At 70.3% G+C, this 45,126-nt stretch carries 41 protein-coding genes and 1 riboswitch (1 of these 42 only partly in view); of the genes, 18 read left to right on the top strand and 23 right to left on the bottom strand.

What is annotated here, in order from left to right:
- On the bottom strand, positions 1–974 hold the beginning of the coding sequence (locus EV186_RS17200; protein ID WP_133850358.1) for a sensor histidine kinase. Its footprint begins 2,131 nt before the window's first position; only the first 974 of its 3,105 coding nucleotides appear in the window; it begins with the start codon at positions 972–974; its stop codon lies beyond the left edge, outside the window.
- Between the two features lie 731 nt (positions 975–1,705).
- Between EV186_RS17200 and EV186_RS17205 the strand changes: the two genes are divergently transcribed.
- The 6 genes from EV186_RS17205 (at position 1,706) to EV186_RS17230 (ending at position 8,397) form a co-directional block, all read left to right on the top strand.
- Positions 1,706–2,056: a DUF485 domain-containing protein gene (locus tag EV186_RS17205; protein ID WP_341815100.1), complete on the top strand. Its 351-nt coding sequence runs from the start codon at positions 1,706–1,708 to the stop codon at positions 2,054–2,056.
- Positions 2,053–3,636 carry a solute symporter family protein gene (locus tag EV186_RS17210; protein ID WP_133850360.1) on the top strand — a complete coding sequence of 528 codons (1,584 nt, stop codon included), beginning with the start codon at positions 2,053–2,055 and terminating at the stop codon, positions 3,634–3,636. Before EV186_RS17205 ends, EV186_RS17210 begins: the two co-directional genes overlap by 4 nt.
- 25 nt (positions 3,637–3,661) lie before the next feature.
- The gene (locus EV186_RS17215; protein ID WP_133850361.1) at positions 3,662–4,807 is read left to right on the top strand and encodes a type III PLP-dependent enzyme; all 1,146 of its coding nucleotides are present in this window, start codon (positions 3,662–3,664) and stop codon (positions 4,805–4,807) included.
- A 100-nt stretch (positions 4,808–4,907) separates the two neighbouring features.
- Positions 4,908–5,282, top strand: a complete 375-nt coding sequence (gene speD, locus EV186_RS17220) for an adenosylmethionine decarboxylase (protein ID WP_133850362.1) — start codon at positions 4,908–4,910, stop codon at positions 5,280–5,282.
- On the top strand, positions 5,279–6,127 hold the full coding sequence (locus EV186_RS17225) for a spermidine synthase (protein ID WP_133850363.1): 849 nt from the start codon (positions 5,279–5,281) through the stop codon (positions 6,125–6,127). Before speD ends, EV186_RS17225 begins: the two co-directional genes overlap by 4 nt.
- Before the next feature lie 104 nt (positions 6,128–6,231).
- Positions 6,232–8,397 carry a UvrD-helicase domain-containing protein gene (locus tag EV186_RS17230; protein ID WP_133850364.1) on the top strand — a complete coding sequence of 722 codons (2,166 nt, stop codon included), beginning with the start codon at positions 6,232–6,234 and terminating at the stop codon, positions 8,395–8,397.
- On the opposite strand, the gene EV186_RS17235 is transcribed toward EV186_RS17230, so the two are convergent.
- The 8 genes from EV186_RS17235 to EV186_RS17265 all read right to left on the bottom strand — a co-directional run bounded on the left by EV186_RS17235 (position 8,385) and on the right by EV186_RS17265 (position 14,600).
- Positions 8,385–8,753, bottom strand: coding sequence for a DUF3817 domain-containing protein (locus EV186_RS17235; RefSeq protein ID WP_133850365.1), 369 nt, complete (start codon positions 8,751–8,753; stop codon positions 8,385–8,387). The genes EV186_RS17230 and EV186_RS17235 overlap by 13 nt on opposite strands.
- Complete coding sequence (locus EV186_RS17240; RefSeq protein ID WP_133850366.1) at positions 8,750–9,115, bottom strand: hypothetical protein; 366 nt, start codon at positions 9,113–9,115, stop codon at positions 8,750–8,752. Before EV186_RS17240 ends, EV186_RS17235 begins: the two co-directional genes overlap by 4 nt.
- Positions 9,116–9,133: 18 nt before the next feature.
- A complete protein-coding gene (gene pip, locus EV186_RS17245; RefSeq protein ID WP_133850367.1) occupies positions 9,134–10,096 on the bottom strand; it encodes a prolyl aminopeptidase in 963 nt (320 codons plus the stop codon).
- A gap of 36 nt (positions 10,097–10,132) precedes the next feature.
- Positions 10,133–10,993, bottom strand: coding sequence for a lytic transglycosylase domain-containing protein (locus tag EV186_RS17250; RefSeq protein WP_133850368.1), 861 nt, complete (start codon positions 10,991–10,993; stop codon positions 10,133–10,135).
- Between the two features lie 69 nt (positions 10,994–11,062).
- Positions 11,063–11,548, bottom strand: coding sequence for a helix-turn-helix transcriptional regulator (locus EV186_RS17255; protein WP_133850369.1), 486 nt, complete (start codon positions 11,546–11,548; stop codon positions 11,063–11,065).
- A 173-nt stretch (positions 11,549–11,721) separates the two neighbouring features.
- Positions 11,722–11,883: a hypothetical protein gene (locus tag EV186_RS38940; protein WP_166659215.1), complete on the bottom strand. Its 162-nt coding sequence runs from the start codon at positions 11,881–11,883 to the stop codon at positions 11,722–11,724.
- A 182-nt stretch (positions 11,884–12,065) separates the two neighbouring features.
- Complete coding sequence (locus EV186_RS17260) at positions 12,066–13,208, bottom strand: CaiB/BaiF CoA transferase family protein (RefSeq protein WP_133850370.1); 1,143 nt, start codon at positions 13,206–13,208, stop codon at positions 12,066–12,068.
- A gap of 270 nt (positions 13,209–13,478) precedes the next feature.
- Positions 13,479–14,600, bottom strand: coding sequence for an acyl-CoA dehydrogenase family protein (locus EV186_RS17265; RefSeq protein WP_208115727.1), 1,122 nt, complete (start codon positions 14,598–14,600; stop codon positions 13,479–13,481).
- Between the two features lie 121 nt (positions 14,601–14,721).
- On the opposite strand from EV186_RS17265, the gene EV186_RS17270 reads away from it, so the two are divergent.
- The 3 genes from EV186_RS17270 to EV186_RS17280 all read left to right on the top strand — a co-directional run bounded on the left by EV186_RS17270 (position 14,722) and on the right by EV186_RS17280 (position 17,786).
- A complete protein-coding gene (locus tag EV186_RS17270; RefSeq protein ID WP_243754109.1) occupies positions 14,722–15,327 on the top strand; it encodes a TetR/AcrR family transcriptional regulator in 606 nt (201 codons plus the stop codon).
- 161 nt (positions 15,328–15,488) lie between these two features.
- Positions 15,489–16,163 carry a hypothetical protein gene (locus EV186_RS17275; protein WP_133850372.1) on the top strand — a complete coding sequence of 225 codons (675 nt, stop codon included), beginning with the start codon at positions 15,489–15,491 and terminating at the stop codon, positions 16,161–16,163.
- A 60-nt stretch (positions 16,164–16,223) separates the two neighbouring features.
- Positions 16,224–17,786 carry a succinic semialdehyde dehydrogenase gene (locus EV186_RS17280; protein WP_133850373.1) on the top strand — a complete coding sequence of 521 codons (1,563 nt, stop codon included), beginning with the start codon at positions 16,224–16,226 and terminating at the stop codon, positions 17,784–17,786.
- A 1-nt stretch (position 17,787) separates the two neighbouring features.
- Here EV186_RS17280 and EV186_RS17285 read toward each other — a convergent pair whose 3' ends face one another.
- From EV186_RS17285 to EV186_RS17295, 3 genes are all read right to left on the bottom strand, one after another.
- Complete coding sequence (locus EV186_RS17285; protein WP_481808312.1) at positions 17,788–20,763, bottom strand: helix-turn-helix transcriptional regulator; 2,976 nt, start codon at positions 20,761–20,763, stop codon at positions 17,788–17,790.
- A gap of 191 nt (positions 20,764–20,954) precedes the next feature.
- Positions 20,955–21,155 (bottom strand): DUF397 domain-containing protein, encoded by a 201-nt coding sequence (locus EV186_RS17290; protein ID WP_133850375.1) that lies wholly within the window; start codon positions 21,153–21,155, stop codon positions 20,955–20,957.
- A gap of 16 nt (positions 21,156–21,171) precedes the next feature.
- Positions 21,172–22,023 (bottom strand): helix-turn-helix domain-containing protein, encoded by an 852-nt coding sequence (locus EV186_RS17295; RefSeq protein WP_133850376.1) that lies wholly within the window; start codon positions 22,021–22,023, stop codon positions 21,172–21,174.
- A 194-nt stretch (positions 22,024–22,217) separates the two neighbouring features.
- On the opposite strand from EV186_RS17295, the gene EV186_RS17300 reads away from it, so the two are divergent.
- Positions 22,218–22,532 carry a hypothetical protein gene (locus EV186_RS17300; RefSeq protein WP_208115663.1) on the top strand — a complete coding sequence of 105 codons (315 nt, stop codon included), beginning with the start codon at positions 22,218–22,220 and terminating at the stop codon, positions 22,530–22,532.
- A gap of 325 nt (positions 22,533–22,857) precedes the next feature.
- On the opposite strand, the gene tesB is transcribed toward EV186_RS17300, so the two are convergent.
- From tesB to EV186_RS38945, 5 genes are all read right to left on the bottom strand, one after another.
- Entirely contained in the window at positions 22,858–23,739 is an 882-nt protein-coding gene (gene tesB / locus EV186_RS17305; protein WP_133850377.1) for an acyl-CoA thioesterase II, read from the bottom strand.
- A gap of 27 nt (positions 23,740–23,766) precedes the next feature.
- Positions 23,767–25,191 (bottom strand): pyruvate kinase, encoded by a 1,425-nt coding sequence (pyk, locus tag EV186_RS17310; protein WP_133850378.1) that lies wholly within the window; start codon positions 25,189–25,191, stop codon positions 23,767–23,769.
- A gap of 64 nt (positions 25,192–25,255) precedes the next feature.
- A complete protein-coding gene (locus tag EV186_RS17315) occupies positions 25,256–25,912 on the bottom strand; it encodes a DUF2461 domain-containing protein (RefSeq protein ID WP_133850379.1) in 657 nt (218 codons plus the stop codon).
- 278 nt (positions 25,913–26,190) lie between these two features.
- Positions 26,191–27,150 carry a trypsin-like serine peptidase gene (locus EV186_RS17320; RefSeq protein ID WP_133850380.1) on the bottom strand — a complete coding sequence of 320 codons (960 nt, stop codon included), beginning with the start codon at positions 27,148–27,150 and terminating at the stop codon, positions 26,191–26,193.
- Positions 27,151–27,295: 145 nt separating this feature from the next.
- Positions 27,296–27,871 carry a DUF3558 family protein gene (locus EV186_RS38945; protein WP_166659216.1) on the bottom strand — a complete coding sequence of 192 codons (576 nt, stop codon included), beginning with the start codon at positions 27,869–27,871 and terminating at the stop codon, positions 27,296–27,298.
- 87 nt (positions 27,872–27,958) lie between these two features.
- On the opposite strand from EV186_RS38945, the gene EV186_RS38950 reads away from it, so the two are divergent.
- The 5 genes from EV186_RS38950 (at position 27,959) to EV186_RS17345 (ending at position 32,577) form a co-directional block, all read left to right on the top strand.
- Positions 27,959–29,110, top strand: a complete 1,152-nt coding sequence (locus EV186_RS38950) for a hypothetical protein (protein WP_166659217.1) — start codon at positions 27,959–27,961, stop codon at positions 29,108–29,110.
- Positions 29,103–29,543, top strand: coding sequence for a hypothetical protein (locus EV186_RS17330; protein ID WP_133850381.1), 441 nt, complete (start codon positions 29,103–29,105; stop codon positions 29,541–29,543). The genes EV186_RS38950 and EV186_RS17330 overlap by 8 nt, the downstream gene beginning before the upstream one ends.
- Positions 29,544–29,588: 45 nt before the next feature.
- Positions 29,589–31,031, top strand: coding sequence for an aromatic amino acid ammonia-lyase (locus EV186_RS17335; RefSeq protein WP_133850382.1), 1,443 nt, complete (start codon positions 29,589–29,591; stop codon positions 31,029–31,031).
- A gap of 90 nt (positions 31,032–31,121) precedes the next feature.
- Positions 31,122–32,135: an SPFH domain-containing protein gene (locus EV186_RS17340; RefSeq protein ID WP_208115664.1), complete on the top strand. Its 1,014-nt coding sequence runs from the start codon at positions 31,122–31,124 to the stop codon at positions 32,133–32,135.
- A 67-nt stretch (positions 32,136–32,202) separates the two neighbouring features.
- Entirely contained in the window at positions 32,203–32,577 is a 375-nt protein-coding gene (locus EV186_RS17345; protein ID WP_133850383.1) for a hypothetical protein, read from the top strand.
- A 1-nt stretch (position 32,578) separates the two neighbouring features.
- Here EV186_RS17345 and EV186_RS17350 read toward each other — a convergent pair whose 3' ends face one another.
- Genes EV186_RS17350 through gltB form a run of 3 tightly spaced genes read right to left on the bottom strand, consistent with a single transcriptional unit; the run spans position 32,579 to position 39,100 of the window.
- Positions 32,579–33,046 (bottom strand): SRPBCC domain-containing protein, encoded by a 468-nt coding sequence (locus EV186_RS17350; RefSeq protein ID WP_133850384.1) that lies wholly within the window; start codon positions 33,044–33,046, stop codon positions 32,579–32,581.
- Between the two features lie 29 nt (positions 33,047–33,075).
- Positions 33,076–34,578: a glutamate synthase subunit beta gene (locus EV186_RS17355; RefSeq protein WP_133850385.1), complete on the bottom strand. Its 1,503-nt coding sequence runs from the start codon at positions 34,576–34,578 to the stop codon at positions 33,076–33,078.
- Positions 34,571–39,100, bottom strand: coding sequence for a glutamate synthase large subunit (gene gltB, locus EV186_RS17360; RefSeq protein WP_133851301.1), 4,530 nt, complete (start codon positions 39,098–39,100; stop codon positions 34,571–34,573). Before gltB ends, EV186_RS17355 begins: the two co-directional genes overlap by 8 nt.
- Positions 39,101–39,277: 177 nt before the next feature.
- Positions 39,278–39,417: riboswitch (cobalamin riboswitch) on the top strand.
- 95 nt (positions 39,418–39,512) lie between these two features.
- Here gltB and EV186_RS17365 point away from each other — a divergent pair.
- From EV186_RS17365 to EV186_RS17375, 3 genes are read left to right on the top strand one after another with little or no spacing between them, the layout of a single operon-like run.
- The gene (locus EV186_RS17365) at positions 39,513–40,514 is read left to right on the top strand and encodes an ABC transporter substrate-binding protein (protein ID WP_133850386.1); all 1,002 of its coding nucleotides are present in this window, start codon (positions 39,513–39,515) and stop codon (positions 40,512–40,514) included.
- The gene (locus EV186_RS17370; RefSeq protein WP_133850387.1) at positions 40,514–41,566 is read left to right on the top strand and encodes a FecCD family ABC transporter permease; all 1,053 of its coding nucleotides are present in this window, start codon (positions 40,514–40,516) and stop codon (positions 41,564–41,566) included. The genes EV186_RS17365 and EV186_RS17370 overlap by 1 nt, the downstream gene beginning before the upstream one ends.
- A complete protein-coding gene (locus EV186_RS17375) occupies positions 41,566–42,354 on the top strand; it encodes an ABC transporter ATP-binding protein (RefSeq protein WP_133850388.1) in 789 nt (262 codons plus the stop codon). The genes EV186_RS17370 and EV186_RS17375 overlap by 1 nt, the downstream gene beginning before the upstream one ends.
- A 14-nt stretch (positions 42,355–42,368) precedes the next feature.
- Here the strand turns inward: EV186_RS17375 and lgt are convergent, their stop codons facing one another.
- The 3 genes from lgt to trpA form a co-directional block, all read right to left on the bottom strand.
- Complete coding sequence (lgt, locus tag EV186_RS17380; RefSeq protein WP_133850389.1) at positions 42,369–43,556, bottom strand: prolipoprotein diacylglyceryl transferase; 1,188 nt, start codon at positions 43,554–43,556, stop codon at positions 42,369–42,371.
- Positions 43,557–43,586: 30 nt separating this feature from the next.
- Positions 43,587–44,159, bottom strand: a complete 573-nt coding sequence (locus EV186_RS17385; protein WP_166659219.1) for a Uma2 family endonuclease — start codon at positions 44,157–44,159, stop codon at positions 43,587–43,589.
- Positions 44,160–44,324: 165 nt separating this feature from the next.
- Positions 44,325–45,119, bottom strand: a complete 795-nt coding sequence (gene trpA / locus EV186_RS17390) for a tryptophan synthase subunit alpha (protein ID WP_133850391.1) — start codon at positions 45,117–45,119, stop codon at positions 44,325–44,327.
- Between the last annotated feature and the right edge of the window lie 7 nt (positions 45,120–45,126).

The raw sequence follows: 45,126 nt of genomic DNA on the forward strand, positions 1-45,126 counted from the left end.
TCCTGCAGCCGGCTGGACGTGGCCTGCAGCTGCCGGCCCAGCTGGGCCGACACGGTCGTCATCCGGCCGACGGTGAGCTCGGAGGCGTTGTTCCAGTCGGTGATGCCGATGTGGCTGGGGCTGGTGGCACCGGTGGCGACCCGGTCGGCGAGTTGCTGGCGTTGCTTGACGACCGTCCCGGAGACCACCTTGTCGTAGGCGGCCTGCTGGTCGGGGTCCGCCTTGGACCGGAAGTCCTGCACGCGGTCGGCGAGGCGGGCCTGCGACGCGGCGATGCTCGCGGTGTCCGACTGCGGCAGCGTGCCGCGGATGATGCCCGCGCCGAGCAAGGCCTGCTGGAGGTAGATCTCCTCCTTGGCCGCCTCGAGGTCGTGCAGCGCGCCCGCCGTGCCGGCCAGGCGCGGGTCGACGACCTCTTCGGACAGCGCGGCGTCGAAGCTGAGCAGCGTCTTGATCACGCTGCTGTACCGCGACACCGAGGACGCCGGGCCGACCGAGCCGCGCACGACCGCGTCGCGGATCTTCGGCAGGCCGGCCAGCGCCGTGCGCACGTCGCTGTAGCGGTCGGCCGTGGCATCGGTGCCGAAGGTCGACTTGTCCACGGCGGCGAACATCCCGCGGGCCGCGGTGTCGGTGGTGTGGTAGTCGCCGAGCAGTTGCGACTGGCGGTTCTCCGAGCCGTTGGCGAGCAGGGTCGCCGACTCGGTGCGCTCGCGTTGCAGCCAGGTCGTGAGCTTGCGGACCTGGTCGCCGGTGGCGACCAGCCGGTCGACCCGCTTGTAGGAGTCGGCGGCGGACACCTGGTTCGCGATGACGACGACGCCGAGGACGATCGCGAACACGAGCGGGACCACGGTGATCGCGGTCAGCTTGACCGGCAGCGTCCAGTCCCGCCATCGGGTCAGCGCCGACCACACCGAACGCAATGTGCGCCCGATGCCGGAGCCTGTCGTCTTGCGCGCTGGTTCGGTCACGCGTGGCCCTCCGCAGCAGAGATCGCTGATAGTCGGTGGAACTCCGGTTCAGAGAAGAACGGAGTTTGAATCGTACATTCTTGGTGTCGATCTTCAACGGAACCGAAACCGCGCCCGCGACCTGCGGAAATGCAACTTGATCGCGTCAGAAGGGACGGGAAGGGGCGCCGTTAGCCCGCATCAACAACCTTTCGAGCTACTTTCCGCACCGCTTTTCCGGCCTTAATGACCCGATCGGGTACCGTTTCCCGGCGCCGGCCAGGTCCACCGCACAGCGCGAGCGCGGCGCCACCGAACGCGATCACCCCACGACGCTCGCGAATGGCCACACCAGACCGTTCCACCGGGCCTGATCTGCCCAAACTTGCGCCCTGCATCATGCAGGTCCACCTGTCCACCAGCGGCGGACCGACCCCGCGACCATCTCGGTAGGACACGCCGGAGACCACTTCGCTCCACCCGATCGACACCGGCGGACCCCCGATCGAGCCCCATAACCACGTTCCGTAATCGATGAGTTCACCAGGAAGTGTGATCACTACCCACGCAGGTGGGGTGGATAAGTTGCAGCACGCAGATCACGGACTTGTCACACCGTGCGGTTGCGTGGCTACTATGTCGGCCGCCATGGCTTGTTTGGCGGAGGCAGTGCCACCGCACGAGCCGAATCCTCTCCCGGAGGAACCATGACGGAAGTCGCTCGCCCGTTGCCCCGTGCTTCAGTTCCGCCCGTGCCCCTCACGGGAATGGGAGCCGATGCCCGGCACGCGGCCGGCCCGGATTACTCGGCCATTGTGGACAGTGAAGCGTTCACCGCGCTGCGCAAGCGGTTTCGCCGCTACGTGTTCCCGATGACCGCGCTGTTCCTCGCCTGGTACCTGACCTACGTGCTGCTCGCCGCGTACGCCCCCGGTTTCATGGGCGTGCGGCTGACCGGCTCGGTGACCATCGGACTGGTCCTCGGCGTGCTCCAGTTCGTCTCCACCATCGCGATCACCTGGGGCTACGTGCGTTACGCAAGGCGCGCGATCGACCCGCAGGTGGCCCAGATCCGACAGGAAGCGGGGGTCGACCGCCCGTGATCGAGGCAGCACAGTCCACCGGGAACCCGGTGCTGAACACCGCGGTGTTCGGCCTGTTCGTCGCGTTGACGTTGTTCCTGGTGTTCAAGGTGAGCACCCGGAATTCGTCCACTTCGGACTACTACGCGGCCGGCGGGCGGTTCACCGGCGCGCAGAACGGCATCGCGCTCTCCGGCGACTTCCTGTCCGCGGCCTCGTTCCTCGGCATCGCCGGCGCGATCGCGGTCAACGGCTACGACGGGTTCCTGTACTCGATCGGGTTCCTGGTGGCGTGGCTGGTGAACCTGCTGCTGATCGCCGAGCTGGTGCGCAACACCGGCCGCTTCACCATGGGCGACGTGATCAGCTTCCGGATGCGCCAGCGCCCGGTGCGGGCCGCCGCCGCGACGTCCACCCTGGTCATCTCGTTCTTCTACATGCTCGCCCAGATGGCCGGCGCCGGTGGCCTGGTCGCACTGCTGCTCGGCGTGCACGGCAAGGGCGGGCAGGCCATCGTGATCATGATCGTCGGCCTGGTCATGATCTTCTACGTGCTGGTCGGCGGCATGCAGGGCACCACCTGGGTGCAGATCGTCAAGGCGTCCATGCTGATCGTCTGCGTGGTGCTGATGACGGTGTTCCTGCTGGGCAAGTTCGGGTTCAGCATCTCCGCGCTGCTCGACGGGGCCGCCGAGCACAACCCCAAGGGCGACAAGGTGTTGACGCCCGGGGCCCTGTACGGCAAGAACGGCATCAGCAAGCTCGACTTCGTGTCGCTCTCGCTCGCGTTGATCCTGGGCGCGGCCGGTCTGCCGCACGTGCTGATGCGCTTCTACACCGTCCCGAACGCCGGGCAGGCGCGCCGTTCGGTGGTGTGGGCGGTCGGCTCCATGTCGGTGTTCTACCTGGCCACGCTGGTGATCGGCTACGGCGCGTCCGCGCTGGTCGGCGCCGACGTGATCGCCAACTCCACCGGCAAGGAGAACTCCGCGGCTCCCCTGCTGGCCTTCGAGATCGGCGGTCCCTTGCTGCTGGGGGTGGTGGCGGCGGTGGCGTTCGCGACCATCCTCGCGGTGGTCGCCGGGTTGACCATCACCGCGAGCGCGTCGTTCGCCCACGACGTGTACGCGAACATCATCAAGAAGGGCAACGCGGACGCGCCGTCCGAGGTCCGGGTCGCCCGCCTGACGGCCGTGGTCGTCGGCGCGTTGTCGATCATCGGCGGCATCATGGCCAACGGGCAGAACGTGGCGTTCCTGGTGGCGCTGGCGTTCGCGTTCGCCGCGTCGGCGAACCTGTCGACGTTGTTGTATTCGTTGTTCTGGAAGCGTTTCAACACGACGGGCACGCTCTGGGCGATGTACACCGGGCTCGGCTCGTGCCTGCTGCTGGTGATCTTCTCGCCGGTGGTGTCGGGCAAGTCGACGTCGATCTTCCCGGCCGCGAGCTTCGACATCTTCCCGTTGTCCAACCCGGGCATCGTGTCGATCCCGGTGTCGTTCATCGCGGGCTTCCTGGGCACGTTGCTGAGCAAGGACCAGGGCGACCAGGCCCGGCAGAAGGAGATGGAGGTCCGCTCGCTGACCGGCATCGGGGCCTGACCCGCGGGGGTTCTACCCTCGGGCGGTGCCCGGTGACCCCATCGCAGCCGCCGCACGGCTGCGCGCGTACCTGGATCGGCGGCAGCCGCCGACGCCTTGTCTGGCGATCGACCTGCCGCAGGTCAGGGCCGCGTACCAGGACCTGACCGCGGCCCTCCCGTCGGTCGACCTGTACTACGCGGTGAAGGCGAACCCGGCGCCCGAGCTGCTCGGCGCACTGGTGGCGTTGGGCGCCGGGTTCGACGTGGCCAGCCCCGGCGAGATCGACCTGTGCCTGGCCGCGGGCGCGGACCCGTCCCGGCTGTCCTACGGCAACCCGATCAAGAAGGCGAGCGACATCGCCCACGCGTACACGAAGGGCGTGCGCCGCTTCACCACCGACGCCCTCTCAGACGTCGAGCACCTGGCCCGCTTCGCCCCTGGTTCCGCCGTGAGCTGCCGGATCCTGGTGGACGCACCCGCCTCGCAGACCCCGTTCGGCCGCAAGTTCGGTTGCGCGCCCTCTATGGCCGTGCGGGTGCTGCGCGCGGCGCGCGACCTCGGCCTGGACGCCGAGGGCCTGGCGTTCCACGTCGGCTCGCAGCACCTGTCGCCCTCGGCGTGGGTGGCCGGGATCGAGCAGGCTGCCGCCGTGTGGCACGAGGTCGGCGGCTTGCGGGTGCTGAACGTCGGGGGCGGTTTCCCCACCGGCTACCGATCGCCGGTGCGGGCCCTGCCCGAGTTCGGGCGAGCGATCGACGACGCGGTGGCCCGCTCGTTCGACGAGCCACCGCTGCTGGTCGCCGAGCCGGGGCGTGCCCTGGTCGCGGAGGCCGGCGTCCTGCGCAGCGAGGTCGTCCTGGTCACCTGCAAGTCCGATGTGGACACCCATCGCTGGGTCTACCTGGACATCGGCCGCTACGGCGGGCTGGCCGAGACCGAGCTGGAGATGATCGCCTACCCGCTGGCCACCGCCCACGACGGCGCCGAGGACGGCCCCGTGATCATCGCGGGCCCCACGTGCGATGGCGACGACGTGCTGTACCAACGCACCCCCTACCGTTTGCCGCTGGCGCTCGCGGCGGGCGACCACGTGGACATCCTGGGTGCTGGTGCGTACACAGCCAGCTACGCCTCGGTGGGGTTCAACGGCTTCCCGCCAATGAGCACGCACTGCCTCGACGCCGACTGAGAGCGCCACAAGAGCCGAGTCGGTACGCCAGGACTCCCCTCAGCGGCTCACCCCGCACCATGGATACTGCCCAACGGTAGCCGTCCCCGAGAGGAGATCGATGTCGGCTGAAGTAGGGCGGTTCGCGGGCAGGCATGTGCTCGCCGAGTTCCACGGCTTGCGCGCGGCCGTGCTGGACGACGTGGCGGGACTGCGCCACGCCCTGGAGAACGCATTGCGCAGCGCGGGCGCGACCGTGTGCCAGGTCGTCTCCCAGCGGTTCGCGCCGCAGGGGGTCACGGTGCTCGCGCTGCTGTCCGAGTCGCACGCCTCCGTGCACACCTACCCGGAGGTCGGCTCGATGTTCGTCGACGTCTTCACCTGCGGTGACCAGGCGGATCCGGAACTCGCCGTGCAGTTGCTCGCGGACGCGCTCGGCGGCGCGGACACCACGATGACCACGGTCCACCGGGGGATGTCGGCGGTGACCGCATGAACGTGATCACCGAACCGCTGGGTGACGGCATGGCCCGGCAGTGGCGCGTCGACGAGACGCTGGTCGACACGCACACCGGCTTCCAGCACCTGGTGATCGCCCGCACCGCGCAGGGCGTCTCGCTGTTCTGCGACGACGAGCGCCAGAGCACCGAGTTCAGCCAGCTGCTCTACCACGAGGCCCTCCTGGTGCCCGCCCTGCTGCTGGCCGACCAGGTGCGCGACGTCCTGGTGATCGGTTCCAGCGAGGGCGTCGTGTGCCAGCTCGCGGTCGCGGCCGGCGCGCGACGGGTCGACCACGTGGACATCGACCAGCAGGCGGTCGAGCTCTGCGCGGAGCACCTGCCCTACGGCTACTCCCCCGCCGAGCTCAAGGCCGCGGTCGCGGGGGACGGCCCGATCCGTGTGCACTACGGCGACGGGCTCGCGTTCGTCGCGGAGGCGACCGGCAAGTACGACATCGTCCTGGTCGACCTGCCCGACGAGCGCGACGACGACCCCGAGGCGCAGCACAACCGCTTGTACGGCAAGGACTTCCTGGCCGCCTGCCGGGACCTGCTCACCGACGGCGGCGTGGTCGTCGGCCAGGCCGGCTGCCCCACGCTGTGGCGCAACACGACCCTGAAGCGGTGCTGGCGACGCTTCACCGACGCGTTCGCGACCGTCGGCTACTTCGGCTCCGACGAGCACGAGTGGGCCTTCCTGACCGGCGCCACCCGCGAGCTCGACCCGCTGACCACGCAACTCGCCCGGCTCGCCGACCTGCCCTACCGTCCACAGTGGATCGACGCGGCGACGCTGCGGGCGGCGAGCATCCCGCCGCTCTCCGTGCGCATTGCGCCGTGACGCGGCTCGCAATTTGACAGCACCCGCATAATAGAAAATCGGCCTGCCCGGATAAAACCGGACGGCCGATCGAATACCGGGAGTATAACAGCGCAGGGGTACAATTGTCAACCGAGCAGCACCTGGCCGAGTTGCGACGCGAACGCGAGCACGTGGCGTTCCTTTACCGGCGTCTCGAGCAGGAGCAGGCCGAGGCCAAGGCCGCCCTGGTCGCGGCCAACAAGACGGCCGACTCGCTCCTCGAGCGCGACTTCGCCGTGAACGCCGTGGCCAACCGCCTGGCCATGACCAAGGTCGCCGACAGCGGCCTGTGCTTCGGCCGGCTCACCGACGCCGAGGGCGAGCACACCTACGTCGGGCGCATCGGGCTGTTCGACGCCGAAGACGACTACCGGCCGCAGCTGCTGGATTGGCGCGCGCCCGCGGCGAAACCGTTCTACTGTGCCACACCCGCGCACCCGGACGGCGTTTCCGTGCGCCGCCAGTTCCAGACCTGGCGCCGGGAAATCCTCGATTTCCGTGACGAATCCCTCGATTCCGCGAGTGGCGACGGCGACGATTCCGCGTTGCTCGTCGCGCTCGAGTCCGCCCGCGGCGAGACCATGCGCGACATCGTCGCCACCATCCAGGCCGACCAGGACGACATCATCCGGCTGCCCGGCAACGGCGTCGTCGTCGTGGAGGGCGGACCCGGCACCGGCAAGACCGCGGTCGCCCTGCACCGGGTCGCCTACCTGCTCTACACCGAGCGCGAGCGGCTGGAACGCCGCGGCGTGCTGGTGATCGGGCCGAACCCCGGCTTCCTGCGCTACATCGGCACCGTGCTCCCCTCGCTGGGCGAGACCTCGGTGGTCTTCGGCACCACCGGCGGTGTGCTGCCGGGCCTGACCACCACGCTGCAGGACGGCCCCGAAGCACGGCGGGTCAAGGGATCCCCGCAGATGGTCGAGGTGCTCGCCGCCGCGGTGGCCGACCGGCAGGAACTACCGAGCCAAGTAGGTGATCCGGACCCGATCCCGATCGAGCTGTCCGACGTCACGGTCCCGCTCGACGACGAGCTGGTCGCCGCGGCCCGGCACCGGGCACGGGCCACCGGGCTCAAACACAACGCGGCGCGCAAGGTGTTCGCCGAGCACGTGCTGACGCTGCTGACCGAGCGGGCGGTCGGCCTCGTCGGCGACGACTGGTTCGACGTGCGCGACGTGCCGGGGCTGGCCGAGGCGACCGCCATCGACATCCGCACCGAACTGGAGTCCAGCGACGACTTCCAGCGCGCCGTGAAACGCCTGTGGCCCCGGCTGACCGCGAAGCGCCTGCTCAGCGACCTGTTCTCCTCGCCCGCCCGGCTGGCCGCCGCGTGCACGGCGCTGCCCGACGGCGACCGCGACGCACTGGCGCGGCCCAAGGGCATGCCGTGGACGGTCTCCGACGTGCCACTGCTCGACGAGGCGATCGAACTGCTCGGCACCGGACCGGCTCGGGTCAAGGAGGAGCCGGACGAGGAGTACGCCCAGGAACTGCTGCGCATCCTCGGCCACGACATGGAGATGGACGACGGCGAGGAACTGCGGGCAGTCGACGTGGTCAGTGCCGAGGCGCTGGCCGAGCGGCACGCCGAACACGACGACCGCGACGTCGCCGAGCGGGCCGCCGCCGATCGCGAGTGGACCTACGGGCACGTCGTGGTGGACGAGGCGCAGGAGCTGTCCGCGATGGACTGGCGGATGCTGATGCGCCGCTGCCCCAGCCGCTCGTTCACCATCGTCGGCGACCTCGCGCAGCGCGAGTCACCGGCCGGTGTGCGGTCCTGGCGCGACATGCTCGCCGAGTACGTCGACGACCGCTGGACCTACCGCGAGCTCACGGTCAACTACCGCACGCCGGAGAAGATCATGGCGCTGGCCGCGCGGGTCCTCGTCGACGTCGACCCGGCGTTGAAGGCACCGACGTCGGTGCGCACCGGCGGTGCCGAACCGGTCCTGCGCGAGGTCACCGACCTCGACGACGCCCTGGCCACCGAGGTTGCCTCGGCCATGGCGGCGGCGGGTGCGGGCACGGTCGCGGTGGTCGTCCCGGACGGCGTCGTGGTGGACACGCCGGCCCGCACGTACGCGCCGACGGAAACCAAGGGCCTCGAGTTCGACGTGGTCATCGTGCTGGAGCCGCACCTGATGACGGCCACGGACCGCTACGTGGCACTGACCCGGGCGACCAAGGAGCTGCGGATCCTGCACACGGTGGCGTTGCCGGGCAACCTCTACAGCGGCTGACCCGCGGTCACCTTCGCGGTCACCTTGCGCTCGGCGTAGAACGAGACGAACGGGATGGTGCCGGCGAGCAGGACGAGGATCGTGCCGAGCACCGACCACCGCGGCCGCTTGAGCGCGAGGTCGACCGTGAGCACCGCGTAGATCGCGTAGAGGAAGCCGTGGATCGGGCCGACGATCGCCACGTAGGTGCCCTGGTCGAAGGCGTACTTCAACACCATCGACGCGACCAGGCACAGCAGGCCGACGCCCACGATGTAGGCGAGCACCCGGTAGCGGGCGAGCGCGCCCCGGTTGCCGGGAGCCGTGGCGGCCGCCGCCGGGCTCTCCTCGTCGACTGCCTTGGGCGTGTCGGTCATCTGCTCTCCTGCTGATCACGTTCGTTGAGCTTGGCGAGGAACCGGTTGTACGCGGCCAGTTCGTCGTCCGGCTCGTCCTGCACCACTGACTTCGGCGCCGGTCGTGGCGCCGGGGGCGGGGCTGGTTCCGGCTCCGGTTTGGCCTCTTCCGCGTGCCGGAGGCGACGCCAGCGCCAGACCGCGAAGGCCGGGAAGAGCCCGAACAACGGCCACTGCAGGACATAACCGAGGTTCTGGAAGGTGCCACTCGCGGACTCGAAGCGGTTCCACTGCCACCAGGCCAGAGCGACCGACGCGGCGAGGGCGAGCACGCAGAGGCCTGCGATGCCCAGCCTGCGGGCGAGCGGCGAGTCACCGGCCATGGGACGACGCTAACACCGTCAACCTGAGTGACCACGCACACCCGACGCACCCGCGAACCGGTCGGTGGCCGCGACGACGGCGTCTTCGAGCGCATCGCTGCCGTCGTGCCCGGTTTCGCGCACGAGGACCAGTTCGCTGCCGGGCCAGGCCTGCTGCAACAGCCACGGCGAGCCGACGAGGTTGGTCGGGTCCAGCTCGCCTTGCACGAGCACGCCCGGGATGCCGGCGAGCTTGGCCGCGCCACGCAACAGCTGGTCCTCGCGAAGGAAGCAGCCGGCCCGCCAGTAGTGGGTCACGATGCGCGCGAAGCAGAGCCGGAACCGCGGGTCGTCGTAGCGCGGGTTCGGCTGGTCCGCGGTCGGCACCATCGCGATTTCCCAGGCGCACCAAGCCTTTGCCGCGTTGTAGCGCACTTGCGGGTCCGGGTCGAACAGCAGCCGGTGGTAGGCGTCGGCCGGGTCGGCGCCGCCAGGGACGTTGGCGGCGAACCGCGCATAGGCATCCCGGTACAGGCGACCGAGCCCGCGGGTGAGCAGCTCGGTTTCGACGCGCCGGCCCGTGGCGAGACCGAGCAGGATCACCTCGGTGACCCGCTGCGGGTGCCGCTGCGCGTAGGCGAGCGCGAGCACCGAACCCCACGAGGGCCCGCGCACCAGCCACCGCTCGACGCCGAGGTGTTCGCGCAACCGCTCGATGTCGGCCACGAGGTGGTCGGTGGTGTTGGTGCTCAGGTCGACGTCCGGCTCGCTCGCGTGCGGGGTGCTGCGCCCGCAGTTGCGCTGGTCGAACAGCACGATCCGGTAGCGCTCGGGGTCGAAGAAGCGGGCTGCTCCCCGGCCGGCGCCGGAGCCGGGACCGCCGTGCAGGCAGACCGCGGGTTTGCCGTCCGGGTTGCCGTGGACCTCGTAATAGAGGTGGTGCCCGTCGCCGACGTCGAGCATCCCGTGCTCGTACGGCTTGGATTGCGGGTACAGCGCCATTGCTCCCCCCTCAGCAGATACAACAGTGCTGTTATATCAGCTGCGGGCAGCCGCGGCACCCTTCGCATAGGTGTCGGCCAGCCCGAACACCTTCTGGCCGTACGGCACGGAGTTGTTGTAGGAGAAGACACCCGCCCACCAACCGGACGGCGTGCCCATGTCGCGGCCGTTCGCGCACAGGTAGCGCGCCGCGGCCAAGGCGGCGTCGTCGATCTGCTGCGGGTCGCCGCTGTGGTCGCCGTTGCCGTCAGAGGCCCAGGTGCGCCAGGTCGACGGGATGAACTGCATCGGGCCGACCGCGCGATCGGTGGTCCGGTCGCCGTCGTACACGCCGCCGTCGGTGTCGGCGATGGCGCGCACCCCCGCCGAACCGTCGAGCGGGACACCGATGATCGGCTTGCTCGGGCGGCCGTCCGCGCCGAGGACCGCGCCGCCGTACTGGCCGTGGTTGGACTCGATGCGCCCGATGCCGGCGAGCGTCGCCCACGAGAGGTGGCAGCCGGGCTGGGCCGAGCGCAACACGAGTTCGGCGTTGCCGTATGCGAGCAGGGCCCGGGCCGGAACGCCGGTGGCCGTGGACACGGATTTCGACCACGCCACAAGGGAATTGGGACCGGCCTGCGGAGTCGCGCCGCCCTGCGGGTCGGGCGCGGACTTGGCGGGTACGACCGAACCGGGCCGCACGGGCGCCGCGGCGACCTGCATCGCGGGGATCTCGGTCGTCGTGGGGCCGGCGTCGGGAGCGGTGGCCTTGCCGATGAACCAGACGCCGGCGCCGGCCACGACCAGCACCGCGAACACAATCAGTAGTCGGCCGACGAGGCCGCGTCCCCCATGTGCCGCAGTGGGCTCAGCAGTGGGCTCAGCTTGGGCCTCAGCACCCTCGACCGTCCCCACAGAACTCCAGCCTGACCTCGTCGCGCTCCCGTCAACGGTGTCAACGATGCCAGCCCTGCGGAGTTACGTTCAGGCGACCCCGTCGCGGCGCTGCCGCTGCAAACGGGCCACGCACCAGGCCGGCGCGCTGCCCCGGCGCAGGTGCTGCAGAACGGTCATCGGGCCGAGCCGCCGCGCGAGGTCGGACGGGCCGAGCCCGGCCGCACGGTAGTCGAGCGCGCGCTGGTCGAGCGGGCTGAGACCGGCGTCCCACCACTCCTCGGCCTCGGCGACGCCACCGGCCATCTGCCACCACTTGGCGGCCTCGGCGATCAACTCGTGCGGCACCTCAGGCAGGCGCCTGCGCATGGCGTCGACGAACCTCGGGTCGGCCGCGTCCACCGTGGCCCAGCCGCGGCCGCCGCCACGCTGTCCGGGGATGCCCACCGCGGCCGGCATCGGCGAGTCGGCGAGCCACTGCGAAGCAATGCGCGTGATCTCGTCGTTCTCCGCGTCCCGTGCGTTGTCAGCGGTCCACTGCTGCACCAGAGCATCGACCCCGGGGTCGTCGAGCATCGTGCCTCCTACGCGGGCTGATGATCTCTCGATGGACGAAACCGTAGGGCTCGGCAACCGCCACCGCCAGACCCGATTTCGCCCCAGGCCCAGGATGTGGGCTTTTGATCTACCAAACCACCCGGACGGGGCAGCGGACAGGGCCAGACGGCCGGTGTCGTCACCGACCGTGGTCAGGCAAACAGCTGCTTGATGAAGGTGACGATGGCGTCGGCGGCGTCGCGCAGCCAACCCAGGATGTCGTGCACGACGTTGGCCGACTGGACCGGCTGCGTGATGAGGTAGAACAACACAAACGCCACCACGACAAGGACAATGGCCTTCTTCGCGTCCACCTGAACCACTCCGTCCCTGCTACCCCCGTCGCCGCCCGCCGAACGGCGCTTGAACAGCAATCATGCCCCTTGACAGGCACAGACGGGTACCTTTTGGCTGATCACTCTAGAGCGGGACGACGAGCTGTCCACCTTGCACACGCGCGTGTCGGGGGCTAATGCGCCGAGCAGGCGCCGAACGGTTATGCGACCGTCCCGGCGGCACGGAGTTGCTCGATCCTGCCGGCGTCCAGGCCGAGCTCGGCCAGCACGGCCGTGGTGTCCGACCGTGGCTCGGCCGGCGGTGTCGGCGGGTCCGCCTTGGTACGGCTGAACTTCGGCGCCGGCGCGGGCTGTTGCGTGCCGCCGACGTCGACGAAACTCCCCCGCGCCATGTTGTGCGGGTGCGCGGGGGCCTCGGCGAGCGAGAGCACGGGTGCGAGGCACGCGTCGGTGCCCTCGGCCAGCTTCGCCCACTCGTCGCGGGTCCTGGTGCGGACCGCGGCGGCGATCTGCTCGCGCAGCACGGGCCAGTTGGCCGGGTTGGTGTGGTTCTCCGACTCCGGTGTGGTCAGCCCCAGCACGTCACGCAGGGCCGCCCAGAACCGGTTCTCGATCGCGCCGATGGCGACGTACTTGCCGTCCGCGGTCTCGTACGTGTCGTAGAAGGGGGCGCCACCGTCGAGCAGGTTCTGGCCGCGGCCGTTGCCCCACATGCCGAGCTCGGCCAGGCCGCGCAGGCTCGTGGTGAGCAGCGCGGCGCCCTCCACCATGGACGCGTCCACGACCTGGCCGCGACCGGAGCCCTGGCGTTCCACGAGGGCGGCGAGCACGCCCATGGCGAGCACGAGGCCGCCACCGCCGAAGTCACCGAGCAGGTTCACCGGCGGCGTGGGCTTGCCGCCGGCCGGACCGATCGGGTCGAGCGCACCCGCGATCGCGATGTAGTTGATGTCGTGGCCCGCGGTCGGCGCGAGCGGGCCGTCCTGGCCCCAGCCGGTGATCCGGCCGTAGACCAGGCGCGGGTTGCGGGCCAGGCAGTCGTCGGGCCCGAGACCCATCCGCTCGGCCACGCCCGGCCGGTACCCCTCGATCAGCACGTCGGCGCCGTCGACGAGCCGCAGCACCAGCTCGAGGCCCTCGGGTGCCTTGACATCGACGCCGATCCAGCGCCTGCTGCGGGTCAGCGGGTCGTTCGGGAAGGTCAGCACGTCCGCGCCCGGCTTGGCGCGATCGACCCGGATCACGTCGGCGCCGAGGTCGGCGAGCACGGTCCCGGCAAAGGGCGCGGGCGCGAGCCCCGCCAGCTCGACGACCTTGATCCCGGCGAGGGGTCCGTTGCGCAAGGGAACTCTCCATCGGTTTCGAAGCGGCGGAGCCGCTTGTGTGGGTGCCCGCCCGCACCGCCGCGGGTTCTCAGCCGGTTCCTCGCGAGGACAGCGCCGACGTGGTGACCTGGCCGGTCATGAGTCGGCGATCCCGCAGTGAGGGAGCTTGCGACCGATCCATCGGGCACCGCGAGCCGGCGAACGCCGGCCCCGAGCCCCAGCGAGGGGACGGGCGTGAGGGGGCGGCTGAGGTTCCGCTGCCCGCACCGAACGCAAGCGGACACAACCTCAGAGGCTTCTGGCGATGATTTCTTTCATGATCTCGTTGGTGCCGCCGTAGATCTTCTGCACGCGCTGGTCGGTGTAGATCCGGGCGATCGGGTACTCGTTCATGTACCCGTAGCCGCCGTGCAGTTGCAGGCACTCGTCCGCGGCGACCATGGCGCGGTCGCTGGTCCACCACTTGAGCATCGCGACGGTCGGGATGTCGAGCTCGCCCTTGAGGTGCTTGGCGATGCAGTCGTCGAGGAAGACACGGGCGATCTTGGCCTCGGTGGCCACTTCGGCCAGCTTGAACTTGGTGTTCTGGAAATTGAACACCGGCCGGCCGAACGCCTGGCGGTCCTTGGTGTAGCGCAGGGTTTCGGCCAGCGCGAGCTCCATGGCCAGCACCGACGAGACGCCGATGATCAGCCGTTCCTGCGGCAGCTGCTGCATGAGCTGGATGAAACCCTGGCCCTCTTCGGCGCCCAGCAGGTTCGTCGCCGGCACGCGCACGTCGTCGAAGAACAGCTCGGCGGTGTCCTGCGAGCGCAGGCCGATCTTGTCCAGCACCCGCCCGCGCCGGAAGCCCGGGCGGTCGGTCTCCACGACGATCAGCGAGATGCCCTCGGCGCCCTTGGTGCTGTCGGTCTTGGCCACGACGATCACCACGTCGGCCTGCCCGCCGTTGGTGATGAACGTCTTCGCGCCGTTGATGACGTACTCGTCACCGTCGCGCACGGCCTTGGTCCTGACGTTCTGCAGGTCCGAGCCCGTGCCCGGCTCGGTCATGGCGATCGCGCCGACCCACTCGCCCGACGCCATCTTCGGCAGCCAGGCCTGCTTCTGCGCTGGCGAGCCGTAGTTGAGGATGTAGTGCGCGACGATGCCGTTGTGCAGGATCACGCCCCAGCCGCTGTCGCCCGCGCGGGCCTGCTCCTCGAGCAGGACGGTCTCGTGTGCGAACGTCCCGCCGCCGCCCCCGTACTCTTCCGGGATCGACAGGCACAGCAGGCCGACCTCACCCGCCTTGGTCCAGAGTTCGCGGTCCACGTGGTGCTGCTCGATCCAACGGTCGACGTTGGGCGTGAGCTCCTTCTCGCAGAAGGTCCGCGCGAGGTCGCGGAAGGCATCCAGGTCCTCGTCCATCCACGACGAGCGGTGTGCGGTCACGGCGCTGACCTCCGGTGACGTAAGAAAACAATCCAAGCAGCAGGTAAGTTCCATGGAGAATGTACCGGCCACGCGCGGCGATGGCGAGGAGGCAGCGGTGACGAGCCAGGTCAAGACCCACCGGACGCAGGCCGAACGCAGCGAGCGGACGAGGGAGCTGCTGCTGGACGCCACCATCGACTGCCTGGTCGACCTCGGGTACTCGGGTGCGTCCGTGCACGAGATCTGCCGCCGGGCCGGGGTGTCGCGGGGCGCGCAACAGCACCACTTCGCCACCAAGGCCGAGCTGATGACCAGCGCGCTGCGCCACCTGTTCGGCAAGCTCAACGAGGAGATCGCCGAGGTCGACCTGCCCGCGGGCAAGAACGCCACCGACAAGATCACCACCGGCATCGACGTGTTGTGGGACAAGTACTCCGGCACCTTGTCCACGGCCGCGATGGAGCTGTGGGTGGCCGCGCGCACCGACGCCGAACTGCGCGAGGCGTTGCTGCCGGTCGACCGCGAACTCGGGCACGCCACGCTGGAGCGCTACCGCGCGACCGGCGACATGGCGGACACGCTGGTGCTGCTGACCGTCAACCTCACGCGCGGCCTCGCGCTCGACGCGATGCTCGGCGGCGACCCGGCGCGCCGGGAGAAGCTGCTCGCCGAGTGGAAGCGGATCGCGGTCCAGGTGTTCGGCTCGCGCTCAGCGAACTGAGCGCGAGCCTTCACTCACTCGCGCAGTTGCCCGGCCCGGCCCTCGCACGGGCCGCGCAACGCAACTGAGAAGAGGGGCGCGGGCGCGGATCGTGACGTTCGCTTTGGCAACTTCTCGTCGTTTCGATCCAGCACGGCGTCGAGTTGGGCAGGATTGTGGCCATGACCACGCCAAACCCCGTGGAGCACCGCAGGCCGCGTCTGCTCGTCCTGGTCGTGTTGGCGTGGGTGGCGGCCGCCGCGCTGGCCGTGGGCGGGAGCTTCGCACCGCTGTTCATCGAGTCCGAGCGACCCTCTTCCTCGTCTTCGCAGGACGACGGCTCGTCGTTCGAGCTCACCGCGTGGGACCACACGAGCACCAACCACGGCAAGGAAGTGGATCAGGAGGGCGTGGGGACGGCGTTCGGGCTGCCGATCACGGTGGCGGCCGCGGTGTTGTTCGCGGGTGCCCTGATCGGCATCGGCGCGTTGCTGACCGGGTCGGACCCGGGCCTGCGCTGGTCGAGCGGCGTGGCCGGGGCGGGGTCCGCGGTCCTGCTCGGCTCGGTCGGGACCGTCGCCATGCAGGCGAAGGCGTTGAGCGACGAGTTCGCGCACGTCACCACGACGGTGGGGCGCTCGGACTACTACGACGTCCAAGCGGGCATCGGCAATGGTCTGTGGATGATGCTGTTCGGCGCGGTCCTGGGCGTTGTCGCGGTGGCCGTCGGGTTGATCGCCAGGAACCGGCTCGGGCCGGACTGGCTGCGCCCGGCCGAACCGGAACAGATCGAGGACGACGCCCCCGCCACGCCGTCGTTCGGCGTGCCGGTGATCCGCCCGATCGGCTACGACTAGTTGCTACCAACCAGTAACTTTGGTCATGCTGGAGGCAACGCGAGCGAAGGAGCTTCCAGCATGACCACTCTCGGTGCGGTTTCCGGTGCGCCCACCACGGAGCGCGCCGCCCAGCTCGCGGCCCGGGCGGTCGCCGGCCACGGCGATCCGGTGGAGCTGCTCGCGCCGTTCACCCAGCAGCCGCTGACCGCCCTCCCCCAAATCGGGGATGCCGACGTGCGGGCCGCCTTCGAGCGCGCACGCAAGGCGCAGGCGGCGTGGGCGCAGCGACCGGCCGCCGAGCGGCAGCGGATCATCCTGCGCCTGCACGGCCTCGTGCTCGCCGAGCAGGCGGAAGGCCTCGACCTCATCCAGGTCGAGACGGGCAAGTCGCGGCTGGACGCCTTCGACGAGATCGCTTCGACCGCCGTCACCGCCGCGTACTACGGCAAGCGGTCGGCGAAGCTGCTCGCGCCGCGGCGCCGCTCCGGGATCATGCCGCTGCTCACCCGGGCCACCGAGCTGCGCCACCCGAAGGGCGTCGTGGCGATCATCTCGCCGTGGAACTACCCGCTCGCCCTGACCGCGATGGACGTGCTGCCCGCGCTCGCCGCCGGGAACGCGGTGGTGCAGAAGCCGGACAACCAGACCGCGCTGACCGCGTTGTGGCTGACCGAACTGGCCGAGAAGGCCGGGCTGCCCGCGGACCTGTGGCAGATCGTGCTCGGCCGCGGGTCGGAGATCGGGACCGCGTTGCTGGAGGAGTCGGACTACCTGGCGTTCACCGGGTCCACGGCGACCGGGAAGACGCTGGCCAGCCAGGTCGCGGGGCGGCTGACCGGCTACTCGATGGAGCTCGGCGGCAAGAACCCGATGGTGGTGCTCCCGGACGCGCCGATCGAGAAGACCGCGGCCGGGGCGGTGGCCGCGTGCTTCTCCTCGGCCGGGCAGCTGTGCGTGTCGGTCGAGCGGATCTACGTGCACGAGAGCATCCGGGACGCGTTCACGTCCGCCTTTGTTTCCAAGGTTTCCGCGCTGCGCCTGGGCTCCACTTTGGACTACGGGTTCGACATGGGCTCGCTGACGTCGGCGAGCCAGCTCGCGACGGTGTCCGCGCACGTCGAGGACGCGCGGTCGAAGGGCGCCACGGTGCTGGCCGGCGGGAAGCCGCGACCCGAGGTCGGCTCGCTGTTCTACGAGCCGACGGTGCTGACCGACGTCACCGAGGACATGACGTTGTTCCGCTCGGAGACGTTCGGCCCGGTGGTGTCGATCTACGGATATTCCGATGTGGACGATGCCGTGGCCCGGGCCAACGACACGTCGTACGGGCTGAACGCCAGCGTGTGGACGCGGGACCGGCGGGCCGGAGAGGCCGTGGCCGCCCGGATCCACGCCGGGACCGTCAACGTCAACGAGGGCTACGCGGCGACCCTCGGGTCGGTGGACACGACCATGGGCGGGATGGGCGAGTCCGGCGTCGGGCGGCGCAACGGGGCCGAGGGGTTGTTGAAGTACACCGAGCCCCAAAGCATCGCCGTGCAGCGCGGCCTCCCGTTGCGTCCGGTGCGTGGCGTGCCCGCCGGGCTGTGGACCCGCGCGATGAGCGTGAGCCTTCGCGTCCTCAAGGCGGTTCGCCGTTGAGCTACAACAGATCCCGGTCGTAGGCGATCGCGACGGCTTCGGCTCGGCGGGTCGCGCCCAGCTTCGCCATCACGCGCGAGAGGTGCACGCTCACCGTCTTCTCGCTGATGAACAGCTCCTCGCCGACCTCACGGTTCGTCCGCCCCGACGCGACCAGCGTCAGCACCGACTTTTCCCGCGGGGTCAACGGATCCACCGTGTCCCGGGCGGCGAGCATGCCGTCCAGCGGGATGCGTGCCCGCCTTGCCAAGGCCCGCAACGCATCCGACAGCGGCTTCGCGCCGAGCTTGCCGGCCACCTCGTCCGCCTTGTGCAGCTCCTCGGCGGCCTCGTCGCGACGGTCCGCGCCCAGCAAAGCCTCGGCCCGTCGGCGTCGGCACACGGCCTGCTCGTACACGGCCCCGTAACCGAAGGCCTCGACGGCCGCCTGCCACAAGGCGGGATCGTTCTCGCCACGCAACCGGCTCAGCTCGGCGTCCACCCGCGCCAGCCACGCCTTGCCCTCCGGGCCGAGGGTGCCGCTGCGCGGGATGCCGCGCTCGGCCACCTCGTGGGCGTGGGTCGCCAGCTTCTCGCCCTCGGCCACGGCGGCCGCGACCGCTTCCGGGTCCTTGCGGTTGGCCGGCCGGTGGGCGAGGTCGGCGTGGGCGGCGACGCCGAACGCCGCCAGCTTGATGCCGGCCATGCGCCACTGACCACCAGCCCGCTGCGCCCAGCCCAGCGCCTCGCTCACCCAGCGCGCCGCCTCCTCCGGACGACCGCGCCAGCAGGCCAGTTCGGCGGCCACCGCACCGGTGTACAGGGCGATCTGCAGGTCCAGGTGCCAGTCCGAGCGCAGCTCCTTCACCAGGCGCTCGGCCTCGGCGAACCGGCCCCGGCCGATCGTGACCAGGGCACCACCGACCGCGAGGCGCGCGGCGAACGAACCCGACACCCGACGGCGCGCCGGGTCGGCGGCCAGCTCGCTGCCGTCCCAGTCACCGCTGTAGTAACGGGCGATGACCTGCAGGAACCAGAGCTCGAAGCCGTAGTCCGACCAGAGCATGCCGGTGCTCTCGGCGCGCGTGACGCCCGCGTCCAAGGTGTGCAGCGCGTCGTCGAACATGCCGGCTTCGTAGGAGGCGACCGCGAGGGAGAAACGCGCCCGCAGCTCCACGGTGATCGCCTCGACCTCGACGGCGCGTTGCATGGCCTGGGTCAGCAGCTCTTTCGAGTGCGACAGGTGCCCGACGCCCTCCTCCAGCAACGCGAGCGTGGTCAGCGCGTCCGCCTCCGCGCCACCGGCACCCACGGCCCGCGCGGCCTCGACGGCCTGGGCCGCGTGCTCGCGGGCCTCGTCGGGCCGGTCGTCGATGCGCAGGCCACGCGCGTAGATGGCCTGCACCCACGCACGCGTGATGCTCGGCGGACGGTGCTCGACCAGCCGCCACGCCCGGTGCAGGACTTCGATCCCTTCGGCTTCCTTGCCGTCGACCAGGAACAACGCTTGTGCGAGCCGCCGCATCGCCTTCGCGGCGAGCTCGGGGTCGTCACGCTCGCTCGCCAAGTCCACCGCGGACCGGGCGTAGGCCATCGCGCGCTCCGGCTCCCCGGACGTGCCGGCCGCCCAGGACGCCCTGGTCAGCAGATCCAGCTCGGTGACGTCCGCAGGGCGCTGGGATTCGTCGACGGCGTCCCACAGCTTGAGCGCCGACTCCAGGTTGGTCAGCGTGACCGCGGGCGCGTTGGACCGGTCGGCGTCCTCGGCGGCCCGGATGTACGCGGCCAGCGCGGTGGGCAGGTCGTGGCTTTCCAGGCTGTGGTGCGCGAGCGCGGCCGCTCGTCCTCGTCCCAGCTCCGCGTCGGCGAGGACCCGCGCGTACCCCGCGTGCAGCCGGACCCGTTCGCCGGGCAGCAGGTCGTTGTAGACGGCCTCGGTGAGCAGGGCGTGCCGGAAGGTGTACGTCTCCCCCTCGCTGACCAGCACGTGGTGCTGCACGGCCTCGCGCAGGGCCTGCTCCAACTGCTCTTCGGGCAGCTCGGCGACGGCGGCGAGCACGGTGTGGCGCACGCGCCGGCCCGCCACCGAGGCGACGCGCACGACCCGCTGGGTCGGCTCGGACAGCCGCTCCGTGCGGGCGAACAGCACGTCGACCAGCGTCGCCGGCATGCCCTCCTCGCAGTCGTCGTAGGCGGCGAGGAGTTCCTCGGCGAAGAAGGCGTTGCCCTCCGAGCGCTCCGCGACCTCCCGGATGACCTCCTCGCTCACCCGCTCCTCGGCGAGCTTGGCCACGAAGTCGCGCGCGTCGGCCGAGGCGAACGGCGCGAGGTCCATCCGCTCGACGACGGGCAGGCGCAACAGCTCGGCGAGCAGGGGCCGGAAGGGATGCCTGCGGTGCAGGTCGTCGGTGCGGTAGGTGGCCACGACCAGCAGCCGCCGGCCTCGCAGCCGGGTGAGCAGGAACGAGACCATCGAGCGCGTCGCGCCGTCGGCCCAGTGGAGGTCTTCGAGGACGAGCAGCAGGCCGTGCCGTTCGGCGAGCTCGACCAGCAGCCGGTAGACGGCCTCGAACAGCCGCAACTGGCCCACGTCCTGCTCGCGGCGGCGCGTGCCCGCGGCCGACGGCGGTGCGGGCACGAACCGGTCGGGCTCGATCTCGGGCACGGATTCGGAGCCGGGCAGCAGCCCGGCGAGCGCGGGATCGGCGAGCAGGTCGGCGTCCTCGCCTTCGCGCAGGCCGCCGAGGGCCTCCGCAATGGCCAGGTAGGGCAGACCGTTCTCGCCGACGTCGAGGCAGCGACCGGTGAGCACCAGCATGCCCGCGTCGGCGGCCAGGGTGGTGGTTTCCTCGGTGATCCGGGTCTTGCCCACCCCGGCGTCACCGGCGACCAGCAGTGCGGCGGCCGACCCGGTCATCGCCGCGCGCACGGCAGCACGCACGCGCTCCATCTCCGGCTCGCGCGCCACCAGCGAGATCCCGGACCCCAGTCTCGGCATGTCCAGCATGCTCGCACACCCCTACGACACTCCGACGCGGTCCGAGGCCGACGATCGGGCTGAGGGGGTGGTGCCGGCATCGGGTGAACACCCACGCCGGCGGTCTCCTGCCCCTTACCTACGGGCGGGAAACCAGTTGGAGGACGTCGCGGACGGTGTCACGACGTCCTCTCACCTGGAAAGTGGTCGGGTCAGCCTGCGTCCCCTGCCTTGACGGCGGACAGGAACGCGAGCCAGCCGCTGCCATCGAAGGCAAGATGACCCGCGGCCGCGTTCTTGGAATCCCGAACCGCTGTTCCGCTCCTGACGATGGCGAGTTCCACGCAGTCGTTGCCCGCGCCGCTGTGACTGCTCTTTCGCCATTTCGCCCCTGTCAGGTCAGAAACGGTCACGCTGTACTCCTCTCATTCACACAGGCAACCGGTCAGCCGCCCGTTTGATCATCGCGACCGTGTCGTCCGGTTTGAGAGCGGTCGCTCGCAAATGATCGAACATCACGGTATACCGCCGAACGTCCGATGGCTGCTCCAAATAGACGCCGGATGTTGTGTACTCGACATAGACGACGTCCGGATCGGCCTGTTCCGGGAATCCCAGAATGAGGAATGAGCCCTCCATACCTGCGTGTTCGCCTGCGGTGAAAGGCACGACCTGCAACGTGACGTTGGGCAGTGCGGCGAGGTCCACCAGATGGGAGAGCTGCTCGCGCATCACCGACGGGCCGCCGACCGTCCTGTTGAGCACGGCCTCGTCGATGACCGCCCAGTACTCGGGCGGGTTGTGGTCGGTCAGCAGGCGCTGACGCTCCAGCCGGGCCTTGACCCGGCGGTCCACTTCGGATTCCTGGACGTCCGGCCTGATGGCGCGGTGCACGGCGCGGGTGTAGCGCTCGGTCTGCAGCAGGCCGGGTACCAGCAGCGCCTGGTGGGTGTGCAGGGAGGTGGCGTCCTGTTCGAGCCCGACGAATGACCCGGTGAACACCTCGTTGTAGGCGTGCCACCACCCTTTTTGGCGCGCTTCTCGTGCAAGTTGCACAAGTGCCTCACGTTTGTCCTCGGGCACGCCGTAGAGCTCGAGCAGATCCCGGGCGTCACGAGGAGTGACGCCCACGTTCCCCGTTTCGATGCGGCTGATCTTCGACGCGGAGCATTCCAGCTTCTCCGCGACCTCGTCGATGGTCAGGTTCGCCTCGTCCCGAAGCCTGCGCAATTCACCGGCCAACCTGCGCCTTCGGACGGTGGGACTCGGTCCTCGGACCATAGGGCGTTCACCTCCGTGTTCCCCGGCACAGTGTGTGACCGGCCGGGCGACACACCAAGTGGTGTCATCCGATCGTGTACTGCAACTTGCAAAATGCGTATCCCGCGACGCACTCTGCTAGTTGTTGAACGTGGACGAGGCGGTCAGGGGCCAGTGGACATGCGCAGAAGGAGTTTCTCGATGGGCGGTATCCGATGAGCAACTCCATCTTCGGTCACATGGAGGCCTCGCTGGAGTCCTATTTGAACGAACTCGCCACCGAATCGGCGAGCGGCGACGATCGTGCGGTGGCTGACTTGGGGCGATATGAGCTACCCAGAGTGATCGCGGCCCTGCGGGCGCTCCTGGACGACCACCGGCCGGATGAACAGGGCCGGTGCCAAGGCTGCCGCACCAGGCTTTTCGGTAGGCCACCCGCCCCCTGCCGGGTGTACCTGACCGCCCATTTGTGTTTGCTGGTCACCGAGGAAGAAGGCGCCCGCTCCCACCAGCTGGGCGCTCCTGGCTGACCGAACCCCTGAGCCAAGCGCGGCCTGCACGCCGCGCTTCGGTGCCGCCCGTCGGGACAGTCCTCCCCGGACAACCCCTCTGCCCCCACGGCGCGGCTCACCGGCGAGAACCGGGACCGCCCCCCGACGGGTTCCGGTTCTCGCCGGTTTGTCTTTGGTGCCCGTTTCGCTGCCCGTCCGAGGTCCCCAGTTATCCACAGGCGACCAGTTGTCCACAGATGTCGTCGCAGCGCCCGAACCACGCCTGGCCGGCCCATAGCCTGGTCGTAGCCCCGCGAGGCGAGGGTTGCTTGACAACTGAAGAGAGATGCCTTCGGGCGCGCCGCTACTTCACGACGCGGAGCAGGCCCTCCTGCACGACCGTCGCCACCAGGTGGCCTTCGCGGGTGAAGAACCGGCCGGTCGCCAGGCCACGCGCACCCGAGGCGGTCGGCGACTCGCAGTCGTAGAGCACCCACTCGTCGGCGCGGAACGGGCGGTGGAACCACAGCGCGTGGTCCAGGCTGGCGCCCAGCACCTTGTCCATCCCCCAGTACACGCCGTGCTTGGCCAGCACGGCGTCGAGCAAGGTCATGTCGCTGGCGTAGGTCAGCACGCACACGTGCAGCAGCTGGTCGTCGGGCAGCACGCCGTCGGCCCGCATCCACACCTGGTTGCGAGCCTCGCGCGGTCCGCGTTCCCGGGAGATCCACGGCGGTTCGGTCACGTACCGCACGTCGATCGGTTGCGGCCGCTTCGCGAACGCGCCGAGGCGTTCCTGGTAGTCGGCGACGATCTCGGCCCGCGTCGGCAGCGACTCCGGCTCGGGCACGCCGGCGGGCATGGCCGCCTCGTGCTCGATCCCCGGCTCGTCCACTTGGAACGACGCGGACAGCGAGAAGATCGCCTTCCCGTGCTGCACGGCGACAACACGGCGGGTGGTGAACGACCGTCCATCCCGGATGCGGTCCACTTCGTACACGATGGGGACGCTGGGATCGCCACCGCGGATGAAGTACGCGTGCAGCGAGTGGACCCGGCGATCGGCGGGCACCGTGCGCCCGGCCGCCACGAGGGCCTGCCCGGCCACCTGCCCGCCGAACACGCGCACAGGCGAACCCGAGGGGCTCACACCGCGGTAGATGTCCTCCTCGATCCGTTCCAGATCGAGCAACGTGACGAGGCCGTCCAGCACAGCCTGCCCGCGCATCACGCCCTCAGTCGTCATCCGCCCTCGCTGATCGAACGCCGATGGCTAGGCGTGGTCCTCCTCGCCGAGCCGGTGCACGCGGATGAGGTTAGTCGAGCCGACCGTCCCGGGCGGGGACCCGGCCACGATGACCACGAGGTCGCCCGCCTGGTAGCGGTCGATGGTGAGCATCGACTGGTCGACCTGGCGGATCATGTTGTCCGTCGACTCGACGCTCGGCACGAGGAACGTTTCCGTGCCCCAGGTCAGGGCGAGCTGGCTGCGCACGTGCTGCTCGGGGGTGAAGGCCAGCAGGGGCAGCCGGGTGTGCAGCCGGGCGAGCCGGCGCACGGTGTCGCCGGACTGCGTGAACGCGACCAGGGCCTTCGCGTTCAGGCGTTCGCCGATGTCGCGCGCCGCATAGGAGATGACACCGCGCTTGGTGCGGGGGACGTGGGTCAGCGGCGGGACCACAGTGGACTCGTTCTCCACCGCGACGATGATCTTTCCCATGGTCTCGACGGACTCGATCGCGTAGCGGCCGACCGACGTCTCGCCGGAGAGCATCAGCGCGTCGGCGCCGTCGAGCACCGCGTTGGCCACGTCGGAGGCCTCGGCGCGGGTCGGGCGAGAGTTGTTGATCATCGAGTCGAGCATCTGCGTGGCCACGATGACAGGCTTGGCGTTCTCGCGGGCGATCTGGATGGCGCGCTTCTGCACCAGCGGCACCTGCTCCAGCGGCAACTCGACGCCGAGGTCACCACGGGCGACCATCACGCCGTCGAAGGCGAGCACGATGGCCTCGAGGTTCTCCACGGCCTCGGGCTTCTCGAGCTTCGCGATCACCGGCAGCCGGCCCTTGCCGACCCGGTCCATCACCTGGTGCACCAGGTCGATGTCGGCCGGCGAGCGGACGAAGGACAACGCGATGAAGTCCACGCCCAGCTCCAGGGCGAACTCCAGGTCCTCGATGTCCTTCTCGCTCATCGCGGGCACGGAGACGTCCATGCCGGGCAGCGACAGGCCCTTGTTGTTGCTGACCGGGCCGCCCTCGGTCACCCGGCAGACGACGTCGGGGCCGTCGACCTCGGTGACCTCGAGGCCGACCTTGCCGTCGTCGACCAGCAGGCGGTCCCCCTTGCGGGCGTCGCGTGCGAGGCCCTTGTACGTGGTGGACACGCGGTCGTGGGTGCCCGCGACGTCTTCCACGGTGATCCGCACGGTGTCGCCGGTGCGCCACTCGACCGGGCCACCGGCGAACGTGCCCAGGCGGATCTTGGGTCCTTGCAGGTCGGCGAGGACACCTACGGCGTGACCGGTCTCGTCGGAGGCGGCCCGCACCATGTCGTAGACCTGTTTGTGATCGCTGTGGCTGCCGTGGCTGAAGTTCATCCTCGCCACGTCCATACCGGCATTGACCAGCGCTCGGAGCTTGTCCTGAGTTGCGGTCGCCGGGCCAAGGGTACAAACGATCTTCGCGCGTCGGCTCACATCCAGGGAGCCTAACCCGGACTGCTGAACCGATACTGATGTACCCGTCAGTAGTTTCTGGAATTCACCTCGGGTCTGCCCGGCCGACCCGGTCACGAGCCCATTCGTTGAGGGGCTTGAGGGCCCGCCACGCCTTCACCACACGGTCGTAGCAGCCACGCTCGTGCAAGGTGTCGTCCGGTTCCCAGCCCCGCATGGCGTAGATGCTCCGGTGGCGAAGCAGTTCCAGGCGCGGATGATCGTTGTCGAAGCCCTTCGGCCGCGTCTTCATCCGATCACCGCGGATCTCCCAGCTGGTCTTGCGCAGCTTCGCGACGATCTTCTCGAGTTCCTCGCCGTGGAGCTCGGTGCCGACGGCCGTGCGGTACCGCGCCAGCTGGTCGGGCTCGAGGTGGAACAGGCCGCCGCCGACACGGAGGCCCTCGGGACCGATCTGCACGTAGAACGCACCCGCGCCTCGGCCCTGCTCGATGACCCCGCCGCAGTGCGTCTTGTACGGCGTCTTGTCCTTGGAGAACCGCACGTCGCGGTAGGGGCGGAACACCTTGGGCTCGCCGTACGCGCCGAACTCCTTCTCCAGCTCGGCGAGCAGGGCGTCCATGGGCGCGCGCACGTCGTTGTCGTAGAGGTGGCGGTTGTCGTCCCAGAAGGGCTTCGAGTTGTCCTCGGTCAGCCCGTCGAAGAAGTCGATGGCGTACTCGCCGAAGCCCTCGAATCGCACCCGACGAGGGTAGTCGCCACGCCCTGGCCACTCATTCGCCGGTGGCGAGCTCGAACCGCGACCCCACGGCCAGACCGCGCCACGTCGGCAGGCCAGCCCGATCCGGGGTGTGCGGCGGCTGCGGTCTCGACATCCACGTGGACCAGCTCGCCGGGCCGGGCGCGCGGGCTCCGCGGCGACGGACAGCGAATCGCCACCGCCAGCCCGGTGCGCCGAACTGGCGGTGGCGACGGCAGCCGGTCCGGGGGCGCGACGGTGCGGCGCCCCCGGACGCCGCCTCAGCTCGCCGCGGCGGTGTTGTAGAGGTTCTCGGCGTCGGTGCCGAAGTACGGGCCGAACATCCAGAACGGGATGAAGTTGATCTTGTAGCTGTTCACCGAGCTCTGGTTGCCGGTACCGGTCGATTCGTTGAAGGACAGGAACCACGGCCCGCCGCTCGCGCCGCCGGTCATGTCGCAGTCCATGCCGATGCCGTCGGAGATGAACGCGTCGAACACCGGGCCCGAGCAGTAGATCAGCGAAGTGCCGTCGTACGGGTCCGCGGCCGGGTAGCCGAACGCGTACATGTTCTGACCGCGGGCCTGGTTGAACGCGACGCCCTGGCCGCCGACCACGTCGGTGAGGAGCTGGCCGCCCAGCGGGTCGACCACGGCGGCACCCACGTCGTAGTTGATGTCCTCGCTGGCCTGCCACTGCGGCGTGGTCAGCAAGGTGTTGGCCGTCCAGGTGCCGTACGGCGCGTTGCCGTTGTTGTACGCCGGCACGAAGACCCAGTCGGTGTGGAACGCGCCGTCGAGCTTCACGCAGTGCCCGGCGGTGAGCACGACGCTCTTGTTCCCGCTGGTCACCGCGTCACCGCTGCAGGACGCGGTGCGCCCTGAGTAGGTGAAGAAGACGCGGCCCGCCGTGTGCACGACGGCGCCGCCGCCGGTCCACGCGCCGCCACCGCTCGGGAACGCGCGAGGTGCGGCCTCGGGCTTGGTGGGCGTGACCGTGTGCGGGCTGCCGGCCGGCACGGTCGCGAGCGCCTTGGCGTCGACGGTGAGGGCGTCGAGCGGGATCGCCGAGCGCATCCGCTCCGGGGTCCACTTGGCGTGGATGGCCGCGCGATCGCCGGTCACGTGGTGGACCGCGGGAGCCTGACTGCTCGGGGTCGCGTCCGCGGTGACCTGGGTGCCGGCCAGCGCGAGCCCGCCCGCCGCGATCACGGCGAGGGAGCGCCACAGTCGTCGGGACATGTGCACCTACCTTCTGACTCCTGGATGGAGCCACGCAGGGTGATAGGGCAAGGACAGTCAGCAATTAACCACCGGATCGAGTGGTGCCAAAACCACTTTCCGGGTGAATTCGTCCTTGCGGCGCGTTCTGTCCGGTCTGGGCGATCTACCAGTGCAGTTGGCTCACGACAGCGGTCAGCGCGGTGGTGGTGTCGCCACAGAGCTCGACCTTGTCGGTGGTCACCGCCTGCAGGTTGACGGCCATCCGCTGATCGCCGACCTGGATCTCGCAGGTGTACTCGGCGTCGCGCACGACGTGGGCCTCGCGGCCGCCGACCGACACCTGCCGGACAGCGTCCTTGGCCAGCTCATCGGTGGACGCGGGTTGCCACACCGAGAGCCGGACGCTGCGGAACTCGCCGTCGCCCCACGCACAAACGTGCTTGCCGTCGGCGTCGGCGCGGCTGGGCTTCGCGGGGGTGTTGGCCAGGAACGGCTTGAGCTGAGCCGGTTGCAGCAGCTTGCACGGATCCACCGCGGCCCAGGCCTGATCACGGACCGTGACCGACGTCGGGGCCGGATCGGAGTTTTCCCCGGAAGTTCCGGAGGCCGGCGCGCTGGGTGCCGTCGACGTCGGCGGCGCCGCGGTCGGAGCGGGATCGCTTGTCCCGCAACCGGTTGCGAGCAAGAACAGCGTTGTCGCCGCGGCCGTGGACAGGGCCGGGATCTTCCAGTCGCGCACCGCGACATCTTGGCCGATTGGCCGGATCACCCACGCACCGGCCCGGCCTCGAACATCATTGCGGCAACCACAGAGAGGGGTCAGCGGATGGGCGAGTCCTTTTCGGTCAAACCGGAATACGTTGCGGGGTACGGGAAACTGGTCAAGACGGTCGGTATCGACCAAGTTGCGAAGATCGGCGGGTTCGGCCGGGACCACGCCCGCAGCGACGGCGGGTTCACCGGGCTGATGGAGCTGATCAAGGACCCGGTGGACACCTACGCCGACAAGCTCGGCGACCGGTTCTACTCGCGCGGGCTCAACGCCGCGTACACCGGCGACGAGTTGAACCGCGCCGCCTGGGCCTACACCGGGGCCGACAAGTACTCGTACACGGAGTTCAACGACGTCAACGGCGCGCTCACCGGGTACCGCGACTTCGAGCACCCGGCGGCGTTCCCGGCCGGCACCGACCCGACGGCCGGTCTGCACGCCCCCGCTCAGCAGGACGCCGACATCCGCGCCCTGCTCGACGACGTGGGCGGCACCATCAACGCCGTCGACGACGTGATCAACTTCGTCACCGGCTGGAGCCCGGTGTCGGAGATCGTGGAACCGTTGTCCGGCAAGTGGACCGCACTCACGCAGAAGGGTGAGGTGCTCGCCCTGTGCGGGGACGCCGCGGAGACCGCGAGCGACAACCTCACCTCGGCGCTGCCCCGGCTCGACGAGCACTGGGACGGGGGCGCCGCGCAGGAGTTCACCGCCTACCTGGGGCACCTGACCGACGCGATCTCCTACGAGGGGCCGCTGAACCGGACCGTCGGCGAGATCTACAAGTCGGTGGCGACCGAGATCGAGAAGGTCGCCAAGTTCATGGTCGAGGTGCTCGGCAAGGCCGTCGACAAGATCAAGGACGCGGTCGCCAGCGCGTGGATCCCGCTGTGGGGCGAGTACAAGGCCTACAAGACCGTCCGCGAGGTCATCGACATCATCCAGAAGGCCAAGAAGCTCGTCGACGAACTGCGCACGGCCATCGAGGAGGTCAAGACCGTCGTCGAGTTCGCCAAGGACCCCAAGGGGTTCGCCGAGGGCAAGCTCGAGGAGAAGCTCGCCCCGATCAAGGACAGGATCGCGCAGGGCGAGCACGCCGCGCGGGTCGGCGCCGACCTGACCCGCCTCGCCGACATCGGCGACCTGACCAACGCCCCGACCGGCCGCTACCAGGTCGGCGACCACCCCAGGAGGCCCGGTGCCTGATCACGAGCTGCCACCCGATCTCCAGGACATGCTGCACCGCGTGGACTCCGCGTTCGGCACCCTGCGCACCGAGCTGATGCGGGCCTACGAGACCCCGGTTCCCGAATACGCCGGCCCGTCGCCGGAGGAGTTGTCCGAGGCGGCCAAGGACCCGGCGGCGAGCAAGGAGCTGCGGGCGGTGGATGCGTTGGTGCGGGCCAAGAAGCTCACGTGGGACGACGTGCTGCGCGGCCGGGCGGACGCCGTGCCCGAGGTCCGCGCCTTGCAGGAGTACGGCAAGAAGCGGTTGACCAAGCTGATGGCGGACGGTCCACAGGAGGAGCCGGCCGAGGAGCCGGCACCGGCGCCGCACACCGGGGGTCACGGCGGCGGGGGCCACGACGACGAGGGCCACGATGACGAGGGCGGTTCCGTCATGCGCGACGCCTGGTAGCCCCCGGGCCGCGCCCCGGCCGCGGGCTGGTCGCACAATGACGGCATGGCGGAGCAAGTACTGGTCGACGGCAACGCCCTGACCTGCGAGGACGTGGCCAGGGTGGCGGCCGGGGCGAGCGTGTTGGTGGACCCGGCGGTGATGGACCGAGCCGACGCTTCCTTCCACCTGGTCACCGAGTTGATCGGCCGTCGCGAGGTCTACGGGCGCACCACCGGCGTCGGCGCGTTGCGCATCGAGCAGCTCGATCCCGAGTCCTCCACCGAGCACGGCCGCCGGCTGTTGCGCAGTCACGCCGGCGGCATCGGCGACCCGCTGGCGCCCGAGAAGGTCCGGGCCATGCTGCTCATCCGGCTCAACCAACTGGCGGCGGGCCGCTCGGGGGCGCACCCGCGGCTGATCACCGCGCTGGCCGACGCGTTGAACTCCGGTTCGCTCCCTCTGGTCCGCTCGGTCGGCTCGGTCGGCACCGGCGACCTGACCGCGTTGGCCGAGACCGGGCTGACCCTTGCCGGTGAGCGGCCGTGGGCCACCGGCGGCATCCCGACCGTGCCCATCGACACGGGCGACGCGCTCGCGTTCATGAGCAGCAACGCGGCCACCCTGGCCCAAGCCGTGCTGGCCGCCCGGGAACTGCACCACCTGCTGCGGGCCAGCCACGTCGTGGCCGCGCTGTCCTTTGTGGCCCTCGACGGCAACCCCGAGGCCTATGCCACTGCGGTGCACCTGGCCCGCCCGCACCCCGGCCAGATCCGGTGCGCGGCCGAGATCCGGCGGCTGCTCGGCATGGTCGGCCTGCCCAAGCCGGGACGGCGCCTGCAGGACACCTACGGCCTGCGGGCGTTCCCGCAAGTGCAGGGCCCGGCCCTCGACGCCGTGGACTACCTGCACGAGGTGCTCCGCGTGGAGATCAACTCCTCCACCGAGAACCCGATGGTCTCCGTCGAGGCGCAGGACGTGTTCCACCACGCGCACTTCCACACCGCCTACATCGCGATCGCCCTCGACCAGGCCCGCGCGGCGGTGCACCACGTCGCGGAGCTCTCGGCCGCGCGGCTGAGCGACCTCGTCGAGCCGGAGCAGACCGATCTGCCCGCCTTCCTCGCCTCCGGCCCGCCCGGCAGCTCCGGCGTGATGATCCTCGAATACGTCGCCCACGACGCGCTGGCACGGCTTCGCCAGGCCGCTTTGCCGGTGACGCTCGGCACGGCGGTCGTCTCCCGTGGCCTGGAGGACCACGCCAGCTTCGCTACCCAGGCCGCCCGGCAGGCCGCGACCGCCGGGATCGCCTACCGGCAGGTGCTCGCGTGCGAACTGGTCGCGGCCGTGCGCGCGTTGCGGATGCGCCAGGCGGAACTGGTGGACATCCCGGTGCGCGCCGCGTTCGACCTGGCCGACGGCGTGCTCGACCCGGATCTCACCGACCACTCGCTGACCGGTGACGTGCAGCGCGCGGAGTCCCTTTTGGACGACTTCGCCGAGCTGTAGTCGTCAGTTCGGCGAAACCGCTCCGCCACCCGACCTCGTGGTGCCAAGCTGCGCTGTCGTTTCGAGGTTGGTCATCGGAGGAAAGCACTCGTGGACACCAAGAATGTGCGTAGCAAGCTGCCCGGCGTTCGATTCGGCGGCATGCGGCTGGGCAGGGGCAGGCGCCTGCTGCTGGTCGTCACGGCACTCGCCGTGGTCATCCCGGCGATCATCGGCGCGATCGGCGGCTTCACCAAGACCAACGGCGGCGAGGTCGCCGTGGTGCGCAACGGTGGCTGGCTGGACGACAACAAGATCCGCGAGGTGATCGACCCCGGTTCGTCGGTGACCTGGAGCGGCTGGTGGTCGGTCGTGCACCGGTACCCGGCGCAGCAACGGTTCTACACGATCACGTCCACCGGCAACGGCGACCGCACGGGCGTCGACGTGGTGACCGTCCCGTCCAGCGACGGCGTGAACATGGGCATCGAGGGCACGTTCTACTTCAACCTGAACCTCGACCACAACGTGCTGATGGAGTTCGACAACAAGTTCGGCACGCGCCAGTTCCGCGGCGCCGACGGCGCGATGCGCAACGCGTGGGACGGCGACGAGGGCTGGTCGAGCTTCCTCGACCAGATCATCCGGCCGGTGATCGACAACGATCTGCGCGAGCAGGTCAACAGCTTCCGGTGCGCGGAGCTGGTGTCGAGTTGCGCGCTGGTGCAGAACCAGGGCGGCAAGCCGCAGCCGGCGGGCGGGCAGTCCAGCAACGGCAACATCGCGAAGGTGCAGAACGCGATCAACACCAGCCTGCAGCAGGACATCCGCAGCACCCTGGGCGGCGACTACCTCACCAACATCCACTTCAACCTGTCCCGGGTCACGCTGCCTGAGTCGGTGCAGGCCGCCGTGGACAAGGCGCAGGCCGCGTACGCGCAGGTGAGCGAGTCCCAGGCGCGGGTGTCGCAGGCACAGGCCGACGCGCAGGCGAACGAGGCGCGCCAGCGCGGCTACAACGCCTGCCCCGCGTGCGCGCAGATCGACGTGATGAAGGCGATCCCGCCGAACGTCACGGTCTACGCACCGGGCGCGAACGCATCGGTTCCCCTTACCGGGCACTGACCTCGGTCCGTACTGTGCCGGGTTGTCCGGAACGACCGCGAAGATCAATCGAGGAGCGGATATGCGCATGACGGCCGGAACGCTCGCCGTGGTGCTTTTCTTGGTGATGTTGTACCTGTTCTTCGGCAATCCGCAGCTGTCGTTCAAGGACAACCCGGCCACCGTGTCGTGCGGCTCGGTCGCGGGCGCCGGCTGGCCGTCCGACGAGTGGCTGGACACGGCGAACGTCCACCACGTCACGGACACGTTGCCGTCGTCAGGGGTCGCTTCGGAGGCCGTGCCCGGGATCCTCCGCGATTGCGATCAGCGGCGGACGACGTTCGTCGGGTTCATGGCGTTGCTGGCCGTGCCGACGGTGTTGCTTGGGGCACTTGCCGTGTGGTTGCCGCGCAAGGGCGGCCCGGCCGAACCCAAGGTGCGCAAGGAGTTCACCAGCGACTGAGTCAGCCGGCTGCCTCGACGTGAGCCGCCAGGTTGGCCAGCGAGGACGCGATCCCGGCCTCGTGCTGCGCTTGGTCGATCCCCGGTGGCACGTCCGTCGCGGTGACGGTCACCTCGGTCCCGCCGTCAGTGGCGGCCAACTGCCACGTCATCGTCATGGTGCCCGCGTAGGCCGGGTCGTCTGCCTCGAAGACCGCCGTCTGCACCACCCGATTCGGGGGTGTCAGCTCGGCGAACCCGACCTCGACGACGTCCGTCGAGTCGGAGGTCTTGCCCGGGCTGCCTTCCGCGTCGAGGTAGGTCAGAACCATCCGGAACCCGCCGCCGGGTCGCGGATCCCAGTGGTCGATCCGCCCGCGCATGCCCGCGGGCGGCAGCCAGGCCTCGAGCGCGTCCCGGTCGAGCAGGGCCGCGTAGACCGCTTCCGGTGCCGCCGCGACCACCTTGCCGGCGCGATCGATCCTCGTCATGGCCGGAGTCTAGGCCTGGCGGACGACCGTCAGACGACCGCCAGCGGCAACGCCGTCGGGTGCACCGGCGACGGCAGGTTCGACGAACCGGTCAGGTACGCGTCCACCGCGTGCGCGACCGACCGGCCCTCCGCGATCGCCCACACCACAAGGGAAGCGCCGCGGTGGGCATCCCCGCAGACGAAGACGCCGGGCGCCGAGGTCTGCCAGTCCGGCCCGCATGACAGGCTGCCGCGCTTGCTCAGGGTCAGCCCGAGGCCGTCCAGCAACGGCATGTGCTCCACGCCCTCGAAGCCGATCGCCAGCAGGACCATCGTGGCCGGCAGTTCCTCGACGGTGTCGTCGACCGGCGTCACCACGCGCTCACCGGTTTCCGAGCGGGTCACGGCGACCTCCCGCAGGCGGACCGCCTTGACGTTGCCGTCCTCGTCGCCGACGAACTCCTGGACGCCGACAGCGAAGCGGCGATCGCCGGTCTCCTCGTGCACCGGGTACGTGCGCAGGATCAACGGCCAGGTCGGCCACGGCGAACGCTCGTCGTCGCGGACGTCCGGGCCTTGCGGGTACTGGTCGAGCTGGGTCACCGACAACGCGCCCTGGCGGGTCGCCGTGCCGTAGCAGTCGGCTGCCGTGTCGCCGCCGCCGATGATGACGACGTGCTTGCCCGCCGCGGAGATCGGGGTATCGCCGTCGCCTTCGCAGGCGCGGTTGGCGGGCACCAGGTGCTCCATGGCCAGGTGCACGCCGTTCAGCGAGCGGCCGGGCAGGTCGGCATCGCGCCCGCGCAACGCACCGACGGCCAGCACCACGGCGTCGTGGCGGGCCCGCAGTTCCTCCACGGAAACGTCCACGCCGACCTCGCAGCCGGTCACGAACCTCGTGCCCTCGGCCCGCAGTTGCGCGAGCCGACGGTCCACAACGGACTTCTCCAGCTTGAACTCGGGGATGCCGTAGCGCAGCAACCCGCCGAGCCGGTCGTCCCGCTCGTAGACGGTCACCTCGTGCCCGGCACGGGTCAGTTGCTGCGCCGCCGCGAGCCCGGCCGGGCCGGAACCGACCACCGCGACCGACTTGCCTGTCGACACGCCAGGCGTGCCTGCTGTGACCACGCCGTCCTCCCAGGCGTGCTCGGCGATCGTCTCCTCGACGCGCTTGATCGTGACCGCGCCCTCCGAGGCCGGCGAGATCGCCAGCACGCACGCCGCCTCGCACGGCGCCGGGCACAGCTTGCCGGTGAACTCCGGGAAGTTGTTGGTGGCGTGCAGCCGGTCGGCGGCGAGCTGCCAGTCGCCGGCCCGGACCAGGTCGTTCCACTCCGGGATCAGGTTCCCGAGTGGACACCCGGCGGTGCCGGAGTGGCAGAACGGGATGCCGCAATCCATGCAGCGCCCGGCCTGTTCGCGCACCGCTGTGTCGCGTGTGGACGGATCGAGGGCCGCGTACACCTCGTGCCAGTCGCCGAGCCGCTCGGCCACCGGGCGCTTGGGCGCCTCCTTGCGCGGGCGCTTGAGGAAACCGGTCGGGTCAGCCACGGGACGCCTCCATCACCGCCGCGTCGACATCGCGGCCCTCCGACTGCGCGATCCGCGCGGCCTCCAGCACCCGCTGGTAGTCGCGCGGCATGACCTTGGTGAACGACGCGGCCCGCCGCGTCCAGTCGCCGAGCAGCGACGCCGCCACCGCCGACCCGGTCAGGTCCTTGTGGCGCTGCACCACCTTCCGCAGCTCGCGGAGGTCGTCGGCGCTGGGGCGTTGCAGCTCGACCATCTCCCGGTTCACCTGGCGCTTGTCGAGATCGAGCACGTACGCGACGCCGCCGGACATGCCCGCGGCCAGGTTGCGCCCGACCGGGCCGAGCACCACGGCGAGCCCGCCGGTCATGTACTCGAAGGCGTGGTCGCCGACGCCCTCGACCACCGCCGTGGCCCCGGAGTTGCGCACGCAGAACCGCTCCCCCACGCGCCCGCGCAGGTAGATCTCGCCGCTGGTGGCGCCGTAGCCGATCACGTTGCCCGCGATCACCTGCAGTTCGGCGGCGAACGCCGAGTCGGGGTGCGGGCGCACCACGATCCGTCCACCCGACAAGCCCTTGCCCACGTAGTCGTTGGCATCGCCGATGAGGTCGATCGCCACGCCCTTGGGCAGGAACGCGCCGAGCGACTGGCCCGCGGAGCCGGTCAGCGTGATCGACACAGTGCCGTCATCGAGACCGTCCGCGCCGTAGCGGCGGGTGATCTCGGCGCCGAGCAGGGTGCCGACCGTCCGGTTGACGTTGCGCACCGGCAGGTCGATCGCCACCGGCAGCGCGTCCTCCAACGCCTTGTCCGCCAGCTCGATCAGCGTCCGGTCCAGCGCGCGGTCGAGGCCGTGGTCCTGCGCACGCACCCGGCGCCGGGCGCTGCCGAAGGCGGGTTCCGGCATCGCGAACACGGGCGCGAGGTCGAGCCCGCCCGCCTTCCAGTGCGTGACCGCCGCGTCCACGTCGAGCAGGTCGGCCCGGCCGATCGCCTCGTCGAGCGTCCGGAAACCCAGACGCGCCAACCACTCCCGGACTTCCTCGGCGATGAACCGGAAGTAGTTGACCACGTGCTCGGCCTGACCGGTGTAGCGCTCGCGCAGCTTCGGGTTCTGCGTCGCCACGCCGACCGGGCACGTGTCCAGGTGGCACACCCGCATCATCACGCACCCGGCCACGATCAGCGGCGCCGTGGCGAAGCCGTACTCCTCGGCGCCGAGCAACGCGGCGACGATCACGTCCCGGCCGGTCTTCATCGCCCCGTCCACCTGCACGGTGATCCGGTCGCGCAACCCGTTGAGCAGCAACGTCTGCTGGGTCTCGGCGAGGCCGATCTCCCACGGGGTGCCCGCGTGCTTGAGCGAGTTCAGCGGCGACGCGCCGGTGCCGCCGTCGTGCCCCGAGATCAGCACGACGTCCGCGTGCGCCTTGGCCACGCCCGCGGCGACCGTGCCGACGCCGAGCTCGCTGACCAGCTTCACGTGCACGCGGGCGTGCTCGTTGGCGTTCTTCAGGTCGTGGATGAGCTGGGCGAGGTCCTCGATGGAGTAGATGTCGTGGTGCGGTGGCGGCGAGATCAGCCCGACCCCGGCGGTCGAGTGCCGGGTGCGCGCGATCCACGGGTACACCTTGTTCGGCGGCAGCTGGCCGCCCTCGCCGGGCTTCGCGCCCTGCGCCATCTTGATCTGGATGTCGTCGGCGTTGACCAGGTACTCGCTCGTCACGCCGAACCGTCCACTCGCGACCTGCTTGACCGCGGAGCGCCGCCTCGGGTCGTAGAGCCGGTCGCGGTCCTCGCCGCCCTCGCCGGTGTTCGACTTGCCGCCGAGCTCGTTCATCGCGATGGCAAGGGTTTCGTGCGCCTCGGCGGAGATCGAGCCGTAGGACATCGCGCCGGTGGCGAACCGCCTGGTGATCGCCTCAACCGGCTCGACCTCGGCCAGCGGCACCGGTTCGCGGGCCGGTTTGACCTCGAACATGCCGCGCAGCGCGCCACCCTCGCGGTTGAGGCGTTCCACCTCCTCGACGTAACGGCGGTACACCTCCATGCGGCCGGTCTTGCTGGCGTGCTGCAGCAGGAACACGGTCTCCGGGGTGAACAGGTGCAGCTCGCCCTCGCGCCGGTAGGCGTACTCGCCGCCGACCTCCAGGCGCCGGTGCACGCGCTCGGCCGGGTTGTCCGGGTAGGCGCGGCGGTGGCGGGCGGCGACCTCCTCGGCCAGCACGTCCAGCCCGACGCCGCCGAGCTTGGACGCCGTGCCGGTGAAGTACTCGTCGAGCAGGCTCTCCGAGAGCCCGAGGGACTCGAAGACCTGCGCGGCGGTGTAGGCGCCGACGGTCGAGATGCCCATCTTGGACATGATCTTCAGCACGCCCTTGACCAGCGCCGAGACGTAGTTGCGCACGGCGACGTGCTTCTCCACGCCGGTGATCGTGCCGCGCCGGATCAGGTCCTCGATGGTCTCGAACGCCAGGTACGGGTTCACCGCGGCGGCGCCGTAGCCCAGCAGCAACGCGATGTGGTGCACCTCGCGAGCGTCGCCGCTCTCCACCACCAGCGCGACCCGCAAGCGTTCCTTGGTGCGCACCAGGTGGTGGTGCACGGCCGACACCAACAGCAGGGACGGGATCGGCGCCATCTTGTGGTCGGAGTCCCGGTCGGAGAGCACCAGGATCCGCGCGCCACCTTCGATCGCCTCGGAGGCGTTGCGGCGCAGGCGTTGCAGCGCGGCGGCCAGGGCATGGCCGCCACCATCCACTTCATACAGTCCCTTGAGGACGGCACAGGAGAAGCCTGGCAGGTCGCCGTCGTCGTTGATGTGGATGAGCTTGGCCAGCTCGTCGTTGTCGATCACCGGGTACGGCAGCTGGATGTGCCGGCACGAAGCCGGGCCCGGGTCGAGCAGGTTCTGCTCCGGGCCCATGATGCGCTGCACCGACGTGACGATCTCCTCGCGGATCGCGTCCAGCGGCGGGTTGGTGACCTGCGCGAAGTTCTGCTTGAAGTAGTCGTAGAGCAGCCGCGAACGCTGCGACAGCACGGCCGGCGGCGTGTCGGTGCCCATCGACCCGATCGGCTCGGCGCCCTTCAAGGCCATGGGCGTGAGCAGGATCTTCAGCTCTTCCTCGGTGTAGCCGAAGGTGAGCTGGCGGCGCATGACCGACTCGTGGGTCTGCACGACGTGCTCGCGGTCGGGCAGGTCGGCGATCTGCATCAGTCCGGCGTGCAGCCACTCCTCGTACGGCAGCTGCGCCGCGAGGTCGCTCTTGACCTCGTCGTCGTCCAGGATCCGGCCGGCCTCGGTGTCCACGAGGAACATCCGGCCCGGTTGCAGCCGGCCCTTGGCCACCACCTGGTCCGGGCGCAGGTCGAGCACGCCGGTCTCGCTGGCCAGCACCACGCGGTCGTCCTTGGTGCGCCACCAGCGCGCCGGGCGCAGGCCGTTGCGGTCGAGCACCGCGCCGACCACCTGGCCGTCGGTGAACGTCACGCAGGCGGGCCCGTCCCACGGCTCCATCAGGCTGGAGTGGAACTGGTAGAACCCGCGCCGAGCCGGGTCCATGGTCCTGTGGTTCTCCCACGCCTCCGGGACCATCATCAGCACCGCGTGCGGGAGGCTGCGCCCGCCGAGGTGCAGCAGCTCCAGCACCTCGTCGAAGGAGGCGGAGTCCGAGCCGGCCGGGTCGACGATCGGGTAGAGCCGGGTCAGGTCGCCGGGGATCAGGCTCGACGACAGCAGCGCCTCGCGGGCACGCATGCGGTTGCGGTTGCCGCGGATGGTGTTGATCTCCCCGTTGTGCGCGACGAACCGGAACGGGTGCGCGAGCGGCCACGACGGGAACGTGTTGGTGGAGAACCGGCTGTGCACCACGGCGATCGCGCTGGTCAGCCGCTCGTCGGTGAGGTCGGGGAAGAACACCGGCAGCTGCGCCGTGGTGAGCATTCCCTTGTAGACCAAGGTGCGGGCGGACAGCGACGGGAAGTAGACCGGGTACCCGGACGCCGCGGTCTCGTGCTCGGCCCGCTTGCGCAGGCAGTACGCCAGCCGGTCCAGCTCGACACCCTGCTCACCGTCTTTGGGGGCGAGGAAGAGCATCGAGAAGTACGGCATGACCGCGAGCGCACTCGCGCCCACGCCCGCGGTCTCGACCGGCAGCGAACGCCAGCCGAGGACGGTCAGGGCCTCTTCCTCGGCGAGCTTCTCGATCGTCGCGACCGCCCGCGCCCGCTCGTCCGCGTCGGCGGGCAGGAACGCGATGCCCGCGGCGTAGTGGCCGCGCTCGGGCAGGGCGAACTCCGTCACCGAACGCAGGAGCTCGTCCGGGATCTGGACCAGGATGCCCGCGCCGTCGCCGCTGGTGGGCTCGGCCCCGGCGGCGCCGCGGTGCTCCAGGTTGGCCAGCGCCACCAGCGCGTCGGCGACGATGCCGTGCGAGCGCCTGCCCTGGATGTCGGCGACCATGGCCACGCCACAGGAGTCCTGTTCGGCCGCCGGGTCGTAGAGGGCCTGTTTGGACGGGAGGGCGGAGAAGGGGATGGATGAAGACACGGGTCTGTCCTCCTCGTCGTCCTCAGCCTGCGCACGCGCGGCTGCATGATGGTCAGCAACAGACCACGATGGGGTACGGGGGCTGGGACGGCGATGGCCCAAAGTCATTCGAGCTTAACAGCCGAGTAACCCGCGCGGCACCTCATCGCGGGCGGCTGGCCGGGGTGGCCGGGCGACGCGCCTGGTAGCGTCCCCCGCTGACGCAGGTGGAAGCGAAGTCCGGTGCGAACCCGGCGCTGTCCCGCAACTGTGAACGGTCACCCACGACCGCAAGCCAGGCCGCCTGTCACCCGCGTCGACGCCATGAAGCTTCCGGTGCAGAGGCACGGCGTCCCGGCCGGCCGCCGTGTGCCGGTCGCGGCGGCGGGTCTCGCGGCCGGACCAGAGACCAGAGGTCGCCATGTCCACCCACCGGCCCACCCGTCGGCCCGCTCGTCGGCGCAGCCGCCTCCGCGCGGCGCTGCTGCTCCCCCTGCTCGCCGTCATCGCGCTGCTCGCGGGCTGCGCGAGCCACTCCGACAACCCGGCCCCGGCCACGAGCGGGTCGTCCGGAGCGGCCGCCGCGCCCGCTTTCCCGGTCACCCTGACCGTGCCCGGGGGCGCGCCGCTCACGCTGAACGCGCAGCCCCAGCACATCGTCTCGCTCAGCCCGACCAGCACCGAGACGCTGTTCGCGCTGGGCGCGGGCAAGCAGGTGGTGGCCGTGGACGACCAGTCCAGCTACCCGGCCGAGGCACCCAAGACCAAGCTCTCCGCGCTGAACCCGAACGCCGAGGCCATCGCGGGCTACAAGCCCGACCTGGTCGTCGCCTCGGGTGACACCGGCAAGCTGACCGAGAACCTGAGCAAGGTGCACATCCCGGTGCTCGTGCTGGCCGCGCCGAACACGCTGCAGGACGCCTTGGACCAGATGACCCTGCTCGGCAAGGCCACCGGCCACACCCAGGAGGCGACGAAGCTCGTCACCGACACGCAGGGCCGCATCAAGTCGATCGTGGACGGCACCACGAAGCCGGCCACGCCGCTGAGCTTCTACTACGAGCTCGACCAGACCTTCTACTCCGTGACGTCCAAGACGTTCATCGGGCAGGTGTTCGCCCAGTTCGGCATGACCAACATCGCCGACAAGGCCCCGGAGGCCGGTGGCTACCCGCAGCTGTCCGCCGAGGCGGTCAGCGCGGCCAACCCCGACCTGGTGTTCCTGGCCGACACCAAGTGCTGCGGGCAGAACGCGCAGGTCGTGGCCAAGCGGCCCGGCTGGTCGAAGCTGAAGGCCGTGCGGAACGGCAACGTGGTCGAGCTCGACGACGACATCGCCTCGCGCTGGGGCCCGCGCCTGGTCGACCTCGTGCAGGCCGTGGGCACCGCCGTCGACAAGGCGGCGAAGCAGGAAACCCGGTAATGGCGACCGCGACGGCCACACCGCGGGCGAGCAGGCGTTCCGTGCTCTCGCCCGTGGTGCTGGTCGTCGCGCTGCTGGTGCTGCTGCTCACGGTGCTCGTGTCGGTGTGCCTCGGCGCCGCCGACCTCGGCTGGACCCGGGTGCTGCACGAGATCTGGGCCCAGCTGACCGGCGGCACGTCGCCGCTGACCGACAACGAGGCCGCGATCCTGTGGCAGCTGCGGGTGCCGCGGATCGTGCTGGCCGGGGTGGTCGGCGCCGCGCTGGCGTGTGCCGGGGCCGCCTACCAGGGCGTGTTCCGCAACCCGCTGGCCGACCCGTACCTGCTCGGTGCCGCCGCGGGGGCCGGGCTCGGTGCGACGATGGTGACCGTGTTCCTCGCCACGCTGCCGGGCGCGGTGCCGGGCGCGGCCTTCGTCGGCGCGCTCGTGGGGGTCGGGCTGACGTGGTTGCTCGGCCGGTCGGCGTCCGCCGGGTCGAGCAACACGGCGGTGCTGCTGCTCGCCGGGGTCGCGGTGACGGCGTTCCTGACCGCGATCCAGACGTTCGTGCAGCAGCTCAACACCGACACCATCAAGCAGGTCTACAGCTGGATGCTCGGCGGGCTGAACACCACCGGATGGCAGGACCTGCGGGTCGCGCTGCCCTACATCGCCCCCGCCCTGGTCGTGTTGTGCCTTTGTGGACGGTTGCTCGACGTGCTCGCGGTCGGCGACGAGGAGGCCGCTTCCCTCGGTGTGCGACCGGATCGGGTGCGGCTGGTCGTGGTGCTGGCCGCGTCGCTCGCCACCGCCGCCGCCGTGTCGGTGAGCGGGCTGATCGGGTTCGTGGGCATCGTGGTGCCGCACGTGGTGCGGCTGCTCGCGGGCACCAGCTACCGGATCGTGCTGCCCGTGACCATCCTCGGCGGCGCCACGTTCATGATCATCGCCGACCAGATCGCCCGCACCGCGTTCGCCCCCGCCGAGCTCCCGCTGGGCGTGATCACCGCGTTCACCGGTGCGCCGTTCTTCGTGTTCGTGCTCTACACGCAGCGGCGGCGGTTCGCGTGATGCTGCGGCTGACGTCGGTGGCCGCCGGTTACCGCGGCGATCCGGTGGTCCGCGACGTGTCCGTGGATGTACCGGCCGGGGGCTGGCTCGCCATCATCGGGCCGAACGGTGCGGGCAAGTCGACCCTGCTCAAGGCGGTGGCCGGGCTGGTCCACGCGACCGGCACGATCGAGGTCGCCGACCGGGCCACGCACGAACTCAGCGCGCGCGAACGAGCGCGGCTGATCGGGTACTCACCGCAGACGCCGACGCTGCCCGAGGGCATGTCGGTGACCGACTACGTGCTGCTCGGCCGCACCCCGCACCTCGGCACGCTGGCCCGGGAGAGCCGCACGGACCTGGAGGTGGTCGCCGGGGTGCTGGCCCGCCTCGACCTGCGCGGGCTCGCCGGGCGCGCGCTGACCACGTTGTCCGGTGGTGAGCGGCAGCGGGCCGTGCTGGCCCGGGTGCTCGCGCAGCAGGCCGGGTTGCTGCTGCTGGACGAGCCGACCACCGGCCTGGACATCGGGCACGCGCAGGCGCTGCTCGAACTGGTCGACCGGTTGCGCACCGAGGACGGCACCACCGTGGTCAGCACGCTGCACGACCTGACGTTCGCCGCTCAGTACGCCGACCGGCTGCTGCTGCTCGCCGAGGGCGGGGTGGTCGCATCGGGCAAGCCCGCGGAGGTGTTGACGCCCGAGTTGCTGGCCAAGCACTACGACGCGGACGTCGAGGTGCTCGAAACCAGCGGTGGCGAGATCGTGATCGCGCCGGTGCGCCGGCGGCCGGCCGAGCTCGACGGCTGACTCGATGAGCTGACCTACTTGCCGGACTTGGCCTCTTCCTCGGCTTCGGCCGGGGTGCCGGCGTCCTTCGCCTCGGTCGTGGCTTCGGTCGTTGCTTCGGGCTCGGGCGTGGCCTCGGGCTTGGCTTCCTCGGCCCCCGGCTCGGCTTTTGCCTCGGCCGCTTCGGTTTCCGGCTCGTCGGCCTTGACGTCCTCGTCCTTCGCCACCGCGGTGTCGTCGGTGTCGTCGGTGTCGCCGGCGCCTTCGGTGTCCGCAGAGTCCTTGGTTTCCGCAGCGCCTTCAGTGTCCTCAGTGGACGCAGGCGGGGTTTCGCCTTCGAAGGCGGCACGCAAGGCGACCAGGTCCTCGCGCTCACCCTTGGCGCGGGCCAGCACGAAGTAGGTGATCGCGCCAAGGAACACCAGCAACGAGACCCACACGTTGATGCGCACGCCGAACACCATGGTCGCCGGGTCGGTGCGCATCATCTCGATCCAGCCGCGGCCCAGCGTGTAGCCGGCGACGTAGACGGCGCACGCGCGGCCGTGACCCAGGCGCAGCCTGCGGTCGAGGTAGACCACGAGCGCCGCGACGAGCAGGTTCCAGATGAGCTCGTACAGGAACGTCGGGTGGAACGGGCTGCCGTCGATCTGCGGGTGGCCCGGGACGGCGACGCCGGTCAGGTTGTCCGGCTGGCGGACGTAGATCTCCAGGCCCCACGGCAGGTTCGTCGAGCCGCCGTAGAGCTCCTGGTTGAAGTAGTTGCCGATGCGGCCCACGGCCTGGGCGGCGACGACGCCCGGCGCGACCGCGTCGGCGAAAACCGGCAGCGGGATCCCCTTGCGCTTGCAGCCGATGTAGGCGCCGACCGCACCGAGCGCGATGGCGCCCCAGATGCCGAGGCCGCCGTCCCACACCTTCAACGCGTTGAGCGGGTTCTTGCCCGCGCCGAAGTACCGGTAGTAGTCCGTGGCGACGTGGTAGAGCCGCCCGCCGACCAGCCCGAACGGCACCGCGAACACGGCGATGTCCAGCACGTCACCCTGACGGCCGCCACGCGCGATGAGCCGCCGCTCGCCCCACCAGATCGCGAGGATGATGCCGGCGATGATGCACAGCGCATACGCCCTTATGGGGATGGTGAGGGCGCCGAGGTCGATGTTCCACACCCCGCGGTCCGGGCTGGGGATGTTCGCCAGGTAGAGGCTCGCCGCAGTCGTCACGAGGGCCACCGTAACGGGCGCGTGTGTGGCCTAGGTCAGCAGGTCGAGCCGCACGGGGAACGGTTCGGTCACGGCCAGCACCCCGTCCCGGCTCACCGCCGCTTCGGCGTATTCGTCACCGTCGAGTGCGAGGAGCGTCAGGCAAACCGGCTTCGTCTCCGGGTCCACCAAGAGGTAGAAGGGCACGCCGGCCTTGGCGTAGAGATCGCGCTTGAGCACCTTGTCCTGCGTCCGGCCGGTCGGCGAGATCACCTCGCCGACCAGCACCACGTCCTCGACCGGGAACAGCACCCCGTCGAAGTCGCGGCGCCGGACCACGGTGAAGTCCGGGATGAGCAGCTGTCCGTGCGGCATCTGCACGTTCAGCTCGACGGTAGCTTCCAGGTGCCGCGGAGCGGCATTACGCAACGCGCTGTAGGCGTCGCCGATAAGCCTCTGGTGGCGGAAATTGCCGATCGGGCTCACGAGCAGCCCTCCGCCGACGAGTTCGACTCGTTGGCCGGTCTCGCTGTCGTCCGGAAGGGCAAGAACATCGTCGAGGGTCCATGGCCCTCGGTGCAGGGGCAGCAGGTATTCGGGTTCGTGCTCGATCGGTGCGGCCATGCGCGCCTCACCTCCGGGAGGACAGGTGCCGGTCCAGTGTCGCATGCCGGCACGGCAGTGGTGGGGACCATGCGACGACGATCCCCGTTGCCACCGACACAACGAGCTGGTCAACCGGGGCTGCGTCCGGAGGTTCACTCGATGGTGGGGTTGGTTGGCGAGGCCTCAGACCGCCGCGCGCACCGGGCGCCGGACACCGTCGGCCAGCTCGCCCGCCAGCGCACGCACGCGATCCACGCCCTCACGCGCGGCCGCCACGAACGCCGACCCGACGATCACCGCGTCGGCGAACCCGGCCACCTCGGCCGCCTGGTCGCCCGAGCGGATGCCGAGGCCGATGCCCACCGGCAGCTCGCTGTGCTCGTGGGCGCGCTGCGCGAGGTCCGCCGCCTTGGCGCCGACCTGGTCGCGGGCGCCGGTCACGCCCATCACCGCGGTCGCGTACACGAACCCGCTGGACGCGTCCATCGTCATGTGGATGCGCTCGGTCGACGACGACGGCGCGATCAGGAAGATGCGGTCGAGTCCGTGCGCCTGCGACGCCTCGAGCCAGTCCCCCGCCTCGTCCGGGATGAGGTCCGGGGTGATGATGCCGAGCCCACCGGCCGCCGCCAGGTCGCGGGCGAAGCGGTCGACGCCGTAGCGGTGCACGGGGTTCCAGTACGTCATCACGACGGCTCGGCCGCCGGCCGAGCTGACCCGCTCCACCACGGTGAACAGGTCCCGCAACCGGAAACCGGCGCGCAGCGCCTCGTCGGCCGCGGCCTGGATCGTGGGCCCGTCCATCACCGGGTCGGAGTACGGCACGCCGACCTCGACCAGGTCGCAGCCCGACTCCACCATGGCCGTGAGCAGGTCGGCCGAGGCGTCGACCGTGGGGTAGCCGGCGGGCAGGTAACCGACCAGCGCGGCCCGGCCTTCGGCGCGGGTGGACGCGAACAACTGGTCGAGCGCGCCCATCAGGATT

The sequence above is a fragment of the Labedaea rhizosphaerae genome, assembly GCF_004362825.1.
Lineage (GTDB): Bacteria > Actinomycetota > Actinomycetes > Mycobacteriales > Pseudonocardiaceae > Labedaea > Labedaea rhizosphaerae.

Bases quoted from the DNA above. Each gene is read 5' to 3' on its own strand.
- speD (WP_133850362.1), top strand. From the start codon at position 4,908: ATGTCGGCTGAAGTAGGGCGGTTCGCGGGCAGGCATGTGCTCGCCGAG.
- EV186_RS17225 (WP_133850363.1), top strand. From the start codon at position 5,279: ATGAACGTGATCACCGAACCGCTGGGTGACGGCATGGCCCGGCAGTGG.
- EV186_RS17235 (WP_133850365.1), bottom strand. From the start codon at position 8,753: ATGACCGACACGCCCAAGGCAGTCGACGAGGAGAGCCCGGCGGCGGCC.
- EV186_RS17240 (WP_133850366.1), bottom strand. From the start codon at position 9,115: ATGGCCGGTGACTCGCCGCTCGCCCGCAGGCTGGGCATCGCAGGCCTC.
- pip (WP_133850367.1), bottom strand. From the start codon at position 10,096: ATGGCGCTGTACCCGCAATCCAAGCCGTACGAGCACGGGATGCTCGAC.
- EV186_RS17255 (WP_133850369.1), bottom strand. From the start codon at position 11,548: ATGCTCGACGACCCCGGGGTCGATGCTCTGGTGCAGCAGTGGACCGCT.
- EV186_RS17265 (WP_208115727.1), bottom strand. From the start codon at position 14,600: ATGGACGAGGACCTGGATGCCTTCCGCGACCTCGCGCGGACCTTCTGC.
- EV186_RS17275 (WP_133850372.1), top strand. From the start codon at position 15,489: ATGACCACGCCAAACCCCGTGGAGCACCGCAGGCCGCGTCTGCTCGTC.
- EV186_RS17280 (WP_133850373.1), top strand. From the start codon at position 16,224: ATGACCACTCTCGGTGCGGTTTCCGGTGCGCCCACCACGGAGCGCGCC.
- EV186_RS17285 (WP_481808312.1), bottom strand. From the start codon at position 20,763: ATGCCGAGACTGGGGTCCGGGATCTCGCTGGTGGCGCGCGAGCCGGAG.
- EV186_RS17295 (WP_133850376.1), bottom strand. From the start codon at position 22,023: ATGGTCCGAGGACCGAGTCCCACCGTCCGAAGGCGCAGGTTGGCCGGT.
- EV186_RS17300 (WP_208115663.1), top strand. From the start codon at position 22,218: ATGAGCAACTCCATCTTCGGTCACATGGAGGCCTCGCTGGAGTCCTAT.
- tesB (WP_133850377.1), bottom strand. From the start codon at position 23,739: ATGACGACTGAGGGCGTGATGCGCGGGCAGGCTGTGCTGGACGGCCTC.
- EV186_RS17320 (WP_133850380.1), bottom strand. From the start codon at position 27,150: ATGTCCCGACGACTGTGGCGCTCCCTCGCCGTGATCGCGGCGGGCGGG.
- EV186_RS38950 (WP_166659217.1), top strand. From the start codon at position 27,959: ATGGGCGAGTCCTTTTCGGTCAAACCGGAATACGTTGCGGGGTACGGG.
- EV186_RS17335 (WP_133850382.1), top strand. From the start codon at position 29,589: ATGGCGGAGCAAGTACTGGTCGACGGCAACGCCCTGACCTGCGAGGAC.
- EV186_RS17345 (WP_133850383.1), top strand. From the start codon at position 32,203: ATGACGGCCGGAACGCTCGCCGTGGTGCTTTTCTTGGTGATGTTGTAC.
- EV186_RS17350 (WP_133850384.1), bottom strand. From the start codon at position 33,046: ATGACGAGGATCGATCGCGCCGGCAAGGTGGTCGCGGCGGCACCGGAA.
- EV186_RS17365 (WP_133850386.1), top strand. From the start codon at position 39,513: ATGTCCACCCACCGGCCCACCCGTCGGCCCGCTCGTCGGCGCAGCCGC.
- EV186_RS17370 (WP_133850387.1), top strand. From the start codon at position 40,514: ATGGCGACCGCGACGGCCACACCGCGGGCGAGCAGGCGTTCCGTGCTC.
- EV186_RS17375 (WP_133850388.1), top strand. From the start codon at position 41,566: ATGCTGCGGCTGACGTCGGTGGCCGCCGGTTACCGCGGCGATCCGGTG.
- EV186_RS17385 (WP_166659219.1), bottom strand. From the start codon at position 44,159: ATGGCCGCACCGATCGAGCACGAACCCGAATACCTGCTGCCCCTGCAC.
- trpA (WP_133850391.1), bottom strand. From the start codon at position 45,119: ATGGGCGCGCTCGACCAGTTGTTCGCGTCCACCCGCGCCGAAGGCCGG.